40 protein-coding genes, 2 tRNA genes and 1 riboswitch are annotated in these 46,260 nt (G+C 37.4%); of the genes, 31 read left to right on the top strand and 11 right to left on the bottom strand.

What is annotated here, in order from left to right; all coding sequences use genetic code 11:
- The first annotated feature begins 80 nt into the window (after positions 1-80).
- From V7127_RS01925 to tsaD, 6 genes are all read left to right on the top strand, one after another.
- Positions 81-154: transfer RNA gene (locus tag V7127_RS01925), tRNA-Met, on the top strand.
- Between the two features lie 3 nt (positions 155-157).
- Positions 158-234, top strand: a tRNA-Asp gene (locus tag V7127_RS01920).
- Between the two features lie 191 nt (positions 235-425).
- The gene (gene tsaE / locus V7127_RS01915; RefSeq protein ID WP_335483120.1) at positions 426-881 is read left to right on the top strand and encodes a tRNA (adenosine(37)-N6)-threonylcarbamoyltransferase complex ATPase subunit type 1 TsaE; all 456 of its coding nucleotides are present in this window, start codon (positions 426-428) and stop codon (positions 879-881) included.
- On the top strand, positions 878-1,579 hold the full coding sequence (gene tsaB, locus V7127_RS01910; RefSeq protein ID WP_335483118.1) for a tRNA (adenosine(37)-N6)-threonylcarbamoyltransferase complex dimerization subunit type 1 TsaB: 702 nt from the start codon (positions 878-880) through the stop codon (positions 1,577-1,579). Before tsaE ends, tsaB begins: the two co-directional genes overlap by 4 nt.
- A 17-nt stretch (positions 1,580-1,596) precedes the next feature.
- The gene (gene rimI / locus V7127_RS01905) at positions 1,597-2,046 is read left to right on the top strand and encodes a ribosomal protein S18-alanine N-acetyltransferase (protein ID WP_335346181.1); all 450 of its coding nucleotides are present in this window, start codon (positions 1,597-1,599) and stop codon (positions 2,044-2,046) included.
- A complete protein-coding gene (gene tsaD, locus V7127_RS01900; protein WP_335483116.1) occupies positions 2,046-3,068 on the top strand; it encodes a tRNA (adenosine(37)-N6)-threonylcarbamoyltransferase complex transferase subunit TsaD in 1,023 nt (340 codons plus the stop codon). The genes rimI and tsaD overlap by 1 nt, the downstream gene beginning before the upstream one ends.
- A 236-nt stretch (positions 3,069-3,304) precedes the next feature.
- On the opposite strand, the gene V7127_RS01895 is transcribed toward tsaD, so the two are convergent.
- On the bottom strand, positions 3,305-5,227 hold the full coding sequence (locus tag V7127_RS01895; protein ID WP_335483114.1) for an ABC-F family ATP-binding cassette domain-containing protein: 1,923 nt from the start codon (positions 5,225-5,227) through the stop codon (positions 3,305-3,307).
- Positions 5,228-5,371: 144 nt separating this feature from the next.
- Here V7127_RS01895 and moaC point away from each other — a divergent pair, with 144 nt between their 5' ends.
- Both moaC and V7127_RS01885 read left to right on the top strand, forming a co-directional pair.
- Positions 5,372-5,863, top strand: a complete 492-nt coding sequence (gene moaC / locus V7127_RS01890; protein WP_335483113.1) for a cyclic pyranopterin monophosphate synthase MoaC — start codon at positions 5,372-5,374, stop codon at positions 5,861-5,863.
- 92 nt (positions 5,864-5,955) lie between these two features.
- On the top strand, positions 5,956-6,603 hold the full coding sequence (locus V7127_RS01885) for a redox-sensing transcriptional repressor Rex (RefSeq protein ID WP_335483112.1): 648 nt from the start codon (positions 5,956-5,958) through the stop codon (positions 6,601-6,603).
- A gap of 33 nt (positions 6,604-6,636) precedes the next feature.
- Here V7127_RS01885 and V7127_RS01880 read toward each other — a convergent pair whose 3' ends face one another.
- Together V7127_RS01880 and V7127_RS01875 are read right to left on the bottom strand one after the other, a co-directional pair.
- Positions 6,637-6,843, bottom strand: a complete 207-nt coding sequence (locus V7127_RS01880; protein ID WP_335346186.1) for a YdiK family protein — start codon at positions 6,841-6,843, stop codon at positions 6,637-6,639.
- Positions 6,840-7,571 carry a CPBP family intramembrane glutamic endopeptidase gene (locus V7127_RS01875; RefSeq protein ID WP_335483110.1) on the bottom strand — a complete coding sequence of 244 codons (732 nt, stop codon included), beginning with the start codon at positions 7,569-7,571 and terminating at the stop codon, positions 6,840-6,842. The genes V7127_RS01880 and V7127_RS01875 overlap by 4 nt, the downstream gene beginning before the upstream one ends.
- 294 nt (positions 7,572-7,865) lie before the next feature.
- On the opposite strand from V7127_RS01875, the gene groES reads away from it, so the two are divergent.
- Positions 7,866-8,150: a co-chaperone GroES gene (gene groES / locus V7127_RS01870; RefSeq protein WP_315667217.1), complete on the top strand. Its 285-nt coding sequence runs from the start codon at positions 7,866-7,868 to the stop codon at positions 8,148-8,150.
- Between the two features lie 72 nt (positions 8,151-8,222).
- A complete protein-coding gene (gene groL, locus V7127_RS01865; RefSeq protein ID WP_335483108.1) occupies positions 8,223-9,851 on the top strand; it encodes a chaperonin GroEL in 1,629 nt (542 codons plus the stop codon).
- A 347-nt stretch (positions 9,852-10,198) separates the two neighbouring features.
- On the opposite strand, the gene V7127_RS01860 is transcribed toward groL, so the two are convergent.
- Positions 10,199-11,296, bottom strand: coding sequence for a YheC/YheD family endospore coat-associated protein (locus V7127_RS01860; RefSeq protein WP_335483106.1), 1,098 nt, complete (start codon positions 11,294-11,296; stop codon positions 10,199-10,201).
- A 96-nt stretch (positions 11,297-11,392) separates the two neighbouring features.
- Positions 11,393-12,538: a glycosyltransferase family 4 protein gene (locus V7127_RS01855; protein WP_335483105.1), complete on the bottom strand. Its 1,146-nt coding sequence runs from the start codon at positions 12,536-12,538 to the stop codon at positions 11,393-11,395.
- A gap of 349 nt (positions 12,539-12,887) precedes the next feature.
- Between V7127_RS01855 and V7127_RS01850 the strand changes: the two genes are divergently transcribed.
- From V7127_RS01850 to V7127_RS01805, 10 genes are all read left to right on the top strand, one after another.
- Complete coding sequence (locus V7127_RS01850; protein WP_335483103.1) at positions 12,888-13,694, top strand: UTP--glucose-1-phosphate uridylyltransferase; 807 nt, start codon at positions 12,888-12,890, stop codon at positions 13,692-13,694.
- A 231-nt stretch (positions 13,695-13,925) separates the two neighbouring features.
- Positions 13,926-14,642 (top strand): glycosyltransferase, encoded by a 717-nt coding sequence (locus tag V7127_RS01845; protein ID WP_335483102.1) that lies wholly within the window; start codon positions 13,926-13,928, stop codon positions 14,640-14,642.
- Positions 14,643-14,875: 233 nt separating this feature from the next.
- Entirely contained in the window at positions 14,876-15,169 is a 294-nt protein-coding gene (locus V7127_RS01840; RefSeq protein ID WP_335483100.1) for a GT-D fold domain-containing glycosyltransferase, read from the top strand.
- 402 nt (positions 15,170-15,571) lie between these two features.
- Entirely contained in the window at positions 15,572-16,348 is a 777-nt protein-coding gene (locus V7127_RS01835) for an SGNH/GDSL hydrolase family protein (protein ID WP_438823957.1), read from the top strand.
- A 12-nt stretch (positions 16,349-16,360) separates the two neighbouring features.
- The gene (locus V7127_RS01830; protein ID WP_335483097.1) at positions 16,361-17,272 is read left to right on the top strand and encodes an ABC transporter ATP-binding protein; all 912 of its coding nucleotides are present in this window, start codon (positions 16,361-16,363) and stop codon (positions 17,270-17,272) included.
- Positions 17,265-18,245, top strand: coding sequence for an ABC transporter permease (locus tag V7127_RS01825; RefSeq protein ID WP_335483095.1), 981 nt, complete (start codon positions 17,265-17,267; stop codon positions 18,243-18,245). The genes V7127_RS01830 and V7127_RS01825 overlap by 8 nt, the downstream gene beginning before the upstream one ends.
- An 862-nt stretch (positions 18,246-19,107) precedes the next feature.
- Positions 19,108-19,209: riboswitch (purine riboswitch) on the top strand.
- A gap of 114 nt (positions 19,210-19,323) precedes the next feature.
- Positions 19,324-20,475, top strand: coding sequence for a BMP family lipoprotein (locus tag V7127_RS01820; protein WP_335346189.1), 1,152 nt, complete (start codon positions 19,324-19,326; stop codon positions 20,473-20,475).
- Positions 20,476-20,594: 119 nt separating this feature from the next.
- A complete protein-coding gene (locus V7127_RS01815; protein WP_335483093.1) occupies positions 20,595-22,127 on the top strand; it encodes an ABC transporter ATP-binding protein in 1,533 nt (510 codons plus the stop codon).
- The gene (locus V7127_RS01810) at positions 22,120-23,271 is read left to right on the top strand and encodes an ABC transporter permease (protein WP_335346191.1); all 1,152 of its coding nucleotides are present in this window, start codon (positions 22,120-22,122) and stop codon (positions 23,269-23,271) included. Before V7127_RS01815 ends, V7127_RS01810 begins: the two co-directional genes overlap by 8 nt.
- A complete protein-coding gene (locus V7127_RS01805) occupies positions 23,271-24,230 on the top strand; it encodes an ABC transporter permease (protein ID WP_335483090.1) in 960 nt (319 codons plus the stop codon). The genes V7127_RS01810 and V7127_RS01805 overlap by 1 nt, the downstream gene beginning before the upstream one ends.
- A gap of 350 nt (positions 24,231-24,580) precedes the next feature.
- Here V7127_RS01805 and V7127_RS01800 read toward each other — a convergent pair whose 3' ends face one another.
- The gene (locus V7127_RS01800; protein WP_335483088.1) at positions 24,581-26,353 is read right to left on the bottom strand and encodes a PhoX family protein; all 1,773 of its coding nucleotides are present in this window, start codon (positions 26,351-26,353) and stop codon (positions 24,581-24,583) included.
- Between the two features lie 487 nt (positions 26,354-26,840).
- On the bottom strand, positions 26,841-27,890 hold the full coding sequence (locus V7127_RS01795; RefSeq protein WP_335483122.1) for a 2,3-butanediol dehydrogenase: 1,050 nt from the start codon (positions 27,888-27,890) through the stop codon (positions 26,841-26,843).
- Positions 27,891-28,071: 181 nt separating this feature from the next.
- Here V7127_RS01795 and V7127_RS01790 point away from each other — a divergent pair, with 181 nt between their 5' ends.
- Both V7127_RS01790 and V7127_RS01785 read left to right on the top strand, forming a co-directional pair.
- A complete protein-coding gene (locus tag V7127_RS01790) occupies positions 28,072-28,653 on the top strand; it encodes a TetR/AcrR family transcriptional regulator (RefSeq protein WP_335483086.1) in 582 nt (193 codons plus the stop codon).
- A 114-nt stretch (positions 28,654-28,767) separates the two neighbouring features.
- The gene (locus V7127_RS01785; protein ID WP_335483084.1) at positions 28,768-29,475 is read left to right on the top strand and encodes a hypothetical protein; all 708 of its coding nucleotides are present in this window, start codon (positions 28,768-28,770) and stop codon (positions 29,473-29,475) included.
- Positions 29,476-30,422: 947 nt separating this feature from the next.
- On the opposite strand, the gene V7127_RS01780 is transcribed toward V7127_RS01785, so the two are convergent.
- From V7127_RS01780 to V7127_RS01770, 3 genes are read right to left on the bottom strand one after another with little or no spacing between them, the layout of a single operon-like run.
- Positions 30,423-31,181: an ABC transporter ATP-binding protein gene (locus tag V7127_RS01780; protein WP_335483082.1), complete on the bottom strand. Its 759-nt coding sequence runs from the start codon at positions 31,179-31,181 to the stop codon at positions 30,423-30,425.
- Positions 31,182-31,185: 4 nt separating this feature from the next.
- Positions 31,186-33,492 carry an ABC transporter permease gene (locus V7127_RS01775; RefSeq protein WP_335483081.1) on the bottom strand — a complete coding sequence of 769 codons (2,307 nt, stop codon included), beginning with the start codon at positions 33,490-33,492 and terminating at the stop codon, positions 31,186-31,188.
- Positions 33,493-33,545: 53 nt separating this feature from the next.
- A complete protein-coding gene (locus V7127_RS01770) occupies positions 33,546-34,178 on the bottom strand; it encodes a TetR/AcrR family transcriptional regulator (protein WP_335483080.1) in 633 nt (210 codons plus the stop codon).
- Positions 34,179-35,803: 1,625 nt separating this feature from the next.
- Here V7127_RS01770 and V7127_RS01765 point away from each other — a divergent pair.
- A complete protein-coding gene (locus V7127_RS01765) occupies positions 35,804-36,796 on the top strand; it encodes an LLM class flavin-dependent oxidoreductase (RefSeq protein ID WP_335353563.1) in 993 nt (330 codons plus the stop codon).
- 95 nt (positions 36,797-36,891) lie between these two features.
- On the opposite strand, the gene lspA is transcribed toward V7127_RS01765, so the two are convergent.
- Complete coding sequence (gene lspA / locus V7127_RS01760) at positions 36,892-37,341, bottom strand: signal peptidase II (RefSeq protein ID WP_335346200.1); 450 nt, start codon at positions 37,339-37,341, stop codon at positions 36,892-36,894.
- A 373-nt stretch (positions 37,342-37,714) separates the two neighbouring features.
- On the opposite strand from lspA, the gene V7127_RS01755 reads away from it, so the two are divergent.
- The 8 genes from V7127_RS01755 to V7127_RS01720 all read left to right on the top strand — a co-directional run bounded on the left by V7127_RS01755 (position 37,715) and on the right by V7127_RS01720 (position 45,945).
- Positions 37,715-38,035: a hypothetical protein gene (locus V7127_RS01755; protein WP_335483079.1), complete on the top strand. Its 321-nt coding sequence runs from the start codon at positions 37,715-37,717 to the stop codon at positions 38,033-38,035.
- 341 nt (positions 38,036-38,376) lie between these two features.
- Positions 38,377-39,237 carry an amidohydrolase family protein gene (locus V7127_RS01750; RefSeq protein ID WP_335346202.1) on the top strand — a complete coding sequence of 287 codons (861 nt, stop codon included), beginning with the start codon at positions 38,377-38,379 and terminating at the stop codon, positions 39,235-39,237.
- A gap of 274 nt (positions 39,238-39,511) precedes the next feature.
- On the top strand, positions 39,512-40,030 hold the full coding sequence (locus tag V7127_RS01745; protein ID WP_335346203.1) for a topology modulation protein: 519 nt from the start codon (positions 39,512-39,514) through the stop codon (positions 40,028-40,030).
- Between the two features lie 107 nt (positions 40,031-40,137).
- Positions 40,138-40,659: a DIP1984 family protein gene (locus V7127_RS01740; protein ID WP_335483077.1), complete on the top strand. Its 522-nt coding sequence runs from the start codon at positions 40,138-40,140 to the stop codon at positions 40,657-40,659.
- A gap of 271 nt (positions 40,660-40,930) precedes the next feature.
- A complete protein-coding gene (locus tag V7127_RS01735) occupies positions 40,931-41,761 on the top strand; it encodes a pentapeptide repeat-containing protein (RefSeq protein ID WP_335483075.1) in 831 nt (276 codons plus the stop codon).
- A 193-nt stretch (positions 41,762-41,954) separates the two neighbouring features.
- Positions 41,955-43,001 (top strand): ABC transporter substrate-binding protein, encoded by a 1,047-nt coding sequence (locus V7127_RS01730; RefSeq protein ID WP_335483073.1) that lies wholly within the window; start codon positions 41,955-41,957, stop codon positions 42,999-43,001.
- Between the two features lie 272 nt (positions 43,002-43,273).
- Positions 43,274-44,722 (top strand): MFS transporter, encoded by a 1,449-nt coding sequence (locus tag V7127_RS01725; protein ID WP_335346207.1) that lies wholly within the window; start codon positions 43,274-43,276, stop codon positions 44,720-44,722.
- A 17-nt stretch (positions 44,723-44,739) separates the two neighbouring features.
- The gene (locus tag V7127_RS01720; protein ID WP_335483072.1) at positions 44,740-45,945 is read left to right on the top strand and encodes a M20 family metallopeptidase; all 1,206 of its coding nucleotides are present in this window, start codon (positions 44,740-44,742) and stop codon (positions 45,943-45,945) included.
- The last annotated feature ends 315 nt before the right edge of the window (positions 45,946-46,260 follow it).

The raw sequence follows: 46,260 nt of genomic DNA, 5'->3' as shown, positions 1-46,260 counted from the left end.
AGTAGGACGTCGCTAGGCTGTTTTAAATATTTCTATTATGCTATATATAAGCATAGTAAAAATCATATAAATACTATTATCGCGGGGTGGAGCAGTCCGGTAGCTCGTCGGGCTCATAACCCGAAGGTCGCAGGTTCAAATCCTGTCCCCGCAATCTGGTCCGGTAGTTCAGTTGGTTAGAATGCCTGCCTGTCACGCAGGAGGTCGCGGGTTCGAGTCCCGTCCGGACCGCCATTTACATGCTTAAACAAGAACGAAACTAGGTTTCGTCTTTTTTTATTTTGCACAGCATATTTTGCTAGCAGATTTAAAATCATGTACACTATATATGAAAGATACCCTTAGGATGCATCCTAAGGTTTTTTTGATAATAATCAGTTGAGTTAGTTATTCCAATTTAAGAAAAATAATGGTGATCAATTATTATGAGTATATATGAGTTTATTTCGAAACATCCTGATGATACGATGGAATTTTCAAAACGTCTGGCCACCCTTCTGCAGCCCGGAGATGTCATCGCTCTTGAAGGCGATCTTGGCGCAGGGAAAACCACGTTTACGAAAGGATTGGCCATTGGGTTAGAAATTAATAGAAATGTTAACAGTCCTACATTTACCATTATTAAGGAATATCAAGGCAGGCTTCCGTTATATCATATGGATGTTTACCGAGTAGAAGATTCCTTTGAAGATCTAGGATTTGATGAATACTTTGAAGGGGATGGGGTGACAGTTGTTGAATGGGCTCATTTAATAGAAAGTCAGTTGCCTGCTGAATTGTTGACCATCTCTCTTTTTCTAGGTGAGAATGGTTCCAGAAGATTTGTATTAGAACCAAAGGGTAAAAGATACGAGGAGTTATGTAAGGAGATATTAGGATGAAAGTGCTTTCTATTGATACATCTAATTATACGTTAGGTGTTGCGATATTGGATGGGGATCAAGTAAAAGGCGAATATATCACAAATCTAAAAAAGAATCACTCCATACGAGTCATGCCAGCTATTGAAGCTTTAATGCATGATTGTGATATAAAGCCAGCTGACCTTTCAAAAATTGTTGTAGCCAAAGGGCCAGGCTCTTACACAGGTGTTAGAATTGGCGTTACCATTGCGAAAACATTAGCTTGGACACTTAACATCCCATTAGTGGGAATTTCAAGCCTAGAAGTTTCTGCTGCATCAGCTGGACGTTATTTCGAGGGTGCTATATCTCCACTATTCGATGCAAGAAGAGGACAAATCTATACAGGTCTCTACCAATTTGTTGACGGAAACATACATACCTTACAAAAAGATCAGCTTTTATTATCAACAGAATGGGCAGCAAAGCTTAAGGAACAGGAACGGAGAATTCTATTTATTGGAAATGATTTGCCGTTGCATCAGCCTATTTTGAAGGATCTTCTTGGAGGCCAGGCTGTTTTTGCAGAAATCACGGAGCAAAATCCCCGGCCGTCAGAGCTTGCTTTGCTAGGAAGAGATAAAAAAGGGGAGGATATACATTCCTTCGTTCCTAACTATATCCGTTTGGCAGAAGCGGAAACGAATTGGCTAAATGCTAACAAAGAGAAAAAGTAATGATGAGGAAGAACATAATGACGAATTCTTTCACTTTTCGTTTTTTAAGTGAAAAAGATGTTAATGAGGTGTTGAAAATTGAACATGCCTCATTTACATTGCCGTGGACGGAAGAAGCTTTTAAAAACGAATTTAAACAAAACAAATTTGCCGTATATATCGGATTAGAAGATGAAGGAAGATTAATTGGCTACTGCGGGGTTTGGGTAATCGTTGATGAGGCGCATATTACAAATGTAGCCGTCTTGCCTGAATACCGAGGGCTGAAGCTTGGAGAAGCATTAATGAAGAAGATCATGGAGATATCCTCAGAAATGGGCGCTCGAACGATGACACTTGAAGTCCGTGTGACCAATTCTATTGCCCAGTCTTTGTACCGAAAGCTAGGCTTTCAGGATGGAGGCATTCGAAAAAGTTATTATACTGATAATCGAGAAGATGCATTAGTAATGTGGGTGAATTTATAATGAATAAAGATCAATTTATTATGGGTATTGAAACAAGCTGTGATGAAACATCGGTAGCGATTGTCAAAAACGGCAGGGAAATTGCCTCAAATATTGTGGCATCACAGATAGAAAGTCATAAAAGGTTCGGAGGCGTTGTACCTGAAATTGCTTCGAGGCACCATGTGGAACAGATAACCATTGTTCTTGAGGAAGCATTAAAACAGGCAGAACTAAGCTTCGATGATTTGGATGCAATTGCAGTCACAGAAGGTCCAGGCCTTGTCGGTGCATTGTTAGTGGGCGTAAACGCTGCAAAAGCGCTTGCCTTTGCTCATAATATCCCATTAGTGGGTGTGCATCATATTGCAGGCCATATTTATGCGAACCGCCTTGTTACAGAGCTAGAATTTCCGTTACTCTCCCTTGTTGTTTCTGGCGGACATACAGAGCTGGTTTTTATGAAAGCAAATGGACACTTTGAGGTCATTGGTGAAACAAGGGATGATGCTGCTGGAGAGGCGTATGATAAAGTAGCTAGAACCTTGAATCTTCCTTATCCGGGTGGACCTCATATTGACCGGTTAGCACATGTTGGGGAAGCCACCATTAACTTACCGAGAGCGTGGCTGGAGGAAGGGTCTTATGATTTTAGTTTTAGCGGATTAAAATCTGCAGTTATCAACACTGTCCACAATGCTGAACAGCGTGGGGAAAAGATTTCCCCAGAAGATCTGGCGGCAAGCTTTCAGGCAAGTGTGATTGATGTCCTTGTTACTAAAACGCTAAAAGCTGTAGAAGAATATAAGGTAAAACAAGTATTATTAGCAGGTGGGGTTGCGGCCAATAAGGGTTTGCGCTCAGTGTTACAGAAGGAATTTGACAAGCTGCCTGGGATTGAATTGGTCATCCCGCCACTACATTTATGTACGGATAATGCAGCAATGATCGCAGCTGCCGGGAGTATCCTATTTGAAAAAGGTGTGCGATCAACTATGGCATTAAATGCGAACCCAGGTCTTGAAATTACTATCCACAACTAATTCGAATATAAGAAAAACGTCCCAGTTACTACTTGGACGTTTTTTGTGGATAAAATGGCAATTGTTTAAATTTTATGTGTATAATGTGGATAAAAAGCCAATTAAATGTGGATAATGTGGAAAAGTCTGTGGAATCCCATTACTTCAGTTGTTTTTATGTGAATAATTTTGTGGATAAAAAAATACCAGGAGTGAATAAACTCCTGGGTCAAATTTCAGCAAAAAAAATTATTCTGTTACTCTGCTAGTACAGTCCACTCTTCAACTAATTCTTCTAATTTGGTCTTTGCCTCGTTATTTTCTTTCGTTATTTCCAAGACCCTTTCATGATCTTGATATATTTCGGGCTCACACAGAAGCTGTTCGAATTCAGCAATTTGCGCCTCCAATCCCCCGATAAGCTTTTCAACTTCTTCTAATCTTCTCTGTTTTTGTCTTTCTAACTTTTTTGCTTCCTTATCCATCTGATAGCTGCTTTTATCTTGATTTACGTGAGTAGGGAAGGAGGACTTTTCTACAAGGTCCAAAGCTTTTAACTCTTCCTGTTCTTGCTTCTTCTCAACATAATAATCGTAATCGCCAAGAAACTCAGTTGCTCCATTTTCGTTAAGCTCAAGAACCTTTGTAGTAATTCGATTAATAAAATAGCGATCATGAGAAACAAACAGAATTGTTCCAGGATAATCGATTAAAGCATTTTCTAATATCTCTTTACTATCTAAGTCGAGATGGTTTGTTGGCTCATCCAGTATTAAGAAATTGGCTTTTTGCATCATTAATTTTGCCAATGCTAGACGAGCCTTCTCTCCTCCGCTTAATGTCGAGACGGTTTTTAGTACATCATCACCCGAAAAGAGGAAGTTTCCTAACACAGTTCGGATTTCCTTTTCTGGTGTAAGTGGATATTCATCCCAAAGTTCATTAAGTACACGTTTGTTCGAGGTGAGCTCAGCCTGTTCCTGATCATAATAGCCAATGGCTACGTTGGATCCGTAGTGTATACTTCCTGCAAGTGAAGGAAGCTTCTCAATGATCGTTTTTAAAAGCGTGGATTTGCCAATTCCATTTGGTCCTACAAGGGCTATACTTTCTCCACGAGTAATTCGAAAGGAGATATTTTTCGAAATCAATTCATCATTGTATCCTACCGCAACAGATTCCACCTTTAGCACTTCATTGCCTGTTTGCCTTTCAATTTGAAAACCGAAATTAGCAGACTTCTCATCCCCTAAAGGACGGTCCATTAATTCCATTCTCTCCAGCTGTTTTCTGCGGCTCTGTGCCCTTTTGGTTGTGGAGGCCCGAGCCAGATTGCGCTGAATAAAGTCTTGCAGTTTAGCTACTTCTTCCTGCTGCTTTTCAAATTGCTTCAAGTCACGTTCATAGTTTGCCGCTTTTTTGTCAAGATAAGAGCTGTAGTTACCGATATATTTTTTGATTTGATTTCTTGATAATTCATAGACTTGGGAGACGACTTTATCTAAAAAATATCGATCATGGGAAACGATTAAAATGGCCCCGTCATACGTTAGCAAATATTGCTCTAGCCAAGATAAAGTATCAATGTCTAGATGGTTGGTAGGCTCGTCCAAAATTAAAATATCAGGCTTCTTTAACAGCAGTTTTCCTAGAGCAAGCCTCGTTTTTTGTCCCCCGCTCAAAGTGGATATTTTCGTATCATAGCTAAAGGATTGAAAGTTCAGTCCATGAAGAACGGAGCGAATGTCTGATTCGTACTGATAACCGCCTTGTTCTTTAAATTGAACTTGCCGATCATCGTATTCTTTTAAGATGCGTTCATATTTTTCGGGATTAGCCATTGCTTGCGGATCAGACATTTCACCCTCGAGCTTCCGCAATTCCTTTTCAAGCGTTTGCAGATGCTCGAATACAGTTAACATTTCATCCCAAATGGATCTTTCTGACTCGAGTCCGGTATTTTGGGCAAGGTAGCCGATTTCCACTTCCTTAGGCTTAATAATGTCACCGGAATCATAGGACATTTGGCCAGCTATCATTTTTAAAAGAGTAGACTTGCCAGCCCCGTTGCGCCCCACAAGGGCAATTCTATCTCTAGTTTGTACTTCAAGCTTTATATTCGATAATATAACTTCAGCACCAAAGTTCTTTATTAATTGATTGACTTGTAATAAAATCATTTTTGTTCACCTCAAGCTTTATAGAATAAGTGTAACTCATTCATATTTGTTGGGCAATGTGTGTGAGGACGGACTTGAATTATTGTGAAGTGTTTTACACATTTGGCTAAAAATAGTGTATGATTTTGTTGTGAGGTGTTATTAATGTCTGATTTTACCCATTTTAATCAAGAGGGCAGAGCAAAGATGGTCGATATTAGCGAGAAATCTGTGACGGTCCGAACTGCGATTGCTCACTCAAGTATTACAGTTAATAAAGAAATATATGAAAAAATCACTTCGAATACAATGAAAAAAGGAGATGTCCTCGCCGTAGCACAAGTTGCGGGTGTGATGGCATGCAAGAAAACATGGGAAATTATTCCAATGTGTCATCCTATCCCTTTAACGGGAGTAGATATTTCCTACTCATGGAGTGTCGATCAAGAAGAATATACACTGCTCATTGCAGCTACGGTCAAAACAAAGGGTCATACTGGAGTTGAAATGGAAGCGTTAACAGCCGCATCTGTATGTGCCTTAACAGTTTATGATATGTGTAAGGCTGTTGATAAAGGGATGGTCATTGGCAAAACTTATTTAGTAGAAAAAACTGGCGGAAAAAATGGGGATTTTAAAAGGGATTCCTTGTTATAATGTATTGTGTATATAAAGAAGTAAAGCTGCTAACTGATAAAGCATTTGTCATTTGAACAAACGTAAAGGTTTCTACGAGAGGAGATAAGATAATGGCGAATGAGTCATTAAAAATTCCACAAGCAACGGCCAAACGGCTTCCTTTATATTATCGATTCTTAAAAAATTTGCATGCTTCTGGGAAACAAAGAGTCTCTTCTGCAGAATTAAGTGATGCGGTAAAAGTTGATTCTGCTACAATTCGGCGGGATTTTTCCTACTTTGGCGCTTTAGGGAAAAAAGGGTATGGCTATAATGTAAATTATTTGCTTACTTTTTTTCGGAAAACGTTAGATCAGGATGAATTAACGAAGGTAGCTCTTATTGGGGTTGGTAATTTAGGCACTGCCTTTTTAAACTATAATTTCCTCAAAAACAATAATACGAAAATTGAAGTAGCCTTTGATGTAGACGAAGGAAAAGTTGGCACATACATTGGGGATGTACCGATATTCCATATGAGTGATCTAGAAAAAGTAATCGAGGACGAACAAATTCAGGTTGTGATTTTAACAGTTCCTGCTCTTGCAGCCCAACCGATTGCTGACCGAATTGTTCAAGGCAGTGTAAAAGGAATTTTGAATTTTACTCCTGCACGTTTATCTGTGCCGTCCTCCATCAGAATTCATCATATCGATTTAGCTGTGGAGCTGCAGTCGCTTATCTACTTTCTTAAGCATTATCCACAAGAGGAAGAATAAGCTAAACAAAGAAAATGAGCATTTGTATAGTGCTCATTTTCTTTGTTTGTTATTGACGATTTTGAAATGAAAGGCAACCATCCGCAGGCCAGTACCTAAGTCAAGGGTTGCGATAATAATAAGAAAGTAAGTAAATATTCCCCAGCCATCGTTTCTTTGAATGCTTTGGATCGCGATATAGGTAAAGAGGATCCCAAGAATAATATAAATGATGCCTGATAACAATGGTGTCCTTCTCATAAAAACCCTCCAATAAAGCTTTGCATTTTTTCCACTTCTTTTATCCAATTTTCAATATTTTCTCTGTTAAATTGGATAATGACGACAAGTGTATTCATGGCCACATGCGCAAAAATCGGCACTAGAATTCGCTTTGTTTTGACATATAGGAAAGCAAAAGTAAAGCCCATCGCTGAGTACAACAGAATATGTTCAAACTCAAAGTGAGCTAGAGCAAAAATAACAGAACTTATTAAGGCAGAAAGAAAAAAGTTTAGCCGCTTATGAAGCGTTCCGAAAATAACCTTTCGGAAGACAATTTCCTCTAGGATTGGCCCAATAATTGAGCTGATCACAACGACTATGGGTGAAGCTTGAATAAGCCTAATAATTTGCTGTGTGTTTTCCGATCCCATTTCAATTCCGATTAAATTTTCTATATTGGCGGCAATAGATTGCGCAAATAATGCAAGGAATACTCCGCCAATGGCCCAGGCTATGGAAGTACCTGCAGAAGTTGAATTTCTCATAGAAAGGCTTTCCTTCATTTCTTTTCGAAGGATTGCCAACGAAATAATTAATGTGATCGTAAAGCTAATGACAATCCAGGATGTGACAGCGGTTGTTTGCATGTCGGCCATGCTTTTGCCGGATAGTGTTCCCCAAAACGCAATGAACGGGACCCCGATTAAGCTCGATAATTGCATCCCTGTATAAGCAATAAGAATATACCAATACTCTTTTTTCAATATTTTATCTCCTTATCCATTGTGTATATCAATCCTCATTTTACCCGTAAAAAGGTCCAAGTTTCAAATTGTAGACATAAAAAGATGGTTTGCTGCTTGGATATTAAGGATAAACTAGCATTTGGCAATGACTGTAAAAATAATGTAGCCCATATTAAATATTTTTTACAAAAAAATTGAGCTTCACTCTTGCAAATATGCAATAGATTCATTAATATAATAATTGTGTTAGCACTCAGCAGATGAGAGTGCTAATAAATAAAATTTACATATTTATTGAGGAGGTTGTTTCACTTGTTAAAGCCACTAGGTGATCGAATTATTATCGAGCTTGTTGAAACTGAAGAAAAAACTGCAAGCGGCATCGTTTTGCCGGACACTGCAAAAGAAAAGCCTCAAGAAGGCAATGTAGTTGCTGTTGGAACTGGACGCGTTCTTGAGAACGGTGAGCGTGTAGCTCTTGAAGTTGCTCAAGGCGACCGTATTATCTTCTCAAAATATGCTGGTACTGAAGTGAAGTACGAAGGCAAAGAATATTTAATTTTACGCGAAAACGACATTCTTGCTGTTATTGGCTAATCTAGCCATACAGCTTTACAATTTTATTTGATTTGAACTGCCTATTTAACTATTTCGAGGAGGTTATTTATTATGGCAAAAGAGATTAAATTTAGTGAAGATGCACGCCGCGCAATGCTACGCGGAGTAGATGCTCTTGCAGATGCAGTAAAAGTAACTCTTGGACCAAAAGGACGTAATGTGGTTCTTGAGAAAAAATTCGGTTCTCCGTTAATTACAAATGACGGTGTAACAATCGCGAAAGAAATCGAATTAGAAGATGCTTTCGAAAACATGGGTGCAAAGCTTGTTGCTGAAGTTGCAAGTAAAACAAATGATGTAGCTGGTGACGGTACGACAACTGCAACGGTTCTTGCTCAAGCAATGATCCGCGAAGGTCTTAAAAACGTAACAGCTGGTGCAAACCCAATGGGTATCCGTAAAGGAATCGAAAAAGCGGTTGCAACTGCTGTAGAAGAATTACAAGCAATCGCTAAGCCAATCGAAGGCAAAGAGTCTATTGCACAAGTTGCTGCTATTTCTTCTGATGATAAAGAGGTTGGTGCTCTTATCGCTGAAGCTATGGAGCGCGTTGGTAACGATGGAGTTATCACAATCGAAGAATCAAAAGGCTTCACAACTGAGCTTGATGTCGTAGAAGGTATGCAATTCGACCGTGGATACGCTTCTCCATACATGGTAACAGACTCAGACAAAATGGAAGCAATTCTTGATAATCCATATATCTTAATCACTGATAAAAAAATCACTAGCATTCAAGAAATCCTTCCAGTTCTTGAGCAAGTGGTTCAACAAGGCAAGCCATTATTGCTTGTTGCTGAAGATGTTGAAGGGGAAGCACTTGCTACATTAGTAGTGAACAAGCTTCGTGGAACATTCAATGCAGTAGCGGTTAAAGCTCCTGGCTTTGGTGATCGCCGTAAAGCAATGCTTGAAGACATCGCGATTCTAACTGGTGGTGAAGTCATCACTGAAGAATTAGGCCGAGACTTGAAATCTGCAACAATCGAATCTTTAGGACGCGCTTCTAAAGTAGTTGTAACGAAAGAAAACACAACGATCGTTGAAGGTGCAGGAGAAAGCGCACAAATCGCTTCTCGTGTAAACCAAATCCGTGTTCAATTAGAAGAAACTACTTCTGAATTCGATAAAGAAAAATTACAAGAGCGCTTAGCTAAATTAGCAGGTGGTGTGGCAGTTGTTAAAGTAGGTGCTGCTACAGAAACTGAATTGAAAGAGCGCAAGCTTCGCATTGAAGATGCTCTAAACGCAACTCGTGCAGCTGTTGAAGAAGGCATCGTATCTGGTGGTGGAGTAGCTCTACTTAATGTTTACAACAAAGTAGCTGCTCTACAAGAAGAAGGCGATATCCAAACTGGTATCAACATCGTATTACGTGCGATGGAAGAGCCTGTACGCACTATCGCTCAAAACGCTGGCCTAGAAGGTTCAGTTATCGTTGACCGCTTAAAGCGCGAAGAAGTGGGAATCGGCTTCAATGCTGCGACTGGCGAGTGGGTTAACATGATCGAAGCTGGTATCGTAGATCCTAAGAAAGTAACTCGTTCTGCTCTTCAAAACGCTGGTTCAGTTGCTGCAATGCTTCTAACTACTGAAGCTGTTATCGCTGACAAACCAGAACCAAACGCACCTGCAATGCCTGATATGGGCGGTATGGGTGGAATGGGCGGCATGATGTAATAAGTGCCTCCAACCCTTTATATATAGGGATTTGTTACCCTAATAACTACCGAAAGGTAACATTGGGAACAAAAGGTTAACAAATAGAGGTTTTCCATTAAGTTCTTAAACTTTCTGGAAGCCTCTTTTTTCATGTCTTTAGTTACGTGCAAGTAAACGCTTTTCGTCGTGTCCTCATCTCGGATCCAAACCAACATCAATGATGTAAGACCATTTTGCTAAGACCAATTGAGGACAGGTTCATTAAAACTAGAAAAGCAGTCAAAAGGAGTTTGTACTCTGGCATATTCCAGAAAACAAACTCCTTTTCTTCATAAAAGTTTTTTTAGATGCTATGTGAACTATTTTTATACTTTTTCACTTGTCTCAATAGAATCTAAAAGGAAACGAGCGTATCTAATGGGTGTTGCATACGTTTCCTTCCATACATCATGCATACCAGCATCTTTGAAGGAATATCTTTGATCTCGACCGTTGCACTCAATAAACATCGGAAATCCTTCATTGGTAATGCCAATATCCAATCCAACATCAGCAAGGTTAACGTAATAGCTGCTTAAATCTTTCACTACTTTAAGAGATAGTTGCTCGATACTTTTAAATACTTCTTTTGCCTCAAGATAAGGAAAATTGTCTAATATTTCCGCGAAATCTTTACATTCTCCACCTTTTGCAACATTCGTGACATATCCTCCGGATTTTGCCACTTTCGCAACTATTCCAGTTACTTTCCACTGTCCACATTCGTTTCGTTGTACGGAAACCCTTAAATCAAAAGGATTTCCCTTGTAGGTAGCCAATCGGATTCTTTGTTGAATGATATATCCACGGGACAGTTTTTTTGTAATAATATCCGGTAATTCATTAGAAAATACTATTTCCTTCAATCCTTTTCCTATCTGCTGATCATATTGAACCTTCCAAGTTTGCTTTTCGCCTTTGCTAATGCTTATTATTCCACTTCCAAGCCCCCCGCTGTTGGGTTTAATGATAATTTCTTTATACTTTTCTAACATTCTGTCAAAGTTTTCTCGATTAGCAGGGACAGTTTCAGGTAGATGTGAAAACAAGTCATCATTTTTCATCAGTAATAAATAGACTTGCCATTTTCTAATCTTACTAAATTCATTAAAAATCCAGTATCCCATTTGTGTAAGGTCTTTAATTTTTTTCTTTGCAGATATGGTAGAAGTTACCGCCCTGTTATGAATAACCTTCGGAATTTGTATTTCTTTTTTAACTAAAAACCCTTTCTTATTTCTAACTTGTGCAATCGTTTTTCGGGATTCAACATTAACATCATCCAAACGAAAAAAACATATGCTCATTTCTAATGAATTGGCCGCTTCTTCATAAAAAGAAAACTTCTCATAGAGTTCTTTTCCTGCTATTAACTTATTATACATGAAATTATCTATTAGAATACCAACTCTAGGATCATCCACATGATTACCTCCCAGTTTGTAAAAAGATTAATTTTCCATGTAAGCATTCGATTTTTTAATTTCTTTCCATCTTGGTTTTAATCGGATTCCATCACTCTACAAAGTTGTCACTTTTTTAAATACTTGTAAGTATTGACCCGCTGTTCGTTCCCAAGAGAATTCTTTTGCCCTTTCAAATCCATTTTTGGATAACCTTTCACTTAATGAATTTGATTCAAGCAATGAGAGAATAGAATGAAATAGCTCCTCCTTAGGATTATCAAGGGAGATGATGATTCCAGTTTCTGCGTGCTCTACTACCTCTGGAATACCTCCATTATTTGTAGTGACTACAGGTTTCATGGAAGCCATTGCCTCTAAATTAACCAATAAAAAGGGTTCATTCCAAATAGAGGGGGTAATGACAATATCCGCAAGTTGATAAATGTAAGGCATATCGATCGGTTTCACAAAATCTGTGAACACAACATGATTATTTATTTGTTCTGCCATTGTTCTAATCTTTTTCATATATGACGTATCTTTGTTATTCCCATATTTGGGACTTCCTGCGATAAGCAACTTGAGACGAGGGATTTTTTCAATCAGTGCTGGCATTACTTCCAGAATCAAATGAACGCCTTTTTTTTCCATTACTCTTCCAGCAAACAGTAAAGTAGGATCTTCACTCGATAACCGATATTTCTCTCTCCATCGGCGAATATTTTCTAAATCCATTCTTGCTGTTTCATATGGAGTCGTGTCAATCCCTAAATGAATCCCGTACGATTTCCCTTTAAAAGCTGGATACTTTTCCGTAAAATAATTTTCCAATGCTTTACTATTAGTTATCAGGGCATCAACATTCCGGGAAACTTCAGTCATCTCCTCTTTGCGAATGTTAGGGGGCAAAGAAAAAACATCTGAATGCATATTTAATACAATTGGGATCTTTGGACATGCATGTTTTATTTGCATAACATAAGAAGGACGATTTTCGATTATAATCACACTTGGTTTTTCTTCTTGAATATTTTTGATTACTTGCTGCAAATAAACACCCGGGCTGTAAAAGTGGAACCGTTTGTAAAGGAGATTTCCCTCTAATGTAGATTCCGGAAATTGACGGCATTTTTTTGTATATACAATGACCTGATTATTCCGTTCCAGTTGTTCTGCTACCTGGTGAATGACATGTTCTACTGATGTCCCAATAACAGGAGGAACAGAATACAATCCCGGACTGATGACAGCAATCTTCATAATAACAATCCCTCCTTTTCTTAATCAGGCTTCACTTATCCAACATCTGGTCTAATCATTATTTAAGCTGCTCAGTTCTCTTAAATGTATCTAAACTTTACTCCTTAATAACAATATGCTTAATTCAAAAAATAGTACTAGGGGTTGTCCCTATTTTTATTCAAAAAAAGGTACATGCTAAGTACTTTCAATTTTGTACGTAACGAACATTCTTTTTTAGAAAGGATGGGAAGGCAGATCTTGATAAGGAGTGGAGTTTTTTACCAAAAAAGAAAGATATAAAATAAGTAACGATTACTTGTCTTTTGAATACTTTACATATAAAAGGTCAAGAAAGGTGGAACTTAATTTGGTAAGAAAGGCCATTATCCCAGCAGCAGGATACGGTACTCGGAGTCTGCCTATTACGAAAGTAATCCCAAAAGAGATGCTTCCGATTGGATTAAAACCAGCTATACATTATATCGTTGAGGAGGCAGTAAATTCAGGAATTGAGCAATTATTAATTATTACATCAAAGTCAAAAGATATGATCATAGACTATTTTGATAACTCCTTAGAATTAGAGACTATATTAATAAAAAGCAATAAGTCGCATCTCTTAAAACATTTGGAATTGCCGAAAATAGAAATTTTATATAAAAGACAGCCTGATATAAATGGACTTGGGGCTGCTATTCGATTAGGAAAGGATTTTGTTGGAGATGAACCGTTTGCTGTTCTTTTACCAGACGATTTAGTTTTTTCGGGACAAGCTCCTGCCTTAAAAGAATTAATAGATATTCATAAGGAAACAAACTGCAGTGTTTTAGGGCTAAAAAAGGTAAATCAAAATCAATTAAAAGATTACGGAGTTATACAAGGTATTGGTGACACGAAAGTGGTCGAAATTCAAAACATAGTAGAAAAACCAAAAACAAGTTTATCTTCAGACATGGCTGTGATAGGCAGATATGTTTTCACCCCGGAAATCTTCCAGTTTTTATTGAAAATAAACAAGGGGGTAAATGGCGAAATACAGCTTACAGATGCTATTAAAGAATTGTTAACTATTCAATCTGTCTATGGGACCATCATATCCGGTGACCGCTATGATATTGGAAAATTGGAAGAATATGTAGAATTAATGAATGTTGTATTTAAGGAAAATTATTAATTGTAGAATCCTTAAGCTTTTTTCAAGTTCTTCGAGTGTTACTGAAAATGTTTTTTAGTATGTTTCTGTTATTTTTAAGAATGTCCTGGGAATGGATTACGGTTATTCATTAAAGAATGCAATCATTTTGTTGAAAAACTATCTTAAACAACGAAACAAATCTTAACCAAATGAATAGTTTAAAAGGGTGGACAAGCTTTTGATTATTTTTGTCTAAAAGGGGGCGAAAGAATGAAGGAAACGAATAAAGACCATGGAATTTCAATTGTTGCTTGTACAAATAAGATAAGATATATGGACAATATTTTCTCTAATTACGAAAATCAAATATTACAGGAAAAAGAGTTAATTATTGTTCTCAACAATGATTCCCTAGATATAAATGAATGGAAGAAAAAGGCGGAAGGATATGATCATGTCCGGGTGTACCAACTTCCAGAAGAAACAACCCTGGGAAGTTGTTTGAACTTCGGCAGAAATCAAGCGAAATTAAAATATGTGGCAAAGTGGGACGATGATGATTATTATGGGAGTGCTTACCTATATGAAGCCTTAAAGTCATTTGAGCATACAAAGGCTGATATTGTTGGGAAAAGGACCGGTTTCATGTATTTCCCAAAAGCTAAGGAATTACGATTACGATTCCCGGGCCACGAATCAAAACGGGTTAGAATAGTATTCGGGGGAACCATTATTGCCAAAAAAATAGTAATGGAGGAAGTCCCTTTTTTAGATGTATCATTGGGGGAAGATGCGACTTTTCTGAAAAATGCAAGGGCTAAGGGATATCGTATCTTTTCGACCAGTCGATATAATTATACTTACTTCAGATGGGATTCCAGTGAGCATACGTGGAAGCCTACAAGCAAGTATTTAAAAAGTACTTCACGACACATTAGATTTATTGATGATTTTAGGAGTATCGTCGATAAAGAAATTCTTGAATAAGTAAGCCACTAGAGGACAGGTTCATTAAAACTTGAAAAGCAGTCAAAAGGAGTTTGTACTCTGGTATATTGTAGAAAACAAACTCCTATTTTCTTCATAAACAATTGGTTCAGTAAGTCATATACCATTACCTATTATTCTGCTTACATTTACAGAAAAATTACCTATTAATCCTTTTTCTATAATGGATTGTCTTAGATCCTTGCTAATAATGAAAGGGAGGGTGGAAGGAAATGAAGGTACCATTAGTTGCTTCAACAGAAGAAACAATAGAGAAAATTAATAAAGATAAATGTTCTGTTAGCAGATATGGAGATGGTGAATTTTTTATAATGAATGGTAAAAGTATTGGATTCCAATCTTACAGTGACCAACTAAGTAATAGATTAAAGGAAATAATAATAAGTCAACAAAAAGATCATATAGTGTGTATACCTAACGTATTTAATGAACCAAGTTGGTTTAATGAAAGAGCCAAAACTTTTTGGGCTAATTATATAAGAAACTATATATATGAAAGAACGTAAAAAATACGGTCTTAAACGCGCTGGTCGTACACCACAGTTCTCAAAGCGATAATTAACAACGTTTCAAAGGCTCTCAACTTATTTGGTTGTGGGTCTTTTTTATACTAAAAATAAGGTTTGGCCAAATTATTACTCAGTTAGATGATCTTGGGGTGAAACGTCTAATTTGTATATATCCGCTTCGACTAAAATCCAATCTAAAAAATAACAATACCATATGAGATCATTCAATAAAAAGAAAAAATTCTCGTAAAGAAGGTAAAAAAACTAAGTGACGTCGAAATATAGAGTACAGGGCAAAAGCGGCTAGTAAAAAGGGCGGCATAAGTAAAACAACATTCATTATTTATGAACGTGATTTGTGACAAATAAGAGATAGAAAAGCCAGAAAGGATGAGTTCATTGAATAAGAATATCATTCGCTCGATAACAGTTATATCAGTATTTTTTTGCCTCCTATGGCTGATTGGGCTTGGCTGGGTGGCATATGAATATTATGCAGGAAAACCAGAAAAGGGTCCCCAGTCGACTACCGTTTCTCAGAAATCAGAAATCAAAAAAGGTTTAACTATTGTAGCTTTAGGTGATTCATTAACAAGGGGATCCGGAGATGAATCTGGAAAAGGCTATGTCGGTGTTTTAATTGACGAAATCAAGGAAAAATCAAATGGACCAGTTCAGCTTACAAACCTAGGCATCAATGGTCAACGCTCGGATCAGCTTAGACAGCAGGTACAGCAAACTGAAATAAGAAGGCAAATCCAAAAAGCCGATATGGTGCTCGTGACCATTGGCGGAAATGATTTGTTCCAAGGTGGTCAAGGTTTAATGGATTTTCAGGCTGGAGACATTTCGGTCATCGAGAAAAAATATCTTGAAAACTTAAAAGTTATTTTTCAGGAGATTCGTCAGTCGAACCGTGACGCCAATGTGTTTTTTATTGGACTGTATAATCCGTTCATTGATTTAGACCAAGGTAAAGATATGTCAAAGATCGTCCGCCATTGGAATTATGAAAGTGCAGAAGTGAGTGGTGCTTTTCCAAAAATCGTGTTCGTTCCAACATTTGATTTATTTGAATTAAAGGTTAATGATTATTTGTATTCAGACAAGTTTCACCCAAATACAGAAGGGTACCGTTTAATTGCTAAACGAGTAGCCTCACTGCTCACATGGTAAGGAGTGGGATTGATGGAGAAAATTACGTTATCGGTAGATCATCTGAAAAAAGTGATTGGAAAAAGAGAAATCATCAAAGGTATAACGTTTGAGTTGAAAGAAGGGGAAGTTTTTGGGTTTTTAGGGCCAAATGGTGCTGGGAAAACAACAACCATTCGGATGCTAGTGGGGTTAATCAAACCAACATCTGGTTCGATTAAAATTTGCGGATTTAATATCGAGGACCAATTCACGGAAGCACTAAAAAATCTGGGTTGTATTGTAGAAAATCCTGAATTATATCCTTATTTATCGGGCTATGACAACTTGATTCATTTTTCCCGGATGCTTGAAGGGATCAGGGAGGAACGGATCAAAGAAGTGACTGAACTTGTGGGTTTATCTGAAAGAATTCATGATAAGGTTAAAACGTATTCTCTGGGCATGAGGCAGCGGCTCGGTATTGCACAGGCACTTTTAGGAAAACCAAAAGTGCTGATTCTCGATGAACCAACGAATGGGCTTGATCCCGCAGGAATCCGTGAAATGCGGAAATTTATCCGCTTTCTGGCTGTAGAAGAGGGGATTAGTGTTCTTGTCTCTAGCCATTTATTAAGTGAAATTCAATTATTATGTGATAGGGTGGCCATTATTTCAAAAGGAACGATCATTCGGATTGATACTGTTCATAATCTTTTATCGAATCGGGAGAGAATGGTCTGGAAATTTCATCCGCTTGAAAAAGGCAAGGAAATATTACGTGCGTTAACCACGATCGAGGAAAATGATGATGGTACCATATTGACTGAGTTTAATGAAAACAAAACATCTGAGTGGAATAAACAGCTAGTTGAAGCGGGTGTCTATATAACAGAAATGAGCAGGAAATTACCTGTCCTGGAAGATTTGTTCCTCGAACTAACAGGGGGTGACACGATTGAATAAATTGGTACAAAATGAAATGATGAAGCTGATTGCCAAAAAGCGGCTCGTCGTAATAGCGGTCATTATTGGCGTTCTTGTTGTTTTATTTACATTTGCACAATATAAACAAGCGCAAACCCAAATGGAAAAAATAGGAACAAGCGATTGGAGAACGATCTTACAACAGCAAATCATTGATACGCAGAACCGCTTAAGCAGCAGCAGAATGACACCAGAATGGAAGAAACAGCTGCAAATATCGCTTCAGCAGCAACAATATTATCTAGACAATGATATTAACCCCTCTGAGCCTGGTGCTCCAACATTTATAAGGATATTTTTAGAAAACTCAATTGATTTATTTATTCCATTAATGGTCATGGTGATTGCAAGTGACTTAGTATCCTCTGAGCACAGTATAGGCTCTATCAAGCTTTTGTTGACGAGACCGGTGAAGCGATGGAAAGTGCTCCTGAGTAAATATATCACTCTTTGTTTGGCCATTTCACTAATCATTGCGATAGCTGGAATACTTTCCTATTTGATTTCGGGGCTGATTTTTGGCTACAAAGGCTGGGGAGCACCAATCTTGACTGGCTTTAATGTGACCGAATCGGGACTAAACACTTCTGAAGTAAAGGTTCTCGATTTATGGAAGTTTTTGTTAATGGATTTTGGACTCGTGTGGTTTGTTTCCATTGTAGTTGGGACCTTATCCTTTATGCTTTCGGTATTAATTCGAAGCACCGCTGCTGGTATGGGAATCATGCTTGCCGCTCTCATTTCAGGGGCAATCTTAAGTAATATGGTCTCATCGTGGGAGTCGGCTAAATACTTTTTCATGGTGAATTTACGGTTAACCGATTATATGAAAGGAATGGCACCGCCGATAGATGGAATGAACCTATCTTTTTCAATGATGGTTCTTATAGTCTGGTGGGCATTTGCCTTATTGGTTTCCTTTTTTGTTTTTACTAAAAAAGATGTTTATTAATGGAGCTTTCGCTAAAGAAAGAAACAGGTTGAAATTTGAGATAACAGTATTTGTCTCCATTGGAAAGTGAAAAAACAATGGTGGCAGGATGGTGTAAAAAACATACTGCCACCAAATATAAAATAGGCTAGATCGAACATGGTTTATAGGTCTGAAACGTTTATTTCCAGTACAGTCAGCACCAGACAAGGCGTTCTGTGTGGCAGCCGTTATGAATCCAGCTATCATTAGTTCGAGTCCCCTCTTTAATAGAGGTGGCTTTTGATTAAAGTGTTTGTCCTCCTGTTTGTCCTCCTGACATTTTATTTTTATTAGAAAATATTAAAAGTAAACTGGGAAAAACAGCGATAAAAGGCGACTTTTTTAAAAGTATTTCTTCTTATTAAATTACGAAATGAATGGGCGGAATGATGTAATAACGCCTCACCAGAAAAAAAGAAGCTTCTCATAAGTCATTAGACTTTTGAGAGGCCTTTTTTATTGGAAAATTTCCTTTTGACATGTATGTCTCTATGTCTGTTGAATATGACTGTAAGATAAGATTACTCAGAAAGTCCCGAGCACCCGTCTTAATGGAAAATTAAAGCTTAGTTATTATGCTAATAAAGTATTTTGGGAAAATTGGGACACGTTCTATTGCCCCACTATATTAATAAGGCTGCGGAGAATAGACTCTCACGCGGCTTTTTGTTTTTTTATTATATTTCCTGATCGATTGCAACAAGGATTGTGGTTATCAATATTTTTTATTCTTAGCTAATAATTCGCACTACTCACTCAATTTCCGAACATTAATGATTTATTTTAAAAAAGTATTCGTGTTTTTATTGACGGTTGGATTTTCTGATGTTACTATGGGTTAGTATAAAATAAATGTTATTCTCGTATAATATTGGGGATGTGGCCCGAAAGTTTCTACCAAGCTACCGTGAATAGCTTGACTACGAGGTTGTGTATATAAGTATGGAAATAAACTCCATTATCTACCTTCCTAAAGTCAAGCACCGGTGTAAATCGGTGCTTTTTTATTTTTACACAAGCAGCAATTCAACATGATTAACTTAGGAGGATTATTTCAATGACAAAGAGCACAAAGAAAATTGTAATGATATTATTTATAGCTTTAATGACTGCAGTAATGGCAGCATGCGGAAATGACTCAGCTAATGACAATGAAGCTAAGTCTGGAAAAGGTGAAGAAGGGTTAAAAATTGCCATTGTAACAAGCCCATCAGGCGTTGATGATGCCAGCTTTAATGAAGATAACTATAAAGGTATTTTGAGCTTTATTGAAAAGCATCCAACAGCAACAGTAAAGGCTGTTAGAGAAGAAAGTGGCGATCCTGCAGCGTCTATACAAGCTGTTGCTGATATTGTGGCAGATTATGATGTTATTATCACACCTGGGTTTCAATTTGCTGGAGTTTCTAGTATTGCTGTAGAAAATCCTGATAAAATTTTTATTTTAAATGACTCAGAGCCTGCACCTGTAGGGGATCAAAAAGAATTCGATAATGTATATGCGATGAATTTCGCTGAACAAGAAAGTGGCTTTTTTGCAGGAATGGCTGCAGCACTTGAAACAAAATCGAATAAAGTAGCGGTTGTAAATGGGATAGCTTATCCTTCAAATGTAAATTATCAATTTGGCTTTGAATCTGGTGTAAATTATGTAAATGCAGTATATGGAAAAAATGTTGAAATGGTTGAATTATCAGGTTATGCTGGGACGGATGTAACTGGTGCCGATGTGGGTGGTAACTACGCAGGATCTTTTGCAGATGAAGCAACTGGTAAAGTTATTGGAAATGCGTTAATGAAACAAGGTGTAGATATCATTTTTGTTGCTGCAGGTGGTACTGGTAATGGGGTATTCACAGCAGTTAAGGAAGCTAAAGGCGATATTAAAGTCATTGGTGTGGATGTTGACCAATTTGATGAAGGTGTAAATGGTTCTGAAAATATCGTATTAACATCTGCGGTAAAGTTCATGGCTATGAATATTGAAAAGGTATTAAATTCTGTTGCTGACGGAAGCTTTAAAGGTGGAAATGTCGTTCTTTATGCAGATACAGATTCAACTGGTTTTATAAAAGAAGAAGGCCGTCATCAATTATCAGAGGATGCACTTAGTAAAATGAATGAAGCTTACAAGTTAGTTCAAGAAGGTAAAATTGTACCTGCATCTAATTTTAATGGCCATACTCCAGAAAAGTTTCCAGGGTTATAACATTAAATAGAAAAAAGTAATGAAATGAACCATTAGAAGTTTATCATTTCCTAATTTAAGTAAAACTAGGGAATGATGAACTTCTTTTAAATTATTTTTCCTGAAAAAGGAGACGAAAGATGTCTGATTATATTGTAGAAATGAAACATATAACCAAACGATTTCCTGGAATAGTAGCGAATGATGATGTATCCATTGGTATTAAAAAAGGAGAAATTTTTGCCTTGCTTGGAGAAAATGGTGCAGGTAAATCAACTCTGATGAGTATTTTGAGTGGAATGTATGAACCGGATGAAGGAGAAATTTATATTCGGGGAGATAAAGTACAAATTAGTTCACCGAACCATGCGGCAAAGCTGAACATTGGAATGGTCCATCAGCATTTTAAGTTAGTCCCTGATTATACGATTACAGAGAATATCATATTAGGTGTAGAGCCTATGAAAAAATTCGCAGGTCTCTTTCCATACGTAGATATTCGAAATGCCAATCGTAAAATTGAAGAACTGTCTAAAAAATTTGGTTTAGAAGTGGACCCTACGAAAAGGATAGCTGATCTTACTGTTTCGATGCAGCAACGGGTAGAAATTTTGAAGGTGCTTTATCGTGAAGCAGAAATCCTTATTTTTGATGAACCAACTGCAGTCTTAACGCCACAAGAAATTGATTACTTGCTCGGTATTATCGAAGGCTTAAGGAACGGTGGAAAAACAATCATATTAATTACACATAAGCTAGAAGAAATTAAGAAAGTGGCCGATCGATGTGCTGTATTGAACAAAGGTAAATTAATTGATGTGTTGGATGTAAAGACAACATCGGTTAATCTTATGGCTCAATTAATGGTAGGTAGAGAGGTTAGTTTTGAATCTGAAAAAGTACCAGCTCAGTTTAAAGAGGAAGTATTGAAGGTAGAACATCTAACTGTTAAAAATGAAGATGGATTTGAAGTAGTGAAAGATGTATCCTTTACCATCCGCAGCGGCGAAATATTTGCAATTGCTGGAGTCGCAGATAATGGTCAAGTTGAAATAGCGGATGCCATTGCTGGATTAACAAAGGTTAGCGGTGGGAAAATACTCCTCGAGGGTAAGGACATTACGAGTGAAAGTATAAGAAACAGAACAGAAACGGGAATATCTTATATACCTGAAGATAGACAAAGCTTTGGACTATTTTTGGATTTTGATTTATCAACTAATTTAGCATTAAAGCAGTACTATAGGGAGCCCTTTTCTAGTAAGGGAATCTTAAATAAAGAGGAATTTGAGCAATTTGGCAGTCATTTGATTGATAAATATGATATTAGAAGTGGACAAGGTATTAAGACGCAAGTTCGTTCGATGAGTGGCGGTAATCAGCAAAAAGCCATTATTGCTCGCGAAATCGAGTTACAATCGCCGCTTATGATTTTCGTTCAGCCAACACGGGGAGTAGATATTGGGGCGATTGAAAATATTCATAAAATGATGATTCAAGAACGAGATAAAGGAAAAGCGATCTTACTTATTTCATTAGAATTAGATGAAATTATGAATGTAGCGGATACCATTGGAGTTATATATAATGGCCAACTTCAAAAAATTGCTAGCAGTGAATCCTTAACAACGAATGAAGTCGGCGAATATATGATGGGGGCAAAGCATGAGTAAAGATAAAAGGAAAAAAAACTTAAGTGATAGTCTTATTCGACCAATAAGAAATGAGAAATGGCAGCCTATCACCATTCCATTAATATCCATAATCATAAGTTTTATTGCTGCGGCTGTCGTTATCCTATTAATTGGGAAAAATCCCTTACAGGCATTTTATAACTTATTCCAAGGGGCAGGAATCTTGCCTAAGCCTTCTTATGCTGGCTATAAGAGCATGCTGACTGACTTTTTGATTTTGCTAAATGCCATGACCCCACTTGTGTTTGCAAGCTTGGCAGTTGCTGTTGCTTTTAAAGCGGGTCTATTTAATATTGGGGTTTCCGGTCAAATGCTCGTCTCTGGTTTTATAGCGACGATTATAGTTGGTTATAGTGGTTTAGATGCCATAATCGCAAAGCCGCTTGTTTTGATAATCGGATTTGTCGCTGGAGGATTAATAGGAGGATTAGTAGGGTGGTTAAAATATAAATTTAACATTAATGAAGTCGTATCTACGATTATGTTAAATTATACTGCCCAATATGTCATCAGCTTTTTTATTCAGATGTACTATATAGATCCTGTTTCAAGACAATCTAAATATATTTCAGAAGCAGCAAGATTAACTTTAGTAAATGTCGAAATAGCCAACTTGAAAATGGATATTCCATTGGGCTTTATATTAGCCATCATTACCGCTATTTTAGTAAAGTTTGTCATGGACAAAACAGTAGTAGGTTTTGAACTTAAAGCGGTAGGTTCCAATCGTAATGCAGCAAAATATTCAGGAATTAATGTTGGAAGAAATACAGTCTTAGCCATGGTTATATCAGGAGGCTTGGCTGGTCTTGCAGGTGTCACTTATTATTTAGGTTATTTTTCTTCCATACAGCCAAAAGTATTATCAAGTATCGGTTTTGATTCCATTGCTGTATCACTATTAGGAAACTCCCATCCAATTGGTGTTATTTTTTCATCATTTTTAGTATCTATTATCGATCAAGGAAGCACGTATATGAGTTCACAGTCTGGAATTAGACAAGAAATTTCTTCTGTTATCATTGGGTTAATCCTATTGATTAGTGCATGTGGTGAATACATGAAATATAAAGTCAGACGCCTGAAGGAAAAAGAAGTGGATCGAAAGGAGCGTGAATCATAATGGATACAATAATTATTGATGGATTATCCTTTGCTCTGCCTCTTTTTATTTTGGCAATAGGCGGAATATATAGTGAAAAGAGCGGTATTATCAATTTAGCCCTTGAAGGCTTTCAAGGTTTTGGGGCATTCATCGGAGCGCTGTCAGCTGTTTTAATCGCTAATGCTTCTGGCAAAGATATTCAAGATCTATTCTATGTGGCGTTGCTTTTTGCGATGATTGGCGGGATGACTTTTTCCATTATTCATGCTGTGCTATGTATTAAGTTTAAAGCCAATCAAGTGATCAGTGGTGTCGTGATAAATATTTTAGCGTTAGCATTAACGACTTTCTTAACGACACAAATAAATGCACTTGTATTTGGAGCGGCTTCGGACAAGTTTCGATTAGGTGTATCGGAGCGGTTTACGATTGAAGGTTTAGCCAATATCCCAGTGATTGGTGCGGTCTTTACGAATGTGTATCCGTTCGAAGTGATTATCGTAGTGATTGCTATTTTTGCTTGGTATCTTTTATATAAAACTAAATTTGGCATGCGCCTAAGAGCGAGCGGGGAAAATCCTCAATCAGTTGATGCAGCAGGTGTAAATGTATCGAAAATTAGGTTTTCTGCGGTTCTAATATCGGGTCTATTATCAGGTCTAGGCGGCATTTGTTTTGCCTATTCCATTTCAGCTAACTTTTCTTCAAATATTTATATGGGATATGGATTCTTAGCCATTGCTGCATTAATTTTTGGTAATTGGAGGATTCTCCCTACTTTAGCTGCTTGTCTATTATTTGGTTTTGCAAAATCTGGTGGAGCATATATTGCTCAGTCAATGGCATTACCAAGTAGTTTCACCGATTTATTCATGATTTTACCGTATGTATTAACGTTATTGTTATTAATCTTTTTCTCTAAATCAAATCGTGCTCCGAGAGCATTAGGTGAAATTTATGATAAAGGAAAGAGATAGATAAATTTTCTAAGCATTTCAGAGAAGGTCTTTCATAAGTTTACTGAACTGGTGGGAGGCCTTTTTCTTATATATTGGCAGTCAAATGTGCATAAATGTTCATTGTTTTGTTGTACTAATGTCCGTATGCCCTGCATGTTGAATCTCTTTGGTATGAACAGATCTGTTGTAAAACAAGGATCGTTTTCTCTTCATGGGGTGACCGATTGGAAGATCGTACCTCAATCTTAGTCTTTTCTATTGGTTGAAATTTGCTTATTCAGTTTTATTAACTCATGGATGTTATTAAAAAATGGAAACCTATCTATAAAAGTTAGATAGGTTTCCATAAAAATGATATTAATAGAAAGTTAATTATTATCTTTTATATCTTTTCCATTATTACCTAGAGCGGGCAGGCCAGAAATATAACCTACATTACCTGGATTTTGAGAACCAGCCATTAAATAAGTAAAACCATCTAAGTTATCAATTGCTTGGATTCCTGTTACTTCTCCGCCATCTGGAGCGGAAAGAATACGTGACAATTTCTTAGTATCAACATCATATGCCCAGCCAAAGTTGTTGACATGATTGCCGCTATCTTCAGCAATAAATAAAGTTCTCATTTTTTCAGAGTATACAATGTTATCAGGGTTAGCAATTTTATCAACGTTTGCTTTGTTGCCATCCGCATCTTTTACAAAAAGGTCTTCTCCCATTATCAGACCAGCCATTTCATTTGCTACATATTTACTGTTAATTTTATTCCCATCTCGGTCTTTTTGATTTTCAGCTAAATTCATTTCATAGATTCCACCAGCGTTGATTTTAGGGACTTGAATATCATCAGTAGGATCATTAGGGTTAGCTAACATTCCGCCGCTAATTGTAGACATGGTCATATATATTTTATTATCTGCCTTATTCATTTCGACTGTTTCCATTTTGTTGAATTCAGCGGTTGCTCCTTGGATGGCCCCATAACGGCGGGATTCTAGGAAGGCTGCTGCTTTTTCCATTCCAGGTTTAACCTTTATCCACTCATCTCTGCCACCTGCTTTTGTTCTTGTGAATCCATTTGCTTTTGCGTATTCCGCATCTGTAGTCGTCTCAAACATATCGCTGAATTTAGTGCTTTGTGCTAATTCTTTAATTTCTTGATCAGTGGCATGTCCTAATTTAATCCATTCTAACTTCGCAGATCCACCATTTTCTTCACCTGTTTGAATCCATTTTGCCGCATATAAAGTTCCTGCCGATAAATCTTTAGCTTTATCAGCAATATACATAAATGCCATCGTATAGCTGCCATCATCTCCAAAATAAACAGTGCGATTATCTGGTGCTACTTTTACATTTTCAATGGAAAGACGCCCCATGCTATAGTGTTTTACAGCAGTAGTTTTTCCTTTATTATCAATTGAGACTTCCGGAACATAGCCATAAAGATAAGGATTACCGATGGCTGTTGGATCTTGATAGTAATTACGTGCAAACTGAGTAACGGAAGACTTTTCAGGGTTTGCCTCATGAGCTCTAGCGTCAGGCTCATATTCTTCACTTCCTAAATGTGTATTCCAAGGAGATAAAGAACCCGCACATGGAGTCCAAATTCCACCATCAGCTGAAAAATCAATTGGAATCATATCTGTTACCGTTAATTCCCCAGTTTCTTTATTTTGTTCGATTGTATTTAACATCATTGTTTCCGGCATGTTTCCCACATGATTCGAAGGTAAACTTTCATAATGATTCACCATATATAATTTTCCATTTACTTCTAAAAGAGTATTGCTATCTGGAGATGAAGAAATATAAGGTGTACCATCAGATTTTGTAATCATATTTCCATTTGCATCATATGTTGCACCTGCGATTTTTCCGTTAATTTCATCGCCAGGTGTAAACAAGGATTTATACTCTAGCGGTAGGGTTTCTTGAGTACCATTTTTGTATGTAACCTTAACAGATGCTTCACTGTACATTTTGGAACGTTCTTCATTCGTGTCAGGTGCAGCCATTCCAATAAACTCTACTTTTTCCACTGGAATGTTTTTATTAGAATCTGCTAATACATTCGCAGCTGTAGGAAATAAAACTGCTAAACTTAATAATGGAGCGACATATTTTGCTTTTTTCATTTTCAATCCTCCGATTTTTGTTTAATCTCTTAATTTCTCTTAAAGTATAAGTAGGGTGTGTAAATTGAAGGTTATGAAAATGTAAATGTTCTAGAAAACTAAAAAAAATGAGTAATTGGCTCTAAATATTGTATGAATAATTGGTATGTTTTTAATGGTTTATATAAGAAGCAAAGTGAAATTAGGACTAATGCAATAGGGGATGGCAAGACTTTTGAAAAAACACAATGAATTTTATGTTAATTTATTGTAAAGTGAAACGGATATGAGTTCTTAAAAGAGAGCAAACCGCGTATCTTTGTACTATCCGACATCGGAGTGCTTATATCGTTACCCGATACGGACAAGTTTCCTAGACGATAAAACTAAAGACCTTGTGAATTTTGACAGAAATGGATCGCATGATCATTAAAGAAAATCGTAAAATTCATTCTATTAAAAAGGCTGCGGAGAATATTTTCTCACGCAGCTTTTGATATTGCTTTTATTATTTTTCCCCACCGATTTCAACAAGGATTTTGGCTTGTGACAGGTCACTAGACAAAGTATGGAATCCTTCTTCAACGATATCATCCAGCTTAATTTTCTTCGTCATGATTGGCTCAACATTGTTATGGTCATCACTTAAAATTTCAATTGATTTTTTAAATGTTTCATGTTCATAGCCAAGGGAAGACGATAATTTTACCCCGGATGTCATTAATGTGATGGGGTTAAATTCAAAATCACGCGCATGGATGGCTACAACAACAACATTTCCTTTAGGTTTTGTAGATCTGATTGCTGAATCAAATGTCGGTTTCACACCTGCAACCTCAAGTGATGCATCTACACCATTTGGATATCTTTCTTTAATAAAGGCAACAGCATCATTTTCTTTCGTATTTAATACTTCAGTCGCTCCAACCTCTTTTGCCTTTGCTAAACGCTCATCAGACAAATCAAATGCTAAAATATCCTTGGCACCAGCTGCTTTGGCTGCAACGATTGTGAATAGACCGATTGGACCAGCACCAAATACAGCTACTGAGTCCCCTTCCTTAACTTCTGCTTCCTTCACCGCTTGAGCAGCTACAGAAAGTGGTTCTACTAATGCAGCTTTTTCCAGGGATATGCTATCTGGAACTGGAACTACATTATCTTCATTTGCTACAAAATATTCAGCAAAGGAACCATCTGTATGAAGTCCCGCAGAATAAAACTGATAGTATCTATCTATTTCCGGTGAATGGTTGCCTGAAGTAACGACAGGATTCACAACAACTCGATCACCTTTTTTGAACTTTTCTACGTTTTTACCTACTTCTTCAACAACACCTGAAAATTCATGCCCTAATACGAGTGGTGCCTTTTCTCCTGTTAGAGGATTTGGCTTGTCAACCTGAACAAGTATAGGTCCAATTTCATATTCATGTAAATCTGTTCCACAAATACCAGACCAGCTGACTTTGATTTTAACATCATTGTCTTTAACTGGCTTGACATCTCTTTCCTCTACACGAACATCTTTATTTCCATACCAAACGGCTGCTTTCATTTTTTCTGCCATTTCAAACCCCTCCTAGTATCAGTAAGCCTTTTCACAAAATCATAAAAAGGCTTGTCTCTCATATTTACTGTATCATTTAGAGGAGAAAAGCCGATAAACACAAATCATTTTAATGATGTTTAAACAACAGTTATAATAGAATTGTTGATTATTTGTAAGGAGGATGTTCATGAAGCAGGATAGAAGAGTGCAGCGAACAAGGACAGCCTTGCAAAATGCTTACCTCCAACTGATGAAAAATTATGAAGAACATGAAATTACCGTATCAATGATTACAGATGAGGCTGACATTAATCGGGCGACATTTTATACACATTTTTCAAATAAGGAGGATTTTCTAGAGGAAATGCTTTTCGAGCTCTTAGCTGGCTTTGAAAATGCTATTTTGCGTGCTTTTCATCATCAAAATAAAATAAACATCGACAGGCTAACGCCGACAACTGAAGTGATTTTTCAATATTTTGAAGATCATAAGCAAGCATTCTACGCTTTATCCATGAGTCACAGGGACTTTGAGAAGCGGCTAGAAAAATTATTCCATCAAATATTTACAGAAAAAATCTATATAGAAACGAAATCACCGCAAGACAATCTAAATTATGATATTTTTATCCATTATCAAACAAAGGCAACACTTAGCCTATTTCACTATTGGATAAAATCAAATTTCAGCTACAGCAAGGAATACATGATGGACCAGCTAACACTGCTTTCTAATACACAAATAACAAGCTTAGAATTAAGAAGATGAGTTAGGATTCTTTAAAAAGGGTGTAGATCAGCTCTTTTTGCTTCGTATCGCTGGGCGATATAACTTGCAAATAAATCTAAAAACCTTCATATTTAATAGGAAAGGAGGTCCGATATGCGACGTGATATACAACCGAATGAACGAGCTTTCTCATCCAAGGAAGTGGCAGAAGAAGTTGGGATAGCAACACCCACTGTTCGAAAGTATGGCCAAATCTTAGAGCGGAATGGATATGAGTTTTTGAAAGATGGAGATCGACGTATCTTTGTTCAATCTGACATCGAAGTGCTTATAGCGTTACGCGATACGGACAAGCCGCTAGACGATACAGCTAAATACCTTGTGAATCAACAAAAAGAAAGATTAGAAGGATCGCATGAAACAGAGATTGCGATAACCGATACATATGAAAATTCACCTCATGACCCCAATCAATTAAAAGAGGTCTTAACGTTTTTAGTCAATGAACTCGCAGCTACACGTGAAATGAATGTTCAACTGACGAACGATATGTCAGAGCTTAAAACAAAGGTTTCCCGACTGCAGCAAGATCATCATGTTATTAGTTCTAGCATTGGAAATTCAGCGCAAAAAACTAATGCTAAAATTGAAAAATTAACTGAACAACAAAAAATCCTTTACGAAACAATGCTGCAACAAGAAAAACAAAAATCTGAACTCTTACAAAAAGAAATACAAAATATGCGGGACGAACAGAAAAAAGAATGGAATTCACAAAATGATTTTAATAAACGTTTAGAAGAAGCGATACAAAAACCTAAAGAAAAATGGGGAGGGCTTTTCTCCATATTCCGAAAATAAGGTGCCTGTTTAAGGTTTTTAAGCGTAAATGTGAAAATGAAGTGGGAATGAAACACCCATAGTCCCAAAAGTAGTTGCCACATTTTAGAGCGAAATGGATATGAGTTCTAAAAAGAGAGCAATCCGCGTTTCTTTGTTCAATCCGACATCGGAGTACTTATAGCGTTACCCGATATGGACAAGTCCCTAGACGATACAGCTAAAGTCCTTATGAATCAACAAAAAGAATGATTAGAATGAACCAATGAACTCTCAGCCACTTGTGAAGTTTCTCGACTCCAACAGTTCATCATGTCCTTATAGTGTTCCTCAAGAAATGAGCTGGTCAGCTCTTTTTTTGATTCGTATCGCTGGGCGATATACTCTTTCAATAAATTCCCCAGAACCTTCATCTTGAAGAAAAGGAAGTCTGATATGTGACATAATATACATCGAATGAACGAGCATTCTCTTCCAAGGAAGTGTGATTGCAACACCCACTATTCAAAAGTATGGCCACATTTTAGAGTGGAATGGATATAAATTCTTAAAAGAGAGCAAACCGCGTATCCTTGTTCAATCAGAAAACGGATCGCTTATATCGTTACCCGATACGAACAAACGGGGCAGGTTAATCAAATAACGATTCCAGTTGCCTAAATAACATCTGAATTTAAAATATAGTAGATTGTAAAACATAAGTGTTAGAGGGAATTGTCTTGGATAATAAAAAATAATGCTTTAAAGTCTTTTTTTTTAATTTTTGTACACTCCTAGGTTGGTTATAGCTTGTAAGCCTTCGTTAACTCATTCTTACATTTTAAAACATTTACCGTTTGTTTCTCTCTGAGTTTTTTAGTAATTTAATGATTCATGTACTTGCTTCATACACAAATATTGATTCCGTGCTAGCGAAATGCAAAAAGACGTTTGTGGTTCAGTGAAGACCACAAACATCTTTTAAAAGCTTATATTCCTATTTCCAACATTTTCGCTGTTACCTTCTCGACCCTGCCATCTATATCCAAACCATCAAATTTTGGCAGTTTCATTTCGCTTACGATATTTCCGTCACGCATAAACATAATACGTTCCGTCCTTGCTGCAACCTTTGCATCATGGGTCACAAGCATAACTGAAGTACCATCTGAGTTAATCTCGGATAAAATATCCATAATCTCCTGAGCAGACTTCGAGTTGAGCGCCCCTGTAGGCTCATCTCCAAAGATGATTTTCGGATTGTTCATAAGTGCTCGACATATTCCCGCACGCTGAAGCTGTCCTCCCGAAACCTGGGTAATATCACGCTTTTCAAGCTCTGAAATACCTACTCTTTCCATAAGGTTTCTTGCCTTTTTCAAAATTTTTACGGTGTTCTTTCTATTGCCCTTTATTGACGGAAGGATGATATTGTCAAGAATGTTTAGGTTTTTTAGCATAGTCGGCTGCTGAAAAATAAATCCCATTTCTGTTCGGCGTATATCTGAAAGCTGCTTCTCCCCGATTGCCGATAAATCTTTGTTGTCAAAAACAACTTTTCCGCTATTAATACCATCCATCCCACTTAGTGCAAACATTAGTGTCGATTTTCCAGAGCCAGAAGGTCCCATAACCGAAACGAACTCGCCCTCCTTTATTTCTACAGACACTCCATCGAGAACATTTCGTTGCTCATCTCCCACTCCGAAGGATTTAACTATGTAATCACCAATAATAATCTTATTCATATCCTCACTCCTTTATATTTTCGGATATTTTTATTTGCCCTGCACGTGTTGTGCCAATCACTGTTGCAATAAGCACCACGCATATCATCATCAATGGACTTATCAGATACGCAGATAGCGGATTGACTGCAAAGTTAAACGTTGATGCTCCAAACGAGGAGATTACTGCACCCGCAAGCATTTCTCCGACTGTATTTGCCAGAAGTGTGCCAAGAACAATTCCGACAATCAAAACGAAAACCGAACGGGAAACATATTGCACCTTAATATCAGAGTTTGTAAAACCGAACGCCTTCATAACGGCAATGGAATATCTATCCTTGGCAACAAGCATTTTCATGAACAACAATGTAACCAGTACCGCTATGACCAGTGCAACCGCAATTGCTGCGTAGGAAGCCGTTTTGACGGAACTTATTGTCGAGCCGAGGGTCTGCAAAACAAATTCATCGATATCTGAAGTCTTTGCAAAATCAAATTCTTCCGAGTATCCTACAACCTTACTGTCAACGAGGGATTTATCTGAAAGTTCAACACAGACAATGGTCCACATGACATTCGCCGAATTGTCGGTGAATATTGCCTTTGCGGTTTTGCCACCATTGGTAACATCGGAATAAATTCCACTTACCGTGAAATCTCGCTCCTTTCCTTCCATTACCAGCGTAATGACATCACCGACCTTTTTGCTCATCTCATCAGCATTTATAGTCGATAGTGAGATTTCGTTTTCTGTAGTAGGCGCTCTGCCCTCAGAATACTCTATAGGAAATGCCGAATGGTCACCGAGTTCAACTTTTATGTTTTCCTCTGACCCATTACTCGTTTTTACTTTAAAAATCTTTGTTGTCAGAACAGCATATTTTGAAACGTCCCTGTCGTTTTCAATCGTCTTTACAATTTCACCGGTTTTATCAAGGTTATTGGTCTGAATGCGCAGATCGTAGTTCCCAATCCCCATATATTGAATGAAGCTTTTTGAGGAAATCGTGTTGTATAGGTTCTGTGGAACAATAATAATAAAGGCTGAAATCACCAGTACCACAAGCATTGTGGCGTAAAGTCTTTTTCTTGCGAGAACATCCTTAATTCCTAGAAAAATATTCGTGCTAAACAGTCTGTTTCTAATTAAGGTAAAACGCTTAACACCAGCTTTCTTTTCCTGTGAAGTACCAAAACGTATAGCCTCCGCAGCGGAAATTTTTCGAAAGCGTTTCAAAACTAAGTTTACATAAGTAACAATTGCAAGAAATACAAGTAATATGCCAATGATTCCTAAAACTAAGGCAAAAGAAGAATTTTCGCTTTCGCCCATATAAAGCCGTATATTTTCAAGAAGCATACCTTGGAGCATAAGCGAAAGAATAAACCCAAGAATACTACCTGCCGCTGCAATAGCTGCATATTTCGCAAGATAAATCTTCTTTATGTCGGAAAGACGAAGCCCTATTGCTTTCATAACACCAATTTCACGGTAGTCATCTTCAATTTTCGCAAGGAGGGTAAAGCGTATGCTCATAAATGCAATTGCAACGACAAGTGCGCTTACAAGAAAAATAACTGCAATCATCATCCCGTCTGAAATGGCGTTCATCGTTTTGAAAAGCATAAAGGTAACCGTTGGTCCGTTGGCTTCAAGACCTGCGGAAGCGTAAGCTGTTTCAAATTCGCCGACGCTTGAGTAATCCTTTAATCTAAACTCAATCAAATACTCAATACTTCCAAGGTCTTTTATTTCTGCGAAATCCTTGCTGCTTACAAGAAATCGCTTCGATGCGGAGAGTGATGAATTCATGGTCGAATCACGGAGAAATCCCGCAACAGTAAATTCCTTCCCGCTTATTACGGCCTTGTCACCGACCTTTGTAGTATTGTCCTTCATATAAGCCACTGGAACATAAATCTCGCCGTCAGATACGTTGATGATGTTGCCATTAAGATCAAGAAGATAATCGAATTTTTGATTCTGTATGCTGAAGCCGTTATCCTGAACACTATTCGTAAGCGAATTATCGCCTAAAATAATCTGAGAGCCGTCAATGCCTAGAAACTCAACTACCTGATATTCTTCGATGGTGTTATTTTGCTCAGCAAAGGATGTAAGCCGATCGAAATCGATTTCACCCGAATGCATCTGCATAAAATGTGGCGTTTCAGCCTTTTTCATAAGTGTATCCAGCGCTCCCGTCAGATTGATAACGAGAATCGCTGCGAGTGAAACAAGCATAGCTGCTGCAGCGACAAATATCATGGTAGTCAGTGTTATTGCTTTGCTCTTTAACATGTCGTTGCGAATTATTCTGTTATACATAAGTCACCTCTGTTTTATGCTTTTTGCCTATTATCAATAATGAATTCTGAGCTCTATTCTTCGCCGCCAAACATCTGGATAACTTCCATTAAACTTCCACTTTCAGCTCCGATAAGTCTTTCTGCATTGAAAATAAACGCATGAATCCGTGAAGCACGCTCCTCGGCCGTCATTTCAACCATATCATCATCAAAAACGGTATTCATATAGGTCACAACCATTTCCATACACTCGTATGGGTACGGTGTTTGGAACATCCCCTGTTCAATGCCATCTTGGATTATTTCCGTCATAATTGGCGTAATTCCGTTAATAATGACCTTTTGTATTTTCTGATGCATAAGAGCATTCTGTGGCTTATGAATGTGCTCCATTATTTCCTTATTGCTTCCATCCCTTAGGTTCATAGACATTACAACGAGAACGATACGCTCGATTATGGGGATGCGTTTGTCCTTGGAAATTTCCTTTGCTACGCCTAAAAGATGGTCATTATAGCGTTCAATCAACGCATCCATAAGATCCTCTTTCGACTTAAAATGATAGTAAAGCGTTCCACGCGCAATTCCAACCTTATCAAGAATATCCTTTGTCGTTGTCCCGTCAAATCCTTTTTGACCGAAAAGCTCATCTGCAGCATCCAGTATTTCGTTCCTGCGTTCCTTAGCCTTTTTGACAACTCTCATTTTCACACCCCTCGTTATCGACCGACTGCCTGTCGATACTAGAATAGCATTCTATTTAAAATAGTAGTGTAAAAAAATTGTAAAATTATATCAATTTTGGAGAAACCAAGAGATACAGATACCATACATTCGTAATATAAAAAGTTGTACTTAAACACCCTCAATAAAATAACGACTTTCTCCCGAATACTCGCTTATTCGCAGGATTTCATACAACTTGATAATTAGTAGTGAACTAAATCAAGGGGAGACAGATACGATATATGCAAGTGAAGGCATAGTTAAACAAGGGAGTATTATAAAACTCCATGATTTACTATATGATACACATTCTCCACGCCACTCCTGGAGGCTTTCGCTCCTATGTCTTAATGGGTCTATTTGCCCTTTGATTCCTTCGTCATGCCTATCTAAGAGGTGGAGGCCAGTTTTGCAATCGGGGGCTTTAACACAATACGGAATAAAAATAAAGAGCCTCTACTTGCGTAATTGGGCTCTTTTTACATTTATAAAAGCTACTGTCATTTTTATAGCTTTTTATTGCCTAATACATTACGACTATGTGAACGGATAGGAAAAAACATCCTAAAGGGTGGCATGATGTAATAACGCCTTACCAAAAAAAGAAGCTTCTCATAAGTCATAGACTTTTAAAAAGGTTTGTTTCGTATCGCTGGGCGATATAATTTGCAAATAAATCTAAAAAACTTCATATTTAATAGAAAAGGAGGTCCGATAAGCGATGATATACAACCTAATGAACGGGCATTCTGGATGAAGAAGTTGGGATTGCTACTCCCACTGTTCGAAAGTATTGCCAAATCTTAGAGCGAAATGGATATGAGTTTTTGAAAGATGGCGATTGACGTATCTTTGTTCAATCTGACATTGGAGTGCTTATAGCGCTACGCGATACGGACAAGTTCCTAGACGATACAGCTAAAGTCCTTATGAATCAACAAAAAATGATTAGAATGAACCAATAAACTCTCAGTCACTTGTGAAGTGATATCCAGCTGATTAACGATATGTGTAAGTTTAAAATAAAGGTTTCCCAGCTCCAACAGTTCATCATGTCCTTAATAGTGTTCCTCAAGAAAGGAACTGGTCAGTTCTTTTTTTGATTCGTATCGCTGGGCGATATACTCTTTCAAAAAAATCCTCAGAACCTTCATCTTGTAGAAAAGGGAATTTCATATGTGACATAATATACATCGAATGAACGAGCATTTTATTCCATGACACCCACTATTCAAAAGTATGGCCACATTTTTGAGTGGAAAGAATATAAGTTCTTAAAAGAGAGCAAACCGCGTATCTTTGTTCGATCAGACAACGGATCGCTTATAGCGTTACCCGATTCGAACAAGTCCCTAAGACGATACAACCAAAGACTTCGTGAATCATCAAAAAGAAAGATTAGAAGCAACCAATGAAATAGAGATTGCGATATCTCATACTTTTGAAAATTTCCCCCTCGACCTAATCAATTAAAAGAAATCAATATATTTCAAATTTCAACAAATTTCCGGGGAAATATCGACAATTTATGAGTTTAAATAGACAGACTGACAAAAAAGTCGATATGCTGATAGGATAAACGAGTAGAAAGGATGTTTCATAGGATGAGATTAAGTATATTGGATCAAGCCCCCATTACAAGCGGGAATACGGCTACCGATGCTTTGAAAAAGGCGGAAGAATTGGCTGTTTTAGGAGATGGATTAGGCTATTATCGAATGTGGATGGCAGAACATCATGCGACCACAACTTTTGCAAGTTCAGCTCCTGAAGTGTCGGCAGCACATTTGGCTGCAAAAACCAAAAATATTCGTATCGGAACCGGGGGAGTGATGTTGATGCATTATTCCCCATTGAAACTAGCTGAGGTGTTTAAAACGTTAAGTGCATTTTCACCTGGCCGCATTGATTTTGGTATTGGTCGAGCTCCTGGAGGGGATAACTATTCCATTTATGCTTTATCTGAAGGGCGCCAACCAATGGTAAATAATATGTATGAAAAATTTGATACAGCACTGCAGTTGATTAACGATGAAGTACCCGAAGATGACTTATATAATAAAACAATCGCAACACCTTCCCAAGTTATTTTGCCAGAAGCTTGGCTGTTGGGGTCGACTGGCAATAGCGCTGTTCAAGCTGGACGTAGAGGTGTAGGCTATTCCTTTGCACAGTTTTTCAATGGCGAAATGACGAAAGAGATTTTAGATACATACAAAAGGAATTTTCAACCTTCAGCTTTTATGGAGAAACCGCAAATCAATGTTTCTTATATGGTGACAACAGCTGAAACAAAAGAAGAAGCTGAATTTGAAGCAAAGCCTCAAGATATTTGGCGATTACAGTTTATGAGGGGCAGGATCGGGTCAGTTTTAACACCAGAAGAAGCCCGTGATTATCCATTGACGGAAATGGATCACATGATCATTAAAGAAAATCGTAAAATTCATTTAGTGGGCGCAGTAAATGAAATCGCAACATTGTTACAAGAAGAGCAATCTCACTATGGATTTGATGAAGCGATGATTTGTAGCATTCCTCATTCACAAGAGAAGCGTCTAGATGTTTATCGATTATTGGCACGGGAGTTGTTTTAAAAATTCTCTCGTCCACAAGGAACGTGAAGGGTGATTGAAAAAGTTCTGACCCCAAATACGGTATTGCTATATGGGGTCAGGCACCCATTTCCATTTTACCAAGAGAATCTATTACTTTTTCTCAACCAGCTAATGACTCCATAAATAATTAGCAGTAACACCCCTATCTCGATAGCATGGTCGGCCAAATTAAGAATTCCACCAGAGCGAATGATAAAATCTGTCACCTGCCCGAATAAAAATCTATCAATGCCATTTCCAATGGCTCCTCCGACTAGGAATCCAAAACTACTATCGATGAGAGCACCATTAAATTCTCCAGTTCTGCGAAAATATAAAACACCTATCACGAACAACACAGCGACAACTCCGAAGAGCCGTGCATAGCCTTGAAATAAACCTCCTGCCATCCCACTATTTTCGATATGTGTGAATTGTATTCCCCACAATGTAAATCTTTCATTAATGTCAATGTAAATACGAATTAGATATTTAGAAAGCTGGTCCATCACAATAACGAGGATTGCAATTACATAAAATAGCATATATTGTCCTACTTTCCTGCAGAATTATTTGCATTCTAGTCATCATTATAATTGAAAGCTTTTTTCTATCCTATTAAGACGCTCTTATTCGTATGTTCAATAGTCTCTATCAAATCGATGGGTATAAAAAGCAATAGAGGATAAAGCATTGTGTATAAGCTTCTTTTTCAATTCTTGTGTTACAATGGTGATATCATTCATATTAGGGGATTTATGAAAGTGAAGGGATCGGAAAAAAATGTCCACTGTTCTTACATATTTTGTTACCCTTATTGCCATTGTGATTTCAATATTTGTTACACTTTATATCAAGTCTGAACTAGAGCGGATGTTCGGGGAAGAAAAAGATGTGTTCGCTTTTCATATATGTAATGTGATTATTATCTTAATGGCTGCTTTTGTAGTAAATGCTGTAATGACTATTTATTTCAGTGGGAATGGATTCAATTGGATGCTGCAGATAGTCATTCTCCTATTCATGATCTTACCCATTTATATTTTGGGGCACCTTGCATTTGAAAAATATAAATTTGTATATCGAAAATACAATACTGCTGAAAACGGAAAAGTGATTGTACTTAATGAAAAGTACATAAAAAAGAAAAAACCATTTTCAAAACTGAAAAATTATAATGCCATTTCAAAAGAAAATAATTCAAAGGAACATAAAAACAAGAGGTTTTCCAGGAGTTGAGTAAACTTACGGGAAGCCTTTTCTTTATTTCTGAAGAATTATAATGATATAGAGGAGGAATTTTAGAAGGGGTAAAGAAATAATCGTGATAAAAAGTCAATCCAGAGATTAGCATTATGGTTATGTCTTATACCGAAATGCTAAACGAATTGTAAAATATTTTAAAGCCGCCTCTTTAATTTCAGTGCTTTTCAAAAAAAACACCTCGAATTTTTTAAGAACCTTCCTCAGTTGTATTAGCAAATTAAGTAAGTCTAATCAAGCGAAAAATTTCATAAATTTTAACTTATAAAAGTAGGTAATCTTATCGACCAGATTCTATGTTGAAATGGAGGATTAATATGATTGTTGATTGCCATTTTCATGTGGATGAAACAATGCTGACTTTAGAAAAAATGATAGAGGGTATGGATAAAAATGATGTAACTAAAACAGCACTAATTGCTCCCATGAACGAAACAATGTTCGAATTGGATAGCACTTTTCAACGAATTTTACAACGCTTAGTCCGGTATCTAATATTAAATGCACCTCAAATTGGGCTCGAAATTTATGATGGTCTAGTAAAAGGTGGCTATTTGAAACTTTACGGCAAGTCATACAAGATTTTTACCAAGCCGAGCAATGATATTGTTGCTGCTGCAATTGATAGATTTCCAGACCGGTTTCTAGGCTGGGTAGCAGTGAATCCAATGATTCCTGAATCAATGGAAGAAGTAGAATTATATCTTAATAAACCTAGTTTTATTGGAGTGAAAGCACATCCGTTCATGCATGAATATAGTATTAAGGCACTTGATCCAGTTGCGGCTATGTGTGAATCAAAAGGCATACCTATGATTATTCATCTATCTTCAGAACCAGAATCCTATAAATATTTACCTGAAAATTACCCTAAACTTAAATTAATTTATGCCCACGCCGGTCTTCCATTTTGGAAAAAACTATGGAAATACATTAAGGATCAACCGAATGTATTTGTTGACACATCAAGTGATTATCTTAATCCATCTATTGTAAAGAAGGCAGTGGAATCTTTAGGATATCGTAAAGTTCTTTTTGGTTGCGATGGACCATATGGAATGGAAAAGTTTAATAAATATGACTATTCGGCAAAGAAAAGTTGGATTGATTTGCTTCAAATTCCTGATAACCAAAAGGAATATATACTTGGTAAAAACTTTTTAGGATTGATTGACTAAATCAAAACTCTATCAACCAATTCAATAAAAAATTATTTAAAGAATAATATAAATTTACCATTATGATGTAATGTGCTTATTACCTTGAACAAAAAGCCGTCCAAATGGGCGACTTTTTTTCCCTTATTGGATTATCGAAGGACGAAAGTATGTGGAATGGAGTTAAAAGAAGTGCTATCTGCTGGTGCTCACTTGGTTTATATTGGAATTAGATTAAGGTCCTAATGATGATTCGGATAAGATAAAGGCAAAGGCAAAGGGGGGCTAATTAGTTGTGAAACGCATTATGGTGATTGGTGTTTCTTCCGGGGTAGGTAAATCAACCTTTGCACGTAAGTTAGGGGAAGTACTGGATATTAATGTTTATCATTTAGATGCCTTCTTTTGGAAACCTAATTGGGTACAAGCTTCGATAGAGGAATTTTCGGAGGCTCAGCAGGAAATCGTCAATCAAGATCAGTGGATAATAGAAGGAAACTACACGCCGACCTTTGGCGTTCGTACGGAACGAGCAGATACAATCATTTACTTAGAACTTCCACTGCATATCTGTTTGTACCGTGTTTTGAAAAGATGGATAAAGAACATAGGAAGGACCCGTCCGGATATGGGAAAGGGATGCAAGGAAAAAATAGATTGGGATTTTATCAAATTTATATTGACCACTTATAGTCCACGAAAGAAAAAAATGGTTGAGCGAATTCAGGAATTTCAAGCCAGAGATTCTAAAACGGTTATTATGTTGAAAAATAAACAGGAAATCAAATCATTTTTCGAGAACTTTAGTAGATAAATGGGTTAAAATCAATAATATAAAAAATGAATAAGAAAAGTGATCATCTATCATTCGTAGAAAACTCTTGTACATAATATGAATATTCTAAAGAAAGGGTGGATTAAATGAAAATTACATTAGCACAGGCGATTAATTTACTTTCTAGTCTGCATAGAAAGGTCAATGAATTGCAAGGTGAGTTTTTCACTGTTCACGTAATTGAGGTTCCAAAAGGAGAGACTTACACTCCATTTGAACGATCAGTGGAAGATGTTTTGAAAGAATTATCTGAGGTTCAGTCCGATTTACTGGAATTGAAAGAAATCGTCCAACAAGCTAATTTAAGTAATTTGGTTGAATGGGATGGCTGTTCCATTTCAATGATTCGTGCGATTGAAACTGCAAAGCAGCTGCGGGAACGTCTTAATCTTCTCAAAACCCTTGCGACAACTAAAAAGCGCGAATTCACAGTTCACCGCCATTCAGGTGCCATAATGGAACAAATTGCTTTATTTGATCCAGCTGAATTCAAAAAACAATCTGATAAACAATCACGCCAAGTGGAATTGCTGTCTAGCAAAATTGATAGAGTTAATTATACTGTTGAAATCGATGTTCCACTTGCAAGTAAATATTTAGAGGCGTGAGCAGCTTTGAGGGTATTGTGTCAATACCTTCATGGGTGCTTATGCACCAAATGAGTTGGGAAGTGTTAGCGACCCATTGCTTTGTGGGTAACAAAGTATTTAAACATTTTACAACTGGTGAAGCGAACGGAACCGCCTTACGCTTTACGTTCTTACGCCTAACGATTCACGAACGGATCATCTCATTAGTAACAATAGACTGCTGCGTTCCCAATCTCATTTATCCTATACAATCTTGGGAATATTAATCGTTTCTAAGGAAGTGTATGTCTTGTCTAATTTATTAAAGAATGACAAAAGCTTAAAAGCAGACTGTGAAAATTGCTTTGCATTATGCTGTGTGGCTTTGCCTTATGCAAAGTGTGCAGATTTTGCAAATAATAAAGATGGGGGTACTCCTTGTCCCAATCTACAATCAGATTATCGTTGTAGTATTCATAGCAATCTAAGAGAAAATGGGTTTCGAGGCTGCACTGTTTATGAATGTTTTGGTGCTGGGCAAAAGGTCTCTCAGGTGACATATGGCGGAAATGAATGGCGGGGCAAGCCGGCTCTAGCTAAAGAAATGTTTGACGTATTTCCGATCATGCAGCAGCTTCATGAAATGCTTTATTACTTATATGAAGCAATTCGTTTAGAAGAAACCAGCTCCATCTACGATGAATTACAAACAGCCATTGAAAAAACCGAAAACCTTACCTATCTAAATTCGAAGTCTATTTTAGACATAGATGTAACAGCTCATCGAGCACTTATTAATGAGCTGCTTCTGCGTACAAGTGAACAAGTTCGTGCAAAAACTTCAAAAAATCCAAAGCCAAATAAATGGATCAGAGGAAAAGATCTTATTGGTGCAAAGCTAAAAGGTGCCAACCTGAGAGGATCTAATTTACGGGGGGCTTTGCTCATAGCCGCTGACCTCCGACAAGCAGATTTGAGATGGACTGATTTTATCGGCGCCGACTTAAGAGATGCTGATTTAAGCGGTGCTAATGTGACAGGAAGCCTATTTCTCACTCAAGCACAGGTGAATTCGGCTAATGGTGATAGGCACACAAAATTACCTCCTTCCTTAAAGTTTCCCGATCATTGGCTAAAATAACCTAAACTAACATCTTTGTTTAAACAGAGGTGTTTTTTATTACTCTATTTTTTACCCCTTTAAAGCCTAAAAGATTTTTGTAATTTTCAGTTGTTTATAAGTAGATAGACATGGTATTATCGAAATATTAACAATTATTAATACTTGAAACCGGTGTTTAATAAGATCAAGTAGAGTAGAGGAGAGGAATGGCATGAAAAAAATTTGGATGACCCTAGTATGCTGTACGTTGCTCGTGCTTGCGGCTTGTGGTTCTAACAGCAGTGGGGGCAGCAGTAGTAGTAGCAGTAGCAACAGCAATAGTAGCAGCTCGGATGGCGGCGGCAGTAAAGAAGCAGAGAAAACAGTTAAAGTTGGAATTATTCAGCTAGTAGAACATCCATCACTAGATGCAGCTCGAGAAGGTTTTGTAGCAGCAATTAAGGATGCTGGGTATGAGGAAGGAAAAAATCTGAAGCTTGATTATCAGAATGCCCAAGGTGATATGAATAATAATATGTCTATCGCACAAAACCTTGTGGCTGATCAAAACGATGTCATTCTAGCAATTGCAACTGCTAGTGCACAAGCAGTTGTCCAATCTACTAACGAAATCCCAATTCTCTTTACAGCGATTACAGATCCAGTTGGCGCGAAACTAGTTGAAAGCTTTGAAAATCCAGGCGGAAATGTATCGGGTACATCCGATACACATCCAGACGCTATCAAAAATACAATCAATGCTATTAAAAAATTCATCCCTGATGCTAAAAAAGTTGGGATTATCTACAACTCAGGTGAACCAAACTCAGTCGTTAACGTAGAAAACGCAAAGAAGGTTATTGCAGAAATAGGACTAGAAGCTGTAGAAACATCTGTATCTACAAGCTCAGAAGTTAAGCAGGCTGCTGAATCTTTAGTCGGAAGAGCAGACGTATTCTATATTCCAAAGGACAACACAGTTGTATCAGCTCTTGAATCTGTTATCACAGTAGCAAATGAGAAGAAAATTCCAATGTTTGTTGGAGAAGGCGATTCCGTAAAGCGTGGAGCATTTGCTTCATACGGGCTAGACTATCATGACCTTGGCTATTCTACTGGAAAAATGGCATTAGACATTTTAAACGGTAAAAAGCCAAGTGAGATCCCAGTTGGCTTCCCTGAAAACTTAGAGCTAGTCATTAATAAAAAGGCAGCTGAGCTTCAAGGAATTACATTAACTGAAGAAATATTGAAGGATGCAAAAATAGTAGGGGAATAAGATAAAATCACACTGCAAAGTATAAAGCAGTGTGATTTTTTATTTTAAAAAAAAACATCTATTTATCGCAATATCCATCTTATAAAGATTGGATAACCCTAGGCTGTCTCCTTTTTCCAAGAAAGAAGTTTCTTTAGCAAAGCTAAGGATTATTGCATTTTTATATATCATTTTATGATAATTTTGCAGTAAATCTCAAATATTAAATGTGAACCAAAAAATTCAGCTTATGCTAGAGCCACTTTATGATCCTAATATTAGGAGGAAAAACTATGGAAGCAACTAGTTATAAAGGTACAAATAAAATGATTATCGGTATTGTATTTGGGGTTATTGCGTTTTGGCTATTTGCACAGTCGATGGTCAATGTAGTTCCGGCTGTTCAAAAAGATTTAGGCATTTCACTTGGCACATTAAACATTGCCATAAGTTTAAGTGCATTATTCTCTGGATTATTCATCGTTGCTGCTGGAGGGCTAGGAGACAAAATTGGTCGAAAAAAAATGACCTATATCGGGTTAATCCTAAGTGTTATCGGCTCCCTGTGCCTTGTATTAACACAAGGAGCTGTTTTACTGATCATTGGTCGTGTACTTCAAGGATTATCAGCAGCATGTATTATGCCTGCCACAATCGCTCTCATGAAAGCTTATTTTGAAGGTGCAGAACGTCAGCGTGCTTTAAGTTACTGGTCCATCGGATCTTGGGGCGGCTCAGGAGCAGCTTCCTTCGCAGGGGGTGCCATCGCAACGTATATGGGCTGGAAATGGATTTTCATCTTTTCTATTATATTCTCTTTACTTGGTATGTGGCTCATTAAAGATACGCCAGAAAGTAAAGGTGAATCAACAGGTGCTTTTAAATTCGATTACTCTGGGTTAATCGTTTTTATTATTACTATGGTTGCATTGAACATATTTATTACTTATGGATCTGCTTTAGGCTGGACAAGCTTCATTACAATCGTTCTGGCAGTTGTAACAATTATTGGAATTATGGTTTTCATCAAAATTGAAAAAGGTAAAGATATTGCTCTTATTGACTTTTCAATTTTTAAAAACAAACCATATTCTGGTGCGACAATTTCCAATTTCCTGTTAAACGCAATTGCTGGAACACTTGTCGTGGCAAATACTTATGTTCAAGTAGGCAGAGGCTTCAGTGCTCTTCAATCAGGCATGCTTTCCCTTGGTTATTTAGTTGTGGTATTAGCGATGATTCGCGTTGGAGAGAAAATTTTACAGAGAATTGGCGCAAAAAAGCCAATGGTTTGGGGAGCCCTCATCACGACTGTTGGTGTAGCATTAATGGGTCTCACTTTCTTACCTGATTTCCCATATACAGTAGCCGTTTTCATTGGTTTTGTTCTATTCGGACTTGGACTTGGTTTGTATGCGACTCCATCAACGGATACTTCAGTCTCTAATGCACCTTCAGATAAAGTTGGAGCAGCTGCCGGGGTTTACAAAATGGCAAGTTCTCTTGGCGGAGCGTTCGGCGTTTCGATATCAGCAACTGTTTATGGGGCCATTTCCGCAGCCGGAAGTTTGGAAATGGCCGCATCAGCCGGGATTATCGTAAACGTTATTTTCGGAGTTCTTTCTATTCTTTCCATTATATTTTTGGTACCAGGGGATGCTGGAAAAACAGGAAATGAAAAAACACCAAGAAAACTAAAAATACCAACTCCTGGTCAACCAGAACCAGAGCCTAGTCACTAAAAAAGGGGAATAGACAAATGCTACTGAGTGAATTAATGAAAAAGTTAGATGATAAAAAAGACCGTATAATAGATATTCGCCGCTATCTTCATGAACATCCGGAACTTTCTTTCCAAGAAGAACAAACAGCTAAATATATAGCAGATTTTTATAAAGAAGTACCAGTGGATTCAGTAGAGACTAATTTCGGAGGTCAGCGTGGAATCGTTGTAACCATTAAAGGTTCCAAGCCGGGAAAAACGATTGCCATTCGTGCTGATTTTGACGCCTTGCCAATCAAGGAAGAAACGGGACTTCCTTTTGCATCGAAAAACGAAGGAGTCATGCATGCTTGTGGCCATGATGGTCATACAGCCTATATGTTGGTATTAACCGAGACATTAGCTGAGTTTAAAGATCAATTAAAAGGGACGATAAGAGTCATTCATCAACCAGCAGAAGAAGCTCCTCCAGGTGGAGCAATCGGCATGATTAATGCGGGGGTTCTTGATGGCGTAGATGCAATCATTGGGATCCATGTCATGTCTACAATGAAAACAGGTCATATTTATTATAGAAGCGGGAATACACAAACAGGCCGATCTTATTTCAAATTAGTTGTTCAAGGTAAAGGTGGACATGGATCGTCCCCTCACTTGGCAAATGATGCAATTGTGGCAGCAAGTTCATTCGTCATGAATGTACAAACAATCGTTAGCCGCCGCATCAACCCATTTGATACGGCTTCCGTTACCATTGGTAATTTTGATGGAAAAGGGACATTCAATGTCATTAAAGATGCCGTGACCATTGAAGGCGATGTCCGGTCCATGTCTTCTGAGACGCGAGATATCATAGAAACAGGTGTGCGTGCTTTTGCGGAAGGATTAGAAGCTTCTTATGGAGTAAAGTCTATTCTTGAATATAAGAATGACTACCCCGTTCTATATAATGACCCTGAAGTAACCGAACATGTACATCAAGCTCTAGAACAAGCATCTATTCCAGAAGTTGAAGCTGTTTTGGAAACACCGCCACAGCCACCATCCGAAGACTTTGCTTATTATCTTGAAAAAGTGCCAGGATGCTTCTTCTATGTCGGTGCGGCTCCTGAGTCAGGTGAAGCCTATCCACATCATCATCCTAAATTCGATATTGATGAGAAAAGTCTTATCATTAGTGCGAAAGCTATGGCAGCAGTTGTCACATCTTACTGTGATGGAAGCAAAGAAGATAGTAAATAACGATAAACAAAAATGCAAAAAAACTGTTGTCATCTCTGATAACGGTTTTTTTGCATTTTTCGGGTAATACTCTTTAGGTCAGTTTTACTAGTTTTCCCTAAACCGCATTCATTATTCGACAATGTTAATTATTGGATAAAAACCAAAAATTAATAAAAAAGTCCTATAAATTGTAATTTTTGACATGTAAGTATTATGGAAATTTTACTTATATTTTTATAACTCTATTAAAAAATGACAAATGGACTACTTACTCCTAATTCATTATTCCTAAAAAACATGCTTATTTCAAGATATTTACAGGAGTAATATAAC

The sequence above is a fragment of the Bacillus sp. JJ1773 genome, assembly GCF_036962035.1.
In the GTDB taxonomy this organism is placed as follows: domain Bacteria; phylum Bacillota; class Bacilli; order Bacillales; family Cytobacillaceae; genus Cytobacillus.
Note: the sequence above shows the minus strand (reverse complement) of the source record. Positions and strands in the feature narration are given on the sequence as shown.

What these genes read in the sequence shown, in the direction of transcription:
- tsaE (WP_335483120.1), top strand. Translation starts at nt 426, where the DNA reads ATGAGTATATATGAGTTTATTTCGAAACATCCTGATGATACGATGGAA.
- tsaB (WP_335483118.1), top strand. Translation starts at nt 878, where the DNA reads ATGAAAGTGCTTTCTATTGATACATCTAATTATACGTTAGGTGTTGCG.
- rimI (WP_335346181.1), top strand. Translation starts at nt 1,597, where the DNA reads ATGACGAATTCTTTCACTTTTCGTTTTTTAAGTGAAAAAGATGTTAAT.
- tsaD (WP_335483116.1), top strand. Translation starts at nt 2,046, where the DNA reads ATGAATAAAGATCAATTTATTATGGGTATTGAAACAAGCTGTGATGAA.
- V7127_RS01895 (WP_335483114.1), bottom strand. Translation starts at nt 5,227, where the DNA reads ATGATTTTATTACAAGTCAATCAATTAATAAAGAACTTTGGTGCTGAA.
- moaC (WP_335483113.1), top strand. Translation starts at nt 5,372, where the DNA reads ATGTCTGATTTTACCCATTTTAATCAAGAGGGCAGAGCAAAGATGGTC.
- V7127_RS01885 (WP_335483112.1), top strand. Translation starts at nt 5,956, where the DNA reads ATGGCGAATGAGTCATTAAAAATTCCACAAGCAACGGCCAAACGGCTT.
- V7127_RS01880 (WP_335346186.1), bottom strand. Translation starts at nt 6,843, where the DNA reads ATGAGAAGGACACCATTGTTATCAGGCATCATTTATATTATTCTTGGG.
- groL (WP_335483108.1), top strand. Translation starts at nt 8,223, where the DNA reads ATGGCAAAAGAGATTAAATTTAGTGAAGATGCACGCCGCGCAATGCTA.
- V7127_RS01855 (WP_335483105.1), bottom strand. Translation starts at nt 12,538, where the DNA reads ATGAAGATTGCTGTCATCAGTCCGGGATTGTATTCTGTTCCTCCTGTT.
- V7127_RS01845 (WP_335483102.1), top strand. Translation starts at nt 13,926, where the DNA reads ATGAAGGAAACGAATAAAGACCATGGAATTTCAATTGTTGCTTGTACA.
- V7127_RS01840 (WP_335483100.1), top strand. Translation starts at nt 14,876, where the DNA reads ATGAAGGTACCATTAGTTGCTTCAACAGAAGAAACAATAGAGAAAATT.
- V7127_RS01830 (WP_335483097.1), top strand. Translation starts at nt 16,361, where the DNA reads ATGGAGAAAATTACGTTATCGGTAGATCATCTGAAAAAAGTGATTGGA.
- V7127_RS01820 (WP_335346189.1), top strand. Translation starts at nt 19,324, where the DNA reads ATGACAAAGAGCACAAAGAAAATTGTAATGATATTATTTATAGCTTTA.
- V7127_RS01815 (WP_335483093.1), top strand. Translation starts at nt 20,595, where the DNA reads ATGTCTGATTATATTGTAGAAATGAAACATATAACCAAACGATTTCCT.
- V7127_RS01810 (WP_335346191.1), top strand. Translation starts at nt 22,120, where the DNA reads ATGAGTAAAGATAAAAGGAAAAAAAACTTAAGTGATAGTCTTATTCGA.
- V7127_RS01805 (WP_335483090.1), top strand. Translation starts at nt 23,271, where the DNA reads ATGGATACAATAATTATTGATGGATTATCCTTTGCTCTGCCTCTTTTT.
- V7127_RS01800 (WP_335483088.1), bottom strand. Translation starts at nt 26,353, where the DNA reads ATGAAAAAAGCAAAATATGTCGCTCCATTATTAAGTTTAGCAGTTTTA.
- V7127_RS01795 (WP_335483122.1), bottom strand. Translation starts at nt 27,890, where the DNA reads ATGAAAGCAGCCGTTTGGTATGGAAATAAAGATGTTCGTGTAGAGGAA.
- V7127_RS01790 (WP_335483086.1), top strand. Translation starts at nt 28,072, where the DNA reads ATGAAGCAGGATAGAAGAGTGCAGCGAACAAGGACAGCCTTGCAAAAT.
- V7127_RS01785 (WP_335483084.1), top strand. Translation starts at nt 28,768, where the DNA reads ATGCGACGTGATATACAACCGAATGAACGAGCTTTCTCATCCAAGGAA.
- V7127_RS01780 (WP_335483082.1), bottom strand. Translation starts at nt 31,181, where the DNA reads ATGAATAAGATTATTATTGGTGATTACATAGTTAAATCCTTCGGAGTG.
- V7127_RS01775 (WP_335483081.1), bottom strand. Translation starts at nt 33,492, where the DNA reads ATGTATAACAGAATAATTCGCAACGACATGTTAAAGAGCAAAGCAATA.
- V7127_RS01770 (WP_335483080.1), bottom strand. Translation starts at nt 34,178, where the DNA reads ATGAGAGTTGTCAAAAAGGCTAAGGAACGCAGGAACGAAATACTGGAT.
- V7127_RS01765 (WP_335353563.1), top strand. Translation starts at nt 35,804, where the DNA reads ATGAGATTAAGTATATTGGATCAAGCCCCCATTACAAGCGGGAATACG.
- lspA (WP_335346200.1), bottom strand. Translation starts at nt 37,341, where the DNA reads ATGCTATTTTATGTAATTGCAATCCTCGTTATTGTGATGGACCAGCTT.
- V7127_RS01750 (WP_335346202.1), top strand. Translation starts at nt 38,377, where the DNA reads ATGATTGTTGATTGCCATTTTCATGTGGATGAAACAATGCTGACTTTA.
- V7127_RS01740 (WP_335483077.1), top strand. Translation starts at nt 40,138, where the DNA reads ATGAAAATTACATTAGCACAGGCGATTAATTTACTTTCTAGTCTGCAT.
- V7127_RS01730 (WP_335483073.1), top strand. Translation starts at nt 41,955, where the DNA reads ATGAAAAAAATTTGGATGACCCTAGTATGCTGTACGTTGCTCGTGCTT.
- V7127_RS01725 (WP_335346207.1), top strand. Translation starts at nt 43,274, where the DNA reads ATGGAAGCAACTAGTTATAAAGGTACAAATAAAATGATTATCGGTATT.
- V7127_RS01720 (WP_335483072.1), top strand. Translation starts at nt 44,740, where the DNA reads ATGCTACTGAGTGAATTAATGAAAAAGTTAGATGATAAAAAAGACCGT.